Source organism: Streptomyces sp. NPDC021100 (assembly GCF_044333095.1).
Classification (GTDB): Bacteria; Actinomycetota; Actinomycetes; order Streptomycetales; family Streptomycetaceae; genus Streptomyces.
In genome coordinates, this window is the sequence record NZ_JBIRQH010000034.1 from 1 (window position 1) to 51,151 (window position 51,151).

Sequence of the window (51,151 nt, forward strand, 5' to 3'; positions counted from 1 at the left end):
CGGACGGACGGCTCGCACCTCGCCAAGGGAGCGATATGCCGACCGCTCAGAGCAGCCCAGACGTTCCACCAGCGTCTTACCGTCGATCGCCGCCCAGAAGCGCGGGCCCGGTTCACCATCGGCCTCCGCGGGTGCCGGGACTCACAGCAGTCCGGTGCCTGATGACCGCCTTGTCCCGGGCCTTGTTTCAGCACTGCGGGACGCGCCCCCGCCGGTGCGGCGACGACGGGGCAGCGCGTGCTCGCTCCGCACCCGGCCGGATCGGTGCACGTCGCGCCGTACGACCATCTGTCCCGCCTCGAAACTCTCACCAGGTCCTCCTTCGCGACGGCCCGCCCGGGACGTCCGGCGGGGGGGCACCACTTCAGCGCGACTCGGCGTAAGGCGTGTCCGACGAGTCGTGTGACGCTGCCACTCAGCGCAGTGCCTATGCGCTGACTCCGAGTAGCAAGCACCGCAGCGCCACGGCAGCTCCCCCACCACTCATTAGGAGGGTTTCAGGGCGAAACCCCTTTCGAGTGGGGAATGTCCGCGAGAGCCTGCGTCGATGGCCTCGTGGACAGTTGAACAGGGGAAACTCGTGAAGCCACGCAATCGACGCGCCATGCTCGCTACGGCATTGGCCGCCATCTTCATGACGGCAGCCCCAGGGGTGGGAGCGGCCGAACCGCAGACCCGCACGGAGACTGCTGTGGCGGCCTCCGCCCTCCGCGCGGTGGGACCGTTCCAGGTCAGAAACCAGGGCACCGGCCGCTGCATGGGCTTCCCGTCCGGTGAGGACCGCGTGCGAGTGTGGGACTGCACCACGGAGGCGTACCAGCTCTGGGACTTGGTCGCCGATGGCCGGGGCCGCTACCACATGGTGAGCCGCAGGGACGGCCGGTGCCTCGCGGGCTACGCGCAGGGCCCGAGCGGCTGGGCGACCTGGCTGTCGACCTGCGACAGCAGCTTCACCAACGTCGACCAGCTGTGGTACGTGGACCCGGCGAACCAGTCCGACCCGGCACGCATCGCGAACCTCTACGGCCGCGTCCTTGAACCCGACCGCGGCTGGAACGGCGTGAACCGGTCGCCGGTCGTGACCAACGACAACCAGGGACTGCCGAATCAGAAATGGACCCTCAAGTACATCCAGTAAGGACCGTCCGTCCATGACCATGCGCGGTCCTCGCCCCGCCCTCCAAGGGGCGGCGCGAGGACCGACCCATCGGACAGGCCGAGACGACCGCTGTGGATGTCCAGGCCGACTCCGCCTATTCCACTGCCCCTTGCAGGCGGTGCTGACCGAGGCCGGGCACCGGCGGCTCATCAAACCGGCCGTGTTGCAAAAGGCCATCACCGGCGGCTTCGCTCCCGACGACTTCCGCATCGACACAGCGGCCGGCACCGTGACCTGCCCGGACGGTCACACCACCGTTCTGCTGCCACCTGGTGGCAAGCACCGCCAGCGCAAGGCATGGTTCACCGCGAAGCAGTGCACCAACTGCCCGCTCAGGTCCCGGTGCACCATCGCCAAAGGCGACCGTGTCGTCACCTGGCGGGCCGCCGTCGAACGGACCATCGCCTGGCTCGTGAACCGGGGCAACCGGCACCTGCCCTGCCGAGGCACCATCAATGGCGAACGCTGGATCCACCACCGGGCCGCCGCCCTCAACCACCACCGACTGATCAACCTCGGACTCCACCATCACGACGGGACATGGACCCTGGCTCCAGCCAGCCCCTGACCAGGCAGAACGGACTGCCCGGCCTATCAACCGCACGCCCCGTCTCCAACATCTTCACTGAAATTTTCTACGACGCGGTATTGCGGAGAGTTCTCTGATCCGCTGCCGTCGGAGTGAGACGGCAGAGAGCGTGGAGCAGGTACCTGAGGATTCCCCGAGACCCAGCATCCTGCCTGGTCAGATCGCGCCCTACTATGCGGCGGCCGCGGATCGCTAGTGATCCGAGTCGGAGATTCGTCGGCAGAAGTGAGCGACATTGTCGAGGATCTCGTCGCCTGTTTTCGTCCAGGCGAATGGTCTGGGGTGCGCGTTCCAGTCGGCGAGCCAGGCGCGGATGTCACGCTCGAGTGCCTGGACGGAGCGGTGGACTCCTCGCTGAGCTTCTTCTGGATCAGCTCGGCGAACCACCGTTCCGCCAGGACGCGCTGGTCGGCGTGAAGTGCAGGCGGAGGCGGGGATGCGCCAGCAGCCACCGCCTGATGTCGGGCGTCTTGTGGGTCGCGTAGTTGTCCAGGATCAGATGCACGTCGAGGTCTGCGGACACTTCCTTGTCGAGCTTGGTCAGGAACTTACGGGAGCCCATGACCTTGCCGATGGCGACCTCGAGGGCCGCGAAGAGAGTGGTCGTGCCGGCCCGGACGTAGTCATGGCTGCGGCGTTCGGGAACACCGGGCACGCGCGGTGGTTTCGGCGAGGGAGCCGGCGGCGGGGACCAGCGTCTCGACGGCGTTGGGGAGAAGGTTCAGGGGCCGGTACCAGTCCCGCATCTCCGCCTCGCCGTACTCGTCGGCCTGCGGCTTGGTGGCGTGTCGGCGCAGGGTCTCCTCGAAGGGGACGTCGTAGTACAGGTAGGTGTGCAGAGCGCTTCGGTCATCGGCCCGTAGTGGGCGGTGTAGAGGATACCTTCGAGAACGACGTGGAAGCCGTGGTCCAGGGCGTAGCGGGCGGTGGTGTCAATCAGTCCGATGTCGGCGCCGTCGGGTGTCGCGCTCGCGGAGCACCACGCGGCGGAGGTTGTCCTGGCCGAAGAGGGCAATGCCCCGGCCGTACTGGTGGCGTAGTTCGGCAGCCACCGCGGTCTTGCCCGAGGCGGAGTTGCCGCGCAGGACGATCAGCCGGGTGTCGGCGCTGCCGACGGGGCTGTCGGCAGTCGCCAAGGGCAGGCTTGTCACCTTGTCGAACGTGTCCGTCGTGTGCCGGCCTGGTGGCGCTGTTGCGAAGGTGACCGTGGCCCCTGGGTCGGCTCCGGCGGCGGACGTGTATCAAGATGGCGGACACGGTGGCCCGTAGGCGATGCCCCCGTCCCTCGTGGCGTCGACCGGTTCGTCCAGGGGGCCACCACTCCACATCCCCGCTTCCGTCAGAGACAGTGCGGGGCGCCGCGGATGAGGCCGGTGGCCGTATTCCGACTGGGGGACCGTGGCCGCACCGTCCGGGAACAGCCCGGTCTGCCGGCTCGGGCCCGGCAGCCGCTCATCGCACGTCCGTCTCCTCGGCCTGTCCAGTGCCCTGCGATCCGGTAGCAGCGCATGGCCGGAATGAACACTGCCGCGTCCGAGCTGCGCAACTGCCCGGCCACGGTTCGCGTCGGTTCCTCGACGAGAAGCACACCCGTAAGGAGAGTGAAGCCGCGGTGGACCTTGACGAAAGGCAGCAGCGAGCGCTCGAGATTCACGATCTGTACGACGAGCTGAACCGCCGCGAGCGGCGCGTCTGGCGACGCGACGAGTTCATGCTGGGCTTTATGGGCGATGTCGGCGACCTGACCAAACTGATCACGGCCGAGGAAGCTGCGGGTGGCCGTTCCGCGTTGGGAAACGAACTGGCTGACTGCCTGTGGTCAGTGCTGGTCCTCGCCCACCTGTACAACGTCAACCTGGCCGGCGCCTTCCGGCTCACGATGACAGAGCTGGAGGAGTCGATCTCGGCGCAACTGGCCGACACCGGTGGGCAAGCGTGATTCCCGCCACGGCAGGAGAGCCTGCGGGTGGGCCACAGCGGCGGCCGATGGATCTCGACGCCTACTCCGCCCGGGCGCAGCGGGGGCCCTGCTTCGTGTGCGCCTTCCTTGCGGGGGATCCGGCCTTCGCTCACGAGACGGTGTTCGAAGACGAGGAGCACGTGGCGTTCCTGGATCGGTGGCCGACGGTGCCGGGGAAGGTTCTCGTGGCGCCGAAGGCGCATGTGGAACATGTGGTGCGTGACCTGGAGGAGGCCGCGTACCTGCGGCTGATGCGGGTGGTGCGCGCCGTGGCACTGGCGGTGGAGCGCGTCTTCACGCCGGAGCGGACGTATCTGCTGTCGCTGGGCAGCCAGTCCGGCAACGCACACGTGCACTGGCATATCGCCGGTCTGCCGGGAGGAATTCCGTATGAGCGGCAGCAGTTCCACGCGTTGATGACCGAGCACGGTGTCCTGGAATACACGACACGGCAGCGGGGAACGATGGCAGCGCGCCTGCGGCAGGAACTCGCCGAGACGCTGTGAACGGGCCCGGAGGATGCAGGTGACCGACGTGACGAAGGCGGGCCTGTTCGATCCCGACGACAGCCTCGTAGATCGCGCCGGCACGTACGCGTGGTGGGCGCCGGAGTTCTCCAGGGAACACGGGGTGCCGCTTGACCGGCTGCTGGCGACGGATCCGGCGTACTCCTGTCGCAGGCCGGCTTCCTTCCCGTTCGTGCGGGACACCTTCGATGTGCCCGGCACCGTCGACGAGCCGCACGTCCGGTACCGGCGCCGCATGCCGCGGCCCATCCATCCTGACCCCAAGATGCGTACGGCGCTCGGAGCGCTGCGCGGGCCCGGGTGGCGGCCTGACGCGTGAGGAGAGCCGACCATGAAAGCCCGTACCGGCACAACGGACACCCGGCTGGTAGTCCTGCGCGGCAACTCCGGCTCGGGCGGGACCACCACCGCCCGAGCCGTCCGCCAGCGGGCCCGGTCCGGGCGGGTGCGTGGACGCCCCGTTCCGGTCCGGGCCGGGTTCAGAGCCTGCATCAGCGGGATGAACAGGGAGCTGTCCCCGCGCCGGCCGGGTGTGGTCGGCAGCCAGGCCAGGGGCCGGCGTGAGCATCAGCCACCATCGCGTGGTCTGCCGCTTCCCGAAGGGCTGCCAGTCGCCGCTCATGTTCCGGCACCGGTCCCGGTCGCAGCTGCCCGGCCGCCGGCCATCGCCGTGGTGCGCCCCGCGCGTGCGTGGCCACGGTTCAGCCGACATCCTCCGTCAGGCCGTCATCGCGGGCAGGCCCGGCGGGGAGAGGTGTCCAGCGGGCAGTGGGGGTGGTCGGGAAGGGCCGGTCAGTGGCGGGCGTCCGTGCGGGGGCGTTGGAGGGTGAAGGTGTCCACCGGTGTCAGGTCGCCGTGGGGGCCGTCGAAGGTGTAGTAGGTGACCCGCATGCGCGTCAGGCCCTCGTGGCGGTCGCCGGGGTCGACGTCGAACGCGGCGAAGCCGCGGTTGTACTTGCGGTCCTGGACGGCCGCCCAGGGGGCCTCCTCGGCGATCCATACCGGTTCGCGGTGGCCGGAGGAGGTCTTGTCGTCCTTCAGGGCGACGAGGACCCGGGCTTGGGGCGTGTCGAAGAGGTCGTCCTGGCTCGTGGCGATGTTCCCGCCCGCGCCGATGACCATGTGGACGGTACCCTTGCCGGTGTCGACCAGGTCGGTGCGGGTGGCCGTCGGTATGGGGGTGCGGGTCTCGTTGGGGAGGGTGCCGCGGACCGGGTGCGAGCGCTCGTAGTGGTGTTCGTGGCCGCTGACGACCAGGTCGACGCCGTACGCGTCGAACAGCGGGCCCCAGGCACGGCGCACCCCCAGGTCGCTGCCGGCGCTGCGGTGGCTGGAGATCATCGGCTGGTGCATGCACACCACGATCCAGTCGATGTCCCGGTCCGCCCGCGCCGCCTTGAGCTCCCGTTCCAGCCAGCGGCGTTGGGCGCCGCCGGAGTAGCCGCTGATGTAGGTGTCGCCGCCGTCCTGGAGTGCCACGTCGTCGTTGGCGAGGCTGATGAAGCGGACCGCGCCGACGGTGAACGCGTACCACATGCCCCGCGTCTCCTCGTCGCCCGAGGTGGAGGAGGGCAGCGCGAAGTAGGTCTGGTAACCGGCGGCGCCGATGGGGCCGTTGCCCTTCTCGTTCTCGTGGTTGCCCGCGCAGGGCATCCACGGGCGCAGCCGGGTGGAGCGGCTGTTGTTGATGAACCAGTCCGCCCAGGTCGCCACCCGGCTCGTGCCCCACGCGCCGGCGATCGCGGCGTAGCAGAGGTCGCCGTTGACGAAGTTGAACAGCGGGGCGACCCGTTCCACGGCGGCGACGATGTCGGCCGAGGCGGGCGAACCGACCTGGCTGCTGGTGTGCAGCGGGAAGCGGTTGACCGGGGAGGGGACGCCGTCCGGGAGGTGGATGACGCGGCGCAGGTTGGGCGTGGCCTGGTCGCCGAAGCTGGTGAAGGTGAAGGCGGCGCGGCCGCGGGGTGCCGTGGTGAACGAGCCGGCCTCGGGGGTCGCGCCGTCGTGCCCGGCGGTGTAGAGGTACGTGGTCGAGGGGCGCAGGCCGGTGATCCGCGCGTGGTGGACGTACACCTCCTCCTTCGACAGCCCGTCGCGGTAGGTGCGGGTCTCGGCCTCGACGGCCCGGCCGCCGTGCCCGCCCGCGGGCGAGCCGAGCCGCACCTGGGGCCGGCGGACGGACTGCGGGGTGATCCAGGAAACGGCCATCTCCGACGACGGGTCCGAGCCGAACTGCAAGTGCACGCCCAGCACCCCGGGCGCGCCCAGCCGGTGCGGCCGGCTCTGCAGCAGTGGCCCGGCGGCCGGCGCCGTCGGCGAGGGGGCGGCCGCCGCTTCTCCTTCACCGGCGGCGGTGGCCACGAAGGAGGCGGCGGCCGCGACCGATGAGCCCTTGAGTACGGATCTCCGTGTGATCGCCATGAAACGCCCTGCTTCCGTGGGGGAGTTGATCAATCAGGGCACTGTAAGCGATGACGCGTTGAGATGCCCATGACGAATTTGTGGGCGCAGTGCGTCCGGTCGGGCGGACGTGAACGGGCACCATGACGTCGCACGCGTCAGCCGTTCGTTCGGGGTGCCGGGGAAGCCGGCCGCGGGCGGCGAGGAGCAGGTCCGTGGCCGGGCTGCCGGGGCGGACGGCGCTCGCGGCGAGCGAAGGTCGCCTTGCCTGATCCCGCCGGGTACCCGGCAGCGCCAGGCGGCGCCTGAGGGCGAGGAAACCGCGGACCAGTTCGTGCGGGGCCTCGGCCCGGCAGGCCATCGGAGCGCCCGCCAGTGGACAGCGGCAGTCCGGGCGGACGACCGGCTCCGTACCGCTGTCAGTACCTCGGCGGCTTCCGCGATCTGGCCGCCCGTCAGGATGCCGGGCGTGCCGGCGGCCGCCGTCGAGATCCGCTCGGAGCCCCCCGCGTCCGCGGCGTGGCCGGGGCGCAGGCGACGCCGGCGCGCAGCGCCCGGAGGGTACCGGCCGTCGCCTTCCCGCACGGGCAACGGAGGAGGTCGGCCGTGGTCGCTTCGAGGAGCGTTCGCCCGGCCGTCGGTGTCAGAGGCCGTTGTCAGTGGTGGGTGAGAAGGTGGGAACACCGAGTCGGAACGAGGGGGAGACGGCCATGTCCGGAACGCAGAACTACATCAATCACGTTGCCCTGGTGCTGGACGCCAGTTCGTCCATGTCGCACCTGAGCCAGAAGGTCGTCGACGTCGCCGACCAGCAGATCGCCTACCTGGCCCGCCGGTCGGAGGAGCTGGACCAGGAGACCCGTGTGACGGTGTACGTCTTCGCGAACGAGGTCGAGTGCGTCATCTACGACAAGGACGTGCTGCGGATGCCGTCGCTGAGGGAGCTGTACCGGGTCGGCGGGATGACGGCTCTGCTGGCTGCCACGCTGAAGTCGCAGCGCGAGCTGGCGCGGACGGCGCAACTGTACGGTGATCACAGCTTCCTGACGTTCGTCCTGACCGACGGGCAGGAGAACGCGAGCCATCACTGTGCGGACGCTCCTTCCGGTGACCGGCGTGAGCTGGTGCGGGCGGTGGCCGGGATGATCGAGACGCAGGAGGACAACTGGACGCTGGCCGTGCTCGTTCCGGACCAGATGGGCAAGCGCGAGGCCATGCAGTGCGGTTTCCCGAAGGACAACATCGCCGTCTGGGACGCCACGAGCACGCACGGCCTGGAAGAGGCCGGGCAGGTCATCCGGGAGGCCACCGAGAAGTTCATGGTGGGCCGCTCGCAAGGGATCCGGGGGTCGCGGGCCGTGTTCTCCACGGGGGCGGAAGCGGTCAATCAGGAGACCATCAAGGCGGCCGGTCTCACTCCGGCGGACCCTTCGGGGTATGAACTGATCCCGGTGGTGCGGGAGATGGCGATACGTGACCGGGTCGTCGAGCACGGCCACGCTTTCCGTACCGGTTGCGCGTTCTACCAGTTGAGCAAGTCGGAGAAGATCCAGGCGCGCAAGCAGATCGCGGTGCTGGAGAAGGAGACGGACCGGGTCTACACGGGGCCGGAGGCGCGCGCGCTGCTCGGACTGCCGGACGTGGAGGTCCGCGTCAGGCCCGACCACAACGACGACTTCACGATCTTCGTTCAGAGCACCAGTGTGAACCGGAAGCTCGTGCCGAACACTCGGGTGCTGGTGATGCTCTGACGGAGGCGGTTACGGGGGGCGTGCACGCGTTGGTACCCACCTGGACCTCTGGACGCAGCGGGCCTCGGCGCGGAGGTGAGCGGCCGGTGGCGGGATGCGCCGCGTCACGCGGGGTCGGGTGTGGGGGGTGTGGGGGCGAGGATGATGCCCCGGCCGGCGTAGAAGCTGCGGCGGTCTTCGCCGGGCGGCCGTTCCTGGATCCGCTCCGGCCTCCGCGGTCGATGTCAGACCCTGGCCTCATCATGGAAGCCGGCCCGAACGCGATGGGTGATGTGCTGCGAAGGAGGGGCGGGAAGCATGACCAACGGTACGGGCGGCTTCCACGCCGCCACGGGTGACGAGGGGCCGTCCGCGCCCGGTCGGAGTCCCGAGGAGCGTGCGGACGCCGTGCGGCAGGCGATGGACGGGCTGCACCGGATTCGCAAGGTGGTGAACCCGCCGGCCGGCAGGCCGTTGTCCGTGCCCGCCGACTGGGAGCGCCTCCAGCCGGTGCGCGCCGTCGCCCTGGCGCTGGAGGCCGCCGGTGTGCCGCCGTCCGCCGTCAGGGCCGACGGCCGGCGTCTGGCGACCGGTTACCGCGTGCGCGCGGAGGGGGGAACGGTCGGCGTCGAGTGGGTCGGTCCGCCCGGCAGCCGTGTGCGGTATCAGCAGCAGGAGGGCCTCCGGCAGTGCGCGGACGTGCTGCGGGGGCTGGGCTGGCAGGCGCTGGAGTACCGGGGGGCGCGGGGGCTGCGCTGGCTGGAGGTCGAGCCGCCGTGATCCTGGGACGAGGCCCTTTGCCCCGCGGGGCCGATCCGGGCCCGGCCCCGCCCCTCCCCCGCGACGGTCGGCGCCGCGACGTCGTCGGTCGTCCGGGCGAGGTCACGAGGGAGTGGTGCGGCGGGGCGGTGGGTCACCGAATAGTGCACGTCGGCGCGGGCGCGCGGTTCCAGTGCATGCGGGACCAGGGCAGGGCGAGTCCGCTCCGGTCGGTCACGTCGCGCGGGGCCAGGTCCGCGATCGGGACGGCCTCGTGGTGGCGGGCGTGGACGGTGTCGGTGTAGCGGTGGCCGGTGTCGGCGGCGATGAACAGGACCGTGCGGTCGGGTGAGCGCTCGCGTTCGTGGCGGGCGGCGAGGTAGCCGGCGCCGGTGGACAGGCCCGCGAAGACCGCGTGCCGTCGCAGCAGGTCGACGCTGCCGGCCAGCGCCGCGTCGAAGGAGATCCAGTGAAGGGTGTCGTACAGCTCGTGCGAGACGTTCCCGAAGGGGATGGAGCTGCCGATTCCGGCGATGATTATCTCGGGGTCCGCGACGTGTTCGGCGCCGAACGTGACGCTGCCGTACGGCTGGACGCCGACGAGCTCGACGTCGGCCGGCCCGTCGGGCCCGTCCCGCAGTCGGCGGGCGAGGGCGCCGGTGGAGGCGCCCGAGCCGACACCGCCGACGATGGTCAGCCCGTCCGCGCCGACCGCCTCCCGGATCCGGTCGGCGATCGGACGGTAGCCGAGGTAGTGGATGTCGTCGTGGTACTGGCGCATCCAGTGATACTCGGGGTGTTCGGCGAGGATCTCGTGGATCCGCTCCACGCGGCGCTTCTGGTCGAGTTTGAGGTCGCTGCACGGCTCCGTCTGTTCCAGCGTCGCGCCGAGGACGGCGAGTTGGACGCGCAGGGTGCGGTCCACGGTCGTCGAGCCGACGATGTGGCACCGCATGCCGTGGCGGTGGCAGGCCAGGGCGAGGGCGTAGGCGTAGATGCCGCTGGAGCTGTCCAGCAGGGTGTCGCCGCGCCGTACGGCTCCGGTGTCGAGCAGGTGACGGACGGCCGCGAGGGCGGAGACCACCTTCATCGTCTCAAAGCGCAGACAGACGAGCCGGTCGTCGAGGCGTACGAGATCGGGCTGGCCGATCGCCTCCGCGATGTGCTGGTCCATGCGGGGTCTCCTTGGCGGTGAGGGAGGTGGTAGAGGTAGTGAAGGTGCGTGTGGTGGGGATGTCGTGGGCGCGCAGGGCGCGCAGGCAGCCGCGTACGCGGTGTCGTACGCCCGGCGCCGCCGGGTCGAACAGCACACCCGCCACCGCGCCGCTGTGCGCGATCTGCACGCCCACCGCCCCGGACCGCCGGGCGACGGCCGTCAGCGCGTCGAACTCCGGGTGCCGGAGCACCCTTTGTCCGCGTGCCGCGCTGGCGGTGGCGACCTCGCCGAGCAGGCGCGCGTCGCCGGTGGCCACCGCGTGGCGCAGCAGCGCGCGGAGCCGTTCGCAGGCCCGGACGTCGTGCTCGTCGGTCTCGTGGGCGGGCAGGGAGAGCGTGTCGACGGGTGCTCCCCCGCCGAGGGCGCAGCCGACCACGAGCAGCGGAGGGAGGGCCGGGCCGAGGGTTTCCAGGATCCGGCCCTCGCGCTGGGCGAAGAGCACCGGGCGGCCGTCGAGCATCAGCGGGTCGCAGGCCCGTTCGGCGCGGACGGCCAGCCGGGCGACCGTCCCGGGTGGCAGCCGCAGGCCGTAGGAGGCCGCGACCGCGCGGACGGCGGCGATGACGTCGCTGGTGGAACTGCCCAGGCCCAGGCCGACCGGTACGTCGCCGGTGAGCCGCAACGTGCCGCCGGCGGGCGGCCGTCCGGACCGTTCCGCGCACGCGGCGACCGCGAGGGCGGCGGCCCGGGCGGCCTTCGTACGGCCGGCGGGGACGACGGTGAGCGCCTCGGGCGGCGTGCCGGGCCGACGGACGAACTCGGCGGTGCTGCCGGGGCCAGCCATGGGGAGGGTGACCAGTCCGGCGCACCGGCGTCCGTCGCCGTCGCGGAAGACGCCCTGGAGGAGTTCGCCGTGGTGGCAGGGGGCGTGCCCGGTGCCGGAGACGGACGGATGACGGGGGGCGGGGCTCATGGCGGGGCTCATGGCGGGGCTCATGCGTCACCCGCCGCCCGGTAGCGGTACAGAACCGTTTCCTCGACGCTGAACTGCGAGTACGGGAACGGTTCGGCGGACAGCGCGGTCACCCCCGAGCCGAGGAAGGCGCGGGCCACGGCGCTGCCGGTCTGCGCATAGACGATCAACGGGACGCCCCGGGAGCGGCAGCGCTCCAGGATGACGTCGAACGAGCCGTTGCTCAGCGTCATTCCGGTGGCGACGACGGCGTCGGCGCGGTCCAGCACCTCGTGCATGTCGTCGGTGACGGGGTCGCCCCACTGGGTGGCCCTGAGGTTGAAGTCGCAGGGCAGTAACCGGCCGCCGCGCTCGCGTATCGCCGCGACCAGCGGGTTGACGACGCCGATGAGGCCGACCGCGGCGCCTTCGCCGGTCTCCAGCAGTCCGGCGACGGCCGTGTCCCGGGCCTTCGCGCGGATCTCCGGGGTGCCCGTGGGGAGGACGACGGCCTCGGCGTCGCCCGCCTCCGCCGCCTCGCGATGCGGGCGGACCCGGGAGAGGTAGGCGTCGAGCGCGGCGATCCGGAGCGGGCGCGGGGCGTCGCGCAGCAGGACGTCGAGCGGTGCGCCGGAGGCGTCGCGGCAGATCGACGGCTCGATCTCGCCCGCCTCGAAGGCACACCCGCCGAAGGAGTCGCCGAGGCGGACGAGGACGTACTGGTTGAGGTAGGTGGTGTCGCCGCCCGCCAGCCGGGTGCCGTGATGGACCCAGAACACGCTGGTCGCGACGGTTTCGGAGGGCAGCGGTCCGTGCTCGCCGGTGAGGGCGGCCGCGATGAGCGCGTCGACGGTGGTGGAGGGGGTGGTGGTGGGACTCGTTTGGTTCATGGGATTCCTTTCGCAGGGTGGGGTGTTAAGCCATCTCGGTGCGCGGCTCGGTGCGGGTTCGTCTGTGCGGGGGCTTCGGGTGTGCGGAGGGCGCGGGGTTTACCGGACGGTCAGGGCATCGGCCGGGCGGTCGGTCCTGGTCACCGGCCCCGGCTCGCCGAGTCCGGTCACAGGGCTCGCCGGGTCGGTCCGGGCACCGGCCTCAACGGGCGGACGGCGGATCGGGATGCGGGCCCGCGGGAGTGGGCCTCCGCGCTCGGGAGATCCGGATGACCGAGTCCCGGCCGATGGGCACGTCACGCGTCGGCGTCCCTGACGTCGTCGTGCCGGTCACCCGCTCCCCGACGTCGATGTGGTCGATGTGTCAGCGTCGACGTCCCCGACGTCGGTGTGCCGGACGGCGACGGCTCCGGCAGCGACGCGTCAAACGTCGATGTCCCGGTGACGGTGTGCCCAACGCCCGCTTCCCCGGCGTCGGCGTCGGCGTGCCGGACGACGACGCTCCGCGATCGGGCGAGCCCAGCATCGGCGCGTCACCCGGCGCCCCCTGCCACCCCGCCCCCTCCCACCGCACGCCGTCCGCCTCCCCCCGGGCCGAGTGGCCCGTGATACGTGACCACCGGTCTGCCGACGGCGTCCATGCCGAGTTCGGCGTCCACCTCGAAGACCTCGGCGAGCCGGCCGGCCGTCAGGACGGCGGTCGGAGGGCCGGTGGCGACGAGGCGGCCGTGGCGCAGGAGGAGCAGCCGGTCGCAGTAGCGGGCGGCGAGGGACAGGTCGTGCAGTGCGACCACGACCGTCTGCCCGGTTCCCGACAGCAGCTCCATGAGCTCCAGTTGGTGCCGGACGTCGAGGTGGTTGGTGGGTTCGTCGAGGAGGAGGGCGTAGGGCTGCTGGGCCAGCGCGCGGGCGATGTGGGCGCGTTGCCGTTCGCCGCCGGACAGCGCCTTCCAGGAGCGGCCCGCGAGTGCGGTGAGTCCGACGCGTTCCAGGGCGGCGGCGACGACCGCGCGGTCGATGGCGTCCGGTCCGCGCCAGCGGCCGCGGAACGGCATCCGGCCCAGGCCCACCACGTCGGAGACCCGCAGCTCGCTGTCCGTGCCCGTCTCCTGTTCGGCGAAGGCGACGTGCCGGGCGATCCGGCGCGCGCTCCAGCCTCGTACGCACACGCCGTCGTACCGGATGGTGCCCGTGTCGGGCGGCCGGAGTCCGGCGAGGCAGCGCAGCAGCGAGGACTTGCCCGAGCCGTTGGGGCCGAGCAGTCCGACGGTCTCGCCGGGAGCGATGTCCACGCCGACGTCGCGTACGACCGGGGTGCCCGCCACCGACCAGGTCAGCCCTTCGGCGGTGATCCTCACAGCTCACCCCTTCTGCGCAGGACGAGGAGGAACAGGGGCACGCCCAGCAGGGCGGTGATCACGCCGACGGGCACCTCGCGGGGCGCGAAGGCGACGCGCGCCACCGTGTCCGTCCACACCAGGAACACCGCGCCGGCCAGCGCGGCGTACGGCAGCAGCACCCGGTGCGCCGGGCCGACGAGGAACCGTACGCCGTGCGGGACGATCAGTCCGACGAAGCCGATGGCGCCGACGGTCGCCACCGCCACCGCGGTCAGGGCGGCCGTGACCACGAGCAGCAGCATGCGCGTGCGCCGTACGCCGATCCCGAGGGACGCGGCGGTGTCGGCGCCGAACGCGAGCCCGTCCAGGGCGTTCGAGCCGAGCCACGCGACGAGCAGTCCGGGCGGGGTGACGAGCGCGCAGGCCAGGACGGTGTTCCAGCGGGCGGGCGCCATCGAGCCGAGCAGCCAGTGGGTGACGGCCCGTGTGGTGTCCGCGTCCGCCGAGGCCATCAGGACCAGGGAGGTCAGGGCGGTGAAGAGCTGGCCGACGACCACGCCGGTGAGGACGATGCGGGTGGAGTCCGGCCCGGTGCGCCGGAGCAGCAGCAAGAGCAGGGCGAAGGCGAGCAGCGCTCCGGCGAGTGCTCCGCCGGTGGTTCCGAGCGCGTTCGCGCCCACACCGAGGACGACGACGGTGACGGCTCCGGTCGACGCGCCCGAGGAGACGCCGAGGAGGTATGGGTCGGCGAGCGCGTTGCGGGTGACGGCCTGGAGCACCGTGCCGCACACGGCGAGCGAGGCGCCGACGAGGGCGGCCATCAGGGCGCGCGGCAGTCTCAGGTCCCAGACGAGGGAGTCCGGCAACGGGGGCGGCGGCTCGACGTCCAGGCCGAGGCGGGCGCCGAGGACGCGGGCGAGGTCGGTCCAGCCCACGTCGGCGGTGCCGATCCGCACGGCGGCCGTGAGCGAGCCGACGAGGGCGGCGACGGAGAGGAGGAGCAACGCGGCGCGGGCGGGCGCGGACCGCTCGCCGGTGCCGGCGGGGGTTTCGACGGTCACCAGGTCCCGGGCCGCCGGAAGCAGCCGGGCCGCCGGCGGCCGCGCGGGGTCGGCCGGCCGGCGCGGCGCGTCCGCCGGCTCCCGCCGGACGGCCGGGTCAGCGGGCGGGCCGGGCATGTCCGACGCCCTTCAGTGCCTCGGCCAGCATGCCCAGGGCGTGCACCGACCGTACGGAGGGGTCGAGTTCGACGCCCGGCACCTCCAGGATCCTGTGGTCGCGGACCGCCGCGAGCCGGGAGACCACGGGGTGTGTGGTCATCGCGGCCCGCTTCTCGGCGGCGCTGTCGCCGGGGCGACCGCGTTCGGAGAGGTCGCCGATGACGATGAAGTCCGGGTTCCGTTTGGCGACCTCCTCCCAGGAGACCTCCGGCCAGTCCTCCTTGACGTCGTCGAAGGCGTTCTTCGCGCCGACTATTCGGCTCATCTCGCTGGGCAGTCCGGTACCGCCCGCCACGTACGGCATGCCGTTGAAGACGGAGTAGAGGTAGACGACGGTGGGCCGGTCCTCGTCCCGGGCGGTCCTGGGGGCGGTCTCCCCCGCCTTGGCGACCGCCGCCCGCTGTTCGGCGGCGAGCCGGTCCGCGCGCCGCTCGGCGCCGAAGACCTTGCCCAGGTTCTCGTAGTCGGAGAAGAGCAGCTCGAAGGGGGACGTGCCGGCGCGTGCGCGCCGCGGGCAGTCGACGGCGCTGACGAAGGTGGGGACTTTGAGGGCGGCCAGTTCCTCGCGGGTGCCGGCCCGGTCCTTGGTGAGGAGGTCCGCGGATCCGGCGACGACGAAGTCGGGCGTCGCGGCGCGGAGTTGCTCACCGGTGGCGATCTTGGGGGCGATGACGGGGACCTTGGCGTACGCGGCCGCGTACCGGGCGGGGACCTTGGTCTTGATGTTGGCGGTGCCGGCCATGCGGTCCTGGAGGCCGAGTTCCAGCAGGGTCTCGGTGGAGGTCTGGTCCAGGGTGACGGTCCGCTCCGGCGGTCCGGCGAAGGAGAGTTGGCGGCCGCAGCTGGTGACGGTGGTCCGCGCGGCGGGATCCCCGGCGGCGGATTCGGCATGCCGCGCGCCGCAGCCGGCGGTGGCGAGGGCGACGGCCAGGGCGCCGGTCAGGGCTGTGCCGAGGCGGGCGGGATGGCGCATGGGGGCTCCGATACGGGAGGGAAGGGTGTGGGCGTTGTCGTGCACGGGACAGGGGTGCCGTGCCGAAAGAGTACCGTAATGGTATTCATTTTCATTAACGAATCCGGGTGCGGTTCGCGGAACCGCCACCCCCACCCCTGAGGAGCGATCACACCATGGCGACCACACCTGCACCGGCGGCGGCCAAGTCGGCCTCCCCTCCCCCGCGTTCGGTCCTCCGGGACCCGGCGTTCCTGCGCCTGTGGGCGGGGACCACCGCCTCCGGCCTCGCGACCTGGGCGCTGCCGTTCGTCCTCGGGCTCGCCGTCCTCCACCGGGACCTCGGCGCCGCCGGACTCGGTCTCGTGCTCGCCGCCCGTACCGCCGGCTTCCTCGTCGCCGTCGCCGTCGGCGGCGTCCTGGCCGACCGGCATGCGCGCCGCGCGGTCGTCCTCTGGTCGGCCCTCGCGGCGGCCGCCGCCGCGCCCCTCCTCGCCGCCGGACTCGGCCGCTCGCTCGTGCTGATGGCGGCCGCCGCCGTCCTCGCGGGTGCCGGACAGGGCGCCTGCCGCCCGGCGTTCCAGGCGCTCACCGCCGAGACCGTCGCCCCGGAGCACCGGCAGCGGGCCAACGCCGCCATGACCCTGACCGTACGGAGCTCCACGCTCGCCGGGCCGGCCCTGGCCTCGCTGCTCGCGGCATTGCTGGACACCCGGACGCTGCTGCTCGGCATCGGCCTGCTGTGGCTGGTGGCCGCGTTCGTCCCGGCCCGGGGCGCCGGTGCGGGCGCGCCCCCGGCCATCCCTGTCGCGCGTCCGGGCTTCCGTGCGGAGTTCCTCGACGGGATACGCGAGGCGCGCCGCCATCCGTGGTTCCTCGCCGGGCTGGCCGGACTCGTCGCGGTCATCGCGCTCGGCTACTCCGCCACCGGCGTCGCGCTTCCCCTGGTCAGCCGGGACCGCTACGGCACGGAGTGGGTGCTGGCCGCGTCCACGACCGCGTACACCGTCGGCGCGCTCGGCGGCGCCCTGGTCGTCGCCCGATGGCAGCCGCGCTCGCAGGGGTGGGCGGCGTTCGCCGGCCTGGCCGCGTACGGCGTCGCTCCGCTGAGTCTGATGCTGCCCGTGCACCCGGTGGCGGTCGTCGCCGCGTACGCGGTCGCCGGGGTCGGGATCGAACTGTTCAACGTGCCCTGGTTCACGGCGACCCAGCGCGAGGTCGCCCCCGACAAGCTGGCGCGCGTCTCCTCGCTGGACTTCCTGGTCTCCTACGGTCTGGCGCCGGCCGGTCTGGCCCTGATCGCCCCGGCCATCGGCGCGTTCGGGGTCACGCCCGTCCTGGCGGTGTGCGCCGCCGCCTGCTTCCTCGTCCCGGCCGCCGCGGCACTGGTTCCCACCGCCCGCCACTTCGCGCGCACGCCGCCGGCGGGGGCGGGGGCGGGCTGATCCTCGGGCTCGCCCAGCCGTGGTCCCCGGCCGTCGTCTTCCGTCGGCCGTCGTCTTCCGTCGGCCGGGGCACACGGGCGCCTTGGTGTCGGTGCGTCAGGCGGCGTGCCCGCTCTGCCAGTGGTGCAGCGGCTTGACCAGGCGGTTCCCGGCCTGGTGGTCGATGGCCTCGGCGAGGCCGTGCAGGAGGGAGGTGAGCATGGCCCGGGTCGTGGGGTCGGTCAGGCGGTGGGCGGGGGCGGGGGCGGCGGAGGGTCGAGGCTGACCCCCTCGCTCCTCGCCGAGTACCTGCGCGCCCAGGCCCCCTGCCTGCCGTTCGAGGTCCTCCAGAGCCAGGGGCCGGCCGCCGCTCTGCCGCGGCTGCTCGCCGGTGACCTCGACATCGCCTTCGGCCGCGTCCACGGCCTCGGGCGGCCGCTTCCCGCCGGGCTCGCCACCCTGCCCGTACGCCTGGAACCGCTCGGCGTCATCCTGCCGGCAAACCACCCCCTCGCGGCCCACGACCGCGTGCCCCTCTCCGCCCTCGCCGACCACCCGCTCCTCGTCCACACCGCCGATGAGGCCGCCGAGTGGCGGGACTGGATCGAAGAGGCCGTCACCGCCTTCAGGCTTCCCGTCGCACTGCGGGTCCGCGGGCACGGGCGCGCCGCCATCCACGCCATGGCCGCCGCCCGCGGCTACCCCTCCTTCGGCCTGACCACCGGGCGGCTCCCCGACGGGCTGACCGCCCGTCCCCTGACCGACCCCGTGCCGCTCTGCCCATGGCACGCCGTCTGACACCCGGCCACCGGCGCGTCACCCGTGCTGGACCGCGCCCTCGCACTCGTCCACACCTACGCCCGGGACCACGGCCGGCACCGCCTCCCCGACCGCGGGTGGTGGCTGCCCGAGCCGGACCACGAGGCCGTGGGCCGGGCGGCGGGGGCGCCGTCGCGCTGAGGGAGACGGGCGCGGGTCCGTCTCATGACCCGTCCCGTACGTCATTTGCCGAGGCTTCTCGCCGCGGCGGCGCGCCGGGCGAGGACCTCGTCCCGGGCGTCCTCCATCTCCCGGAGGGCGGACTTCCGCTCCCGCCGCGTCAACCGGTCCAGGTACAGGTGGCCGTTGAGGTGGTCGGTCTCGTGCTGGAGGCACCGGGCGAAGTAGCCCCTGCCCTCGATCACCAGCGGATCACCGTCCTTGTCACGGCCCCGCACGACGGCGCGGTCGGGGCGGGGTACGACGCGGTAGGGGCCGGGGACGGAGAGGCAGCCCTCGGATTCCTCCACCAGTCGGCGGTGTTCGGCGGGCACCTCGTCCAGGACGGGGTTGGCTATGTGCCCGACGTGGCGGACGCCCCACTCGTCCGTGATGTCCCAGACGAACAGCCGCAGGTCCACGCCGACCTGGTTGGCGGCGAGCCCGGCCCCGTCGGCCGCCTGGTTGGTGGCGAACATGTCGTCGACCAGCGCCGCCAGTTCGGGAGTGCCGAACCGGGTCACCTTCCGGCACGGGCGGTGCAGGACCTCCTCCCCCACCTCGGTGATCCGGCGCACCGCGCCGCGTTGCGCCTCCGGGGCGAGGCGCGGGTACGACGCGACGGGCTCGCCCTGCACGCGTACGCGGCGGTCCCGCGCGGTGTCACCGAAACCAAGGGCCATGAACGATCAACACCTTCCGTGCGTGCCGCCGGCGGGACGCGGGGTGCCGGTCCGGCCGTCTGACGGGTTGCCAGATGCTTTGCAAAGTAGCACCCTTTGCAAAGTGAGTGATCAAAACCCTCGAACCGCACCCGTCGGCCCCCCGCCGGACCGCGCCCCGCGCTCCCTTCCCGACCACCCCGTCCGGATCGCGCTGCTGGACCTCCTGGCCGAGGCCGGCACCCTCACCTCCACCGAGGCCGCCGCCCGCCTCGGCCACAGCTCCGGCCTCTGCTCCTTCCACCTGCGCCAGCTCGCCCGGCACGGCCTCATCGAAGAAGTCCCGCACCAGGGCGGCCGGGCCAGGCCGTGGCGGCTGCGCTGGGGCTCCCCCGAACCTTCCGTCCGGCCCCCGCGGACCGGACGCGACGAACCGGAACCTTTCCCCGCCCTCTCCCGCGGGCTGGAGGACGAGAGCTACCGGCAGTGGCTGACCCACCGGCACCAGGCACCGGCGGAGTGGCAACGGGACGACTCCTTCAGCGCCGTCCTCCACCTCACCCCGGCGGAGGCCGCCGAACTCACCACGTCCGTCCGCCGCTTGTTCGCCGCCTACCGCGACCGCGACCAGGACCCGGCGGCGCGCCCCCAGGGCGCCGTGGCCGTGGCCGCGATCAACCGGCTGTTCCCTCTCGTCGGCGGGGCGTTCCCGGCGGCTTCGGCGGAGGCGGGGGCGGAGTAGCACGGACTCGAACCGTGCGCGTCCGAGACCGGCCTGCCATCGGACGCGCCGCCGCCGGGCGAATCCCCGCCCCATGAGACCGGAGGGTGGGAGGCGGGGACGCCCGCCGGGCGGTTCCGGGTTATGCCAGGCTTCCGCCGTCGATGGTGAGGACGGTGCCGGTGACGAAGGAGGCGGCGGGGTCGGCGAGGAAGAGGACTCCGGCGGCGATCTCCTCGGGGCGGGCGTAGCGGCCCAGTGCGTTGGTGGACCGCTGGAGGTCGGAGGTCGGGCCGTCCTGCGGGTTCATGTCGGTGGCCGTGGAGCCGGCCGCGACGACGTTGACGGTAATGCCCCGGGGTGCCAGGTCCCGTGCGGCGCCCTTGCTGTATCCGACGATCGCCGCCTTGCCGGCCGCGTAGTCGGCGACGCCGGGGAAGGCGGTGCGGGCGGCGAGGTTGGAGCCGATGGTGATGACGCGGCCGTCGTCGGCGAGCAGGCCGGCGGCGGCGCGGATGGCGGCCACGACGCCGCCGACGTTGACCGCGTACTGGCGGTCGAGCGCGGCGGTGTCCGCGGCCGGGTCGCCGACCGTGCCCGAGGCGATCACTCCGGCGTTGTTGACGAGGACGTCCAGCCGCCCGAAGTCCTCGGCGACCGTGGTGACCAGCCGGGCGACCTGCTCGGGGTCCGCCTGGTCGGCGCGGTGGGCGGCGGCCCGGACGCCGAGGGCGGTCAGTTCGCCGACCATGTCCTCGGCCCGGGCGGCCGACGCGGCGTAGGAGATCGCGACGTCCGCCCCCGCCTCGGCGAGCATGCGTGCGGTGGCCGCTCCGATGCCCCTTGATCCTCCGGTGACCAGCGCGACCTTGCCGGTCAGTCGCCGCTCCCGCGGGGCCGGGGTGCTCGTGGCGGGTGTGGCGCTTTTGGTGGGTGTGGTGCTCGTGGGGACCATGGAAAACCCTCCCTAGTTCTGTACCGATCGGTACTGAACGGGGACGCTACCATACCGTTCAGTACAGAACTTGGACGGAGGCAGCCTCATGACGCCCGGACGCCCGCGCGAATTCGACCTCGACGAACGGCTCGACCGCGCCCTGCGCGTGTTCTGGCGGCAGGGGTACGAGGGCACCGCGCTGTCGGACCTCACCGAGGCGATGGGCATCAGCCGGCCCAGCCTCTACGCCGCCTACGGCAACAAGGAGGCGCTCTTCCGGAAGGTGCTCGACCGCTACATGGAGACCGCCCTCCATGTGCGGGAGGCGCTCCGGCAGCCCACCGCCCGTACCGCCGCCGAGACCCTGCTGCGCGGCACCATCGCGGCCACCACCGGGGAGGACGGCCCCGGCTGCCTCATGGTGCACGGGGCCCTGGCCACCGGGGGCGCGTCCGGCGCCGTCCGCGCCGAGGCGGCCGCGCGGCGGCACGCCTCGGAGGACGCCCTGCGCGAGCGCTTCGAGCAGGCCGTCCGCGACGGCGACCTGCCCGTCGGCACCGACGCCGACGACCTGGCCCGCTATGTCTGCCTCGTCTGGTACGGCATCGCCGTCCAGGCGTCCTCCGGTGCGACCTCCGACGACCTGGAGCGCGCCGTCGACATCGCGATGCGGGCCTTTCCGGGGAAGTGAGCGGGCCGCATGCCTCGCGGAAACCGGCGGAGCGCGGCGTGAGTGGGCGGTTTGAGGGGCCGGGCGGCCGCCGCGGCCCCCTGTCTCAGTGGGGCGCGTACGCGGCCCCGAACGCTCTGCGTGCGGCGCGGCGCCACTGGTTGGCGGGCAGGCCCGGGCGCAGGGCCGCGAGCCCGCCGCAGTACTTGGTGAAGGTCGCCGGGCGCTCCCCGTAAGAGTGCAACAGCCGGTCCGCGTCGGTGAGGTGACCGGCCGACTTGGTCTCGACGAGGACGAGGTCCGTGTCGCAGTGCACCGTCCGTCCCGTCCGCAGGTCGCCGCAGACCAGTCCGGCGTCGCAGGTGACGCGTTCGCCGTCGGCCACCAGGGTGGTGCGCAGGTAGTCCGTGGTGACGGACGGGGTGAGCGCGACGGGGGGTTCGATGCCGTAGGCGCGGCGCAGCGTGCCCGCGAGGAAGGATCGGTGGCGGGCGTCGAGCGGGCCGGCGCCGTCCGTCAGGGCGCTGCGGTGTTTGACGGTGTCGCCGCGCCGTCCCTTGAGCTTGATCTCGAACTGCCGCTCGCCCGAGTCCTCGTACACCCGCTCACGGATCTTGAACCGGAGTCTGCGGCCCTGGCGGTGGTCGTGGAAGGAGCGGAGCCCCAGGGTGTCGTAGTAGACGGAGTGGTAGCGGAAGGCGCGCCGCCCGTCGATCGTCAGGGCGCGGAAGGGGCCGCCGGGGCGCCGGGGGTCCGTCAGCCGTTCGGCCAGCCGCAGGAAGACTTCCGTGGGGAGCAGGTAGGACCGGTCGAAGCGGGTGAGGAGTCCGGCGCGTTCGTTGAGTTCGGTGAGGGAGATGGGGGCGGCGGTATCGGCGGCGGCATGGATGCCGCGGACGCCGGCCGTTCGTGTCGCCGACTGTCCGACGCCGCTCACGCCGCCTCCCCGACACGCTGGGCGCGGTGCGCGTTCACCCCGGGGAGCGCCGGCAGGGGCCGGCGGTACCGCACGTCGACGACGGTCAGGTCCCGGACGTAGTCGACGTTCAGCACCGTCCAGTGCACAGGCTCGCCGAGCCTTCGGGCGAGGTCGGCCCGCAGGGTGTCCGGGTCGCCGTGCGCGGTGTCCAGGGTGACGAGCGCCCGGCGCGATCCGGCCAGCAGACGAGGGTGGTCCGCGGCGTGGACGACGAGCAGCAGGACGGCGCTCAACGCCGCGGCCGTCAGGAGTGAGAGGTGCGGCAGCGCGCAGAGCAGGCCGAGGACCATCGCGGTGAAGTAGTAGCCGACCTCCTCCTGCTGCACGGCGTCGGACCGGAGCCTGACCAGGGACAGCACGCCGAACAGCCCGAGCCCCAGCGAGGTCCCGCCGTGGCCGCCGCCCGTCGCGGCGAGGACGTGGACGACGGTGAACAGGCCCGCGTTCAGCGCCAGTAGGGGCGGGACGAGGTCCCGGCGCCCGTGGCGCGGGTGGTAGATACGGAAGGTCAGCAGGCAGACGGCCGCGAGGTCGAGTCCCAGATGGGCGGCGAGGTGCCGCAAAGCGTCCATGGTGGTGCCCCCTTGTGCGCGTTCTCGGTGTGGTGGAACGGGCACCGACGATAGGCGTGACCGCGGTGAACATGCGTTCGGCTGTGGAGAAACGATGCGCCATGGACCGTCCCCCTTAGCGTTCTCCGTCCGGGGGGAAAGAAGACGGAAGGCGACCGCGACGCGCCTCCCGCGCAAGGAAGGTGACTCCCGCACTCGCGCTCCCCGAGCGACCGGGAGCAGGAAGGAAAAGTCATGGAGGAACCGCTGGGCACGGCAGCTCTGATCGTCAACTCACGCGGGGAGTACTTGCTGCACCTGCGGGACGACATCCCCGGCATCTGCGACCCGGGTACCTGGTCGCTGCTCGGAGGGGGCCGGGAGGGCGACGAGGAGACGCCCGAGGCGGCCGTCGCCCGGGAGCTGAAGGAAGAAGTGGGCCTGATTCTGCCCGGGCTCAGGCCGTACGCCGTCGTCCCGGCGCACGTGACGGACGCGACGGACGACCTGATCGCCGTCTTCCTGGGCCGCTGGGACGGTGAGGCCGAGGCCCTGCCCCTCACCGAGGGGATCATGGTGCGCTGGTTCCCGGCCTCGGTGATCCCGCGCCTGGTCATGTGCCCATGGGCCCAGGCCGTCATCGAGCGGTACGAGCGGGAGACGGCTCTCTGAGCGGGGCCGGGTTCCCCGGGTTGTGCGGCCCGGCCGCGCCGGGCGGCACGCCCCGGCTCGCACCGCGCCGAAAGGGGCCTTAGGACGGCGTCGGCCATGACCTGCGCGGTGCAGGGTGCCCCGCACCATCCGGCGTGCGTTGGCCCTTCCGCGCCGGAGTGTCGTGGCCCCGGCGGCGTCGTGCGGCGAGAGGAATCCGCCCGCCGGGAAATCGAGTGCCACGCGGCCCGGGCACGCGCTGTCCCGGCCATCCGGTGACCGTCCCCCCTCCACCCCCGTACCACCGGCCACCGGCCACCAGCCACCAGCCACCAGCCACCAGCCACCAGCCACCAGCCACCAGCCACCAGCCAGAACGAACAGCCGTGGCACCGTCCCCGACTCGGACCCGCCGTCCGCCGCCTGTGCCCTCCGTGCCTCCAGTGCACGACACACCGCCGCCTGCCGACAACCGCGCGCCCGGCGGCGCGTGAGAGCACGGCAGCGCGCCGGGCGGCCGGCCTGCCGTGCGCGCCCCCCATCTGGTGCGCGCTGCCGGTCCTCGGTGGAACGCGCCGCGGTTGGGCATGCATGTGCCTCAGTGAACGGGCCGCTTCCGCTCCCGGATGTGGCTGGTGCGAGCGGGGAGGGTGTGTCATGCGCCGGGTGAGGTCGTGGGTGATGAGGTGCGGGGGTGCGGTCTTGGCCGTGGGGATGGCGGCGGCCGGGCCGTCCACGGCGGAGGCGCACGGGGCGGCGGCGGCCGTCAGCTGCGTGGGGACCAACACCATCGGGTTCTCCCCGGGGCTCGGCCTCCAGGCGAGAAGGACCCGGATCTCCGGGACGGGCACCTACACCTGCACGTCCGCCGAACCGGGATTCGCCTCCGCCACGTCCGTCATCAGGGGCGGCGGTGTGAACGGGTGCTTCGCCTCGGAGGCCACCACGGTGGAGAAGATCACTTGGAGGAACGGGGAGAGGAGCGTGGTGCTCTATCCCATGGGGACTGTCCAGCAGGTGGCCGGGCAGGCGGTCGTGCTGGTGGTCGGCAAGGTGGTCTCGGGCGCGTTCCGGGGGCGGACCGTCGCCTCTCCCGGTGCCCAGCTCACGCTCGACGTGCCGGCGTGCGCCACGGACCGGGGAGTGCGGGAGATCACCGGTCCTTCGACGCTGACGATCCTCTGAGCGCGCCCGACGACTCTTCGAGGGCGCCAGTCGACTCTCCGAACGCGCCCGTCGACCGGCGGCCGTGGCGAACCACCTGACCGAGTACGTACGCGACGTCGTCCCGGGTGCTGCCGGGATTGACGGTGCACATGCGCAGCACCGTGGCACCGTGCACCCGGGTGGTGAGGAGCAGCGCCTCGCCTTCCGCGCACACCGCCCGGCTGATGTACTCCTGTGCGGCGTCGGCGTCCCAGCCGGGCGGGGCGTCGGCCGGGTGGTAGCGGAAGGTGAGGACGGCGAGGCTGGCCGGTGTGACCAGCGTCAGCTCGGGCCGGTTCCTGATCAGGGCCGCCGCGTGCTCGGCCAGGTCCATGCCGTGCTCGATCGCCTGCCGGAAGGCTCCCGCGCCGAAGGTCTTCAACGACAGCCACAGCTTCAGGGCCCGGAGCCCGCGGCTCTGCTGGGGGCCGTAGTCGGAGAGGTTCACCTCGTCGCCCCGGGGGCCGGTGGGGGCCAGGTAGCCGCTGTCCAGGGTGTGGCGTGCCAGGTCGAAGGTGGCGCGCAGCAGCTCCGGGCGGCGTAGGAGGACGCATCCGATCTCGTACGGCTGGAAGAGCCATTTGTGCGGGTCGACGGTGAGGGAGTCGGCGCGGCGCAGTCCCGCGCGCAGCCCGTGGCCGCGGGCGGTGGCGGCCGCCGCCGCGCCGTGGGCGCCGTCGACGTGGAGCCAGAGTCCTTCCCGTTCGCAGAGGTCGGCGAGGTCGTCGAGGGGGTCGACGGCGCCGGTGCCGGTGGTGCCGAGGGTGGCGACGACGGCGAAGGGGCGCAGGCCGGCGCCGCGGTCGTCGGTGACGCGCCGCGCGACCTCCACCGGGTCGAGCCGCAGGGCGCGGTCGGCCGGTACGACGGAGAGGTGCCCGCGGGTGAGGCCCAGGAGGTGCGCGGCGCGGGCGACGGAGGGGTGGGCCTGGGTGGAGCAGTAGAGGCGGGCGCGGGAGCGGTCGTCGCCGAGGTGGTGGTCGCGCGCGACGGCCAGGGCGGTGAGGTTGGCGACGGAGCCGCCGCTGACGAACAGGCCGCCGGCCTCCTCGGGCAGGCCCAGCAGTGCCTTGAGCCAGCCGAGCGTGGTGAGTTCGAGCTGGGTGGGTCCCGCGCCGACCAGCCACGCCCCGGGGACGGAGAGATAGGCGGAGGCGAGGGCGTCGGCGAGGACGGCCGGGAAGTTGCCGGTGGCCGGGGTGAAGGCGAAGCTCCGGGGGTGGTCCAGGCGGGTGGCCTGGCCGAGGGCGTCGCGGGTGACGCGTTCGAGGAGGGGGCGCAGGTCGTCCGTGCCGGTCTCGGGCAGGGGTTCGTCCAGGGCGGCCCGTAGGTCGTCGGGGGACGGGACGCACAGCGGCGGGCGTGCACGGGCGGTGGTGAACCGCTCGATGATGAGGTCGAGCGCGTGGAGGCCCGCCGTGCGCATCGGCCCCTCGGGCAGCCGGAGCAGGGGCGTCGCGGCCTCTCCCGCTCCTCCCGCTCCTCCCGCCTCTCCTGTCCCCGACCGGTCGTGGAAGAAGGTGATCCATTCCCGGGCCTCCGGGTGGAGGCGGGGCCGGGGTTCGAGCGGGGCGACGGGGTGCCGGAACTGGAGCAGGGCCAGCTCCTGGCCGGCCGTGACCGGGCCCGGGCGGGCGACGGCCCAGTACAGGGCCTCGTCGTCGTGGAGTTCGGCCAGGTCCGCAGGCGCGGCGAGCGGGCCTGTCACCGCCCGGCCGGCACGCCGGTAGCGCCCGGCGGGGGCGAGGCGGTGCAGCGTGGTGTCCTCGGGGGCGTGGACGACGAGCTGGCTCGGGCGGCACGGTTCCGACGGCAGCGTCCTCGGCACGGACGGCGGCAGCGCGGGCAGGAGGAAGGAGAGGATGTGCAGCCCCAGCGTGGGCAGGAGTCCCGCCGCGCGCTCGGCGGCCTGGACGAGGGAGACCACGGTCTGAAAACGGGGGTTGACCTCGACGGCCAGGAGCCTGCCGTCCTCTTCGACGAGGTCGAGGCCGTAGACGCCCCGGAAGCCTCGGCCGCGCAGCACCTCGCCCACGCGCCGCGCCGCCTCCCGGGCTCGTCCGTACAGCCCGTCCGGCAGATCGCCGGGGTGTACGAGCCGGTTGCCGCAGTGCGTCCCCCAGGAGGCGGCGAGTTCGGGCAGTCCCACCAACTGGTGGGAGACGGCCGAGACGACGGTCCTGTCCGGTCCGGCGCAGGCCGTGACGGTCAGGGAGATCCCGGGTGCCCGGCGGCTGAGCCGGACCGGCTCGTCCGGCCAGTCGGCGAGGCGGCGGTCGAGGTCGGCCGGGGCGGCGAGCGGAACGGTGCCCCGGCCGATCAGGTTGTTCTCCCTGCGCTGGGCCACGGCCCCGGGCCAGTCGTCGTGCCAGTACGCCTGCGCCGGTTCCCGCCCGGTCGCGGGGACGATCACGCACGGCGGGGTGGCCACTCCCGCTTCCCCGAACAGCTCCAGCACGCTGATCTTGTCCGCCGCCCAGGCGGTCACCCCGGCGTCCGGCGCGAGCAGCCGGTAGCCGTGGGTGCGGGCCCAGGTACGGGCGTTGGGGCCGTGCTCGGGCGCGAAGGAGACGCACACACGACGCCGCCCTGGCGTGCCCCGGAGGCTCGCGGGCGCGGGCGGCGCGGACAACGGCCGGAACGCGGAAACCGGTTCATGGCGCAGCCAGGCCGGTGCCGGGCCGAACGACGCGCTGACGAACGGGCAGTGGTCCAGCCACACGGCCTCGTCGAGCAGGCCGTCCAGCAGCTTCCGGCCGGTGTCCGCGTCGATCCCCTCGAGGTCTCCGGTGTGCTCCGCGGCCGGCTCGCCGCCGCCGACGCCTCCGTTCAGTCCGTGTCGCACGGTTCTTCCTCCCGGGACGGGTGCTGGGGCGAGTGGGCGCGCTGGGGTGAGGCACCGACGGGCGCGTACCGCCCGCATACGCTGCCGTGATGACGGCGATCGCGCCGCGCCATGGCGATGCCGGGCGTGCCGGTTCGCGGAGGATTCCGGCGTACCGGCCGTCGTCGTTCTCGCGGGCGGTCACTCCGCCGGCTTCGCGAGGTCCGCGACGCGGTGGTGCAGGCGGTCCAGATACGGCTCGCTCTCCGGTTTCATCAGGACGCTGCGCAGGACGTGCGTGTCCTCGGCATCGCGTACGACGTGCGGATGGCGCCGGGTGAAGGCGTCCGCGTCGACCCGTGCGACGCTGAGGAAGACGGGGTTCTCCTTGGCTTCCATGCCACGCCGCATCACCTCTCGCGACGCGGTGCCGATGCGGGACAGAGCGGCGGGCTCGGTGCGCGGGTGGTACGTCATGATGTCCAGCTCGGGTCGCTGGTAGAGCTCCAGATAGGGTGTGCCGGCGATCAGATCGGCCCATCGGAGGGCCGCCCGGCGCCCCGCGGCGAGCACTCCGCCCAGCCCCTGCCGGGTGAGCGGCAGCAGCCGGAGCGTCAGCCACAGGGCGGCCGCGGCGGCTCCCGACCGCGAGCACTCCAGGCTGATCTCGCCCAGGTGCGGCCGGGCGGAGGTGAAGTAGGTGTAGGGAGAGTCGTGCCGGTAGAAGCGGGCCACCGTGGGGTCGGCGAAGAGGACCGCGCCGCAGCCGTAGGGCTGGAGCCCGTGCTTGTGCGGGTCGATCACCACCGAGTCGCTCCGCCCGACGGCCCGGAGCGCGTCGGCGGTGTCCTCGTCGAGGAGCGGGTCGTCGGTGAGCAGCGTGAAGAACCCGCCGTAGGCGGCGTCCACATGGACGCGGGCACCGTACCGCCGCGCCAGCGGCACGATGCGGTGCACGGGATCGACCGCGCCCAGCGCCGTGGTGCCGGCGGTGACGACGACGGTGCCTACGTCCCCCGAGGCGAGCAGCCGCTCCAGAGCCGCCACGTCCATCCGTCCCGCGCCGTCGGCCGGCACGGTACGCACCCGCACGCCCAGCAGGTGGCACATCCGCGCGTGCGTGTAGTGGGCTTCGGTGCCGACCGCGACGGAACGCCCGGGCCGGCTCTCCCGGGCGACGAACAGCGCCTCCAGGTTCGCCACGGTGCCGTTGCTGGTGAGGTGCCCGAGAAAGGTCTCCTCCAGGCCCAGCATGGAGGCCAGTTGACCGACGGCCTCCTCCTCCAGGGCGGAGGTGGCGGGGCCGCCGTCCAGCGCGTGGTTGTTGGAGTTGACGAGCATCGCGGCGAGGTACCCGGCGACGGCGGCCGGATGCGGGGGCTTGAGCATCTGTCCCGCGTAGCAGGGGTGGAAGAACGGGTAGCTGCCGCGCAGCCTGCCGGCCAGTTCGGCGAACGCCTCGGCGCAGGCTTCCTCGCCGACCTCCAGGGCCGGGTGGGCCGCGTACTCCTCGTACGACCGGGTCCACGCCTCGAACGCCTCGACCCCGTACGCCAGCCACCGTTTCAGCTCCATGTCCGCCCCCCAGCGCCACAGCCCGATCGGGCAACGGTAGCCACGGCCTCTCCGGACGCGCGGCCCTCGTCCGCGATCTCACCCGAACGGGGAAGCGCACCCCGGGTGTATGTGCGCCGTGACGCGCTCCCCGGCACCCGTCCGATGGCGGTGCGCCGTGCCCTTGTTTCTCGCGCGGGAGGGGGCAACTCCCCGCATCCCCCGGGGTGTCGGAGACCGCTTGCCGACAGCGGACGGCCGTCGCCCGACTCGGATAAGGCGGAGGGCCGACGCGCCCTACGGTTCCGGAAGGAACCGGCGTTCTGGAGGCGTACATGGAGAACTGTCGCGATGCGCGGACGGCCGTGATCGTGGGTGCGGGCGTGGCCGGTCTGGCAGCGGCCATCGCCCTGGCACGCGAGGGATGGCAGGTGGAGATCGCCGAGGCCGGACCGCCGGAGGCGGCTTCCGGTTGGGGGCTGTGCCTCACTGGTCCTTCGCTGCGCGCGCTGGACGAGCTGGGTCTCGCGGACGCGTGTCTGGCCGAGGGCTACGGCATGAGCACGATCACGCGTGTGGACGTGCGCGGTGAGCCCGTGGACGAGGTCCGGTTGCCGCGCCTGATCGGTGCGCGACGGCCGGCGATGGCCGGTATCGCGCGTCCCGCACTGTACCGCGTCCTGCGCGCGGAAGCCGAGCGGCGCGGTGTGGTGATACGCCACCAAGTGACCGTCACCGCGGTGGATCCGGAGCGGGAACCGGTCCGCGTACGGTTGTCGGACGGGACGGTCCGGCACGCCGCGCTGCTCGTGGGCGCGGACGGGATCCGCTCGTCGACGCGGGGCCTGCTGGGGCTGGAGACCTCGCCCGGCTGTCACGGGCAGATGGTCTGGCGGGCTCTGGTACCACGCCCGCCGTGGGCCACCGGGATCCACGAGTTCGCGGGGAAGGCCGGCACCGCCGGTCTCGTGCCCCTCTCGGACGGGCAGGCGTACGTGTTCCTGACGGAGAACGGTGCCGAGCGGAGCGTCCTGCCCGACGCCGAACTCGCCCCGCGTCTGCGGCGGTTGCTGGCACCCTTCCCGGACCGGGTGGAGGAGCTCCGCGCCCTGGTGTCCACGTCGGAATCGGTGGTGCGCCGCCCGGTGCTGACGATGCTCGTGGCGGGCGCCTGGAACCGGGGCAACAGTGTGCTGATCGGCGACGCGGCGCACGCGCCCGCACCGCAGACGGCCGGCGGCGCCGCCCTGGCCGTCGAGGACGGGCTCGTGCTGGCCCGGGAGCTCGGGCGGCACGAGTCCGTCGGCGCGGCGCTCCGGGCGTTCGCCGGCCGGCGCGCGCGAAGGTGCCGGACGCTCGTCGAGACCTCGGTGGCGATCGTTCGCCTGGAACGGGCGCGGCGCCACCACGCGGCGTACCCGCTGGTCGATTCCTGCCACCGGCTGATGGCCGAGCCCGCATGACCGTCCGGCCCGTCGATGCGGAGTCCTGGGCCGGACACCGGCCGACGGGGGCAGCGGACTTCGCGGCCCGGGCGCGCGGGACCGAGCAGCGCGGCGACCGCGAGGGAGCGCCGGAACGAGGCCCCAAGGCGGCCCGGATGTTCCCCGGCGGCCACCTCGGCGAGGGGCCCCGAGGCAAGCGCGGGCCCGGTGGCCATGACCGGCGATGGATCCTGGAGAGATGACCGACACGATCGTGCCGACGCCGCTGCGCAACCACCTCATCACCAGGTCTCGCAACCCCGTGGACCTGCTCGACGCCGCCGCCCGGCTGTTCGGCGGGGCCGTCGCCACATCGCCCCTGGGCGAGCTGAGCGGCGGCGAGCACGAACTGCGCGGCACGGCCGCGCACGACTTCGCGGTGGGCTGCTTCGCCTCGCCGCTCGGTGTGCGCGTCGCCTCGGCCGGGGGCCGTGACGGCGGCTCCTACTTCGTCAACGTCGGGGTGTGCGGGGCCATCTCGGCATCGTGCGAGGGTCTGCGGGCGACCCTCGACGAGTCGACGGCGGGAGTCGCCAACCCCGGGGACACCCAGGAACTGCGTCCCCTGCCCAGCCGGAGGACGCGATTCCTGGGCCTGCGGATCGACGCCGCCCTGGTCCGGCGGGAATTCACCGCGCTGACCGGGCGTCCGCCGGCGTCCACCGTGCGCTTCGACTTCGCCCTCGACCTGGCGGGGTCCAAGGGGCGGACGGTGCGACTGCTGATCCACTCCCTCCTCGAACAGCTCGACTCGGGAGACCCCCTGTTCCAGCGCGCGGAGCTGCGGCGCGGCCAGCTGCGCTGTCTCGTCACCGCCCTGCTCCTGGCCCAGCCGCACTCGCACACCGACGAGCTGCGCGACGGTCCGCGGTCCGGCTTCCCGCGCTCCTTGCGGGCGGCCCTCGCGTACATCGAAGCGAACCTCGCCGAGCGCATCAGCCTCGGCGGCATCGCCGATGCCGCGGGCTGCAGTCCACGGACCCTCAGCGCCGCGTTCCGCGGCCGGCTCGGCCTGCCGCCCATGGCCTACGTCCGCGGCCTGCGGCTCGACCGGATCCGCGAGGACATCCTCGCCTCCACCGACCCGGTCGGCACGATCGCCTACCGGTGGGGCGTCTCGCACCTGGGCCGCTTCGCCGGCGAGTACCGCGCCCGCTTCGGCGAACTCCCCTCCGAGACCGCGGCGCGCGGCTGACCCGGTCTCCGCCCCGCGGACGCCCGCCGACTCCGGTCGCCCTTCTCCTCCGCACGACGGCCGTGGTCCCCGCCCGCGCCGTCGCCATCGCCGCGGAGATCCGCGGCCGGGGCCTGAGCCGCGCGGATGGCGCGGCGGCCGCGACGACGGCCGGCGCCGACCACCTACCTCCGACCACCAGCCTCCGGCGGAGGCCTGAGTGAGCACCGGCCTGGAACGCCCCCCCTCAGGGGCAGGTGACGACCTGCCCCGCCCAGGACATCCCGCCGCCGAAGGCCATCAGCAGGACCGGGCCGCCGCTGGGGAGTTCGCCGCGCTCGGTCAGTTTGGCGAGGGCGAGGGGGACGGACGCGGCGGAGGTGTTGCCGGAGTCGACGACGTCCTGGGCGACCACCACGTGGTCGGGCAGGTCGAGTTGGCGGGCGACGGACTCGATGATGCGCAGGTTGGCCTGGTGGGTGACCAGGCCCGCGAGGTCGGACGGGGCAAGGCCCGCGCGGCGGCACGCCTCGCGGGCGAGGGCCGGGAGTTCGGTGGTGACCCAGCGGAAGACGGTCTGGCCCTCCTGGGCGAAGCGCGGGCGCCAGTCGCCGACGAGCCGGACGGCGTCGGCGCGCGTCGGGTCCGAGCCCCAGACGACCGGGCCTATCCCCTCGTGGCCTGCGGCGCTGACGACGGCCGCGCCCGCGCCGTCGCCGAGCAGGACGCAGGTGCTGCGGTCGGTCCAGTCGGTGACGTCGGACATCTTCTCCGCGCCGATGACCAGGGCGTGGCGGGCGGCGCCGGCGCGGAGGGAGTGGTCGGCGGTGGCGAGGGCGGTGCAGAAGCCGGCGCAGCCGTTGTTGAGGTCGTACGCGACGGCCGAGGGGATGCCGAGGCGTCCGGCGACCTGGGCGGCGGTCGACGGGCAGCGGTCGACGGCGGTGCAGGTCGCCACCGTGACCAGGTCGATGTCGGAGGGCGCCAGGCCGGCCGCGGCGAGGGCCTTGGCCGCCGCGGCGGTCGCCATGTCGGCGACCGACTCCGTCTCGGCGGCGATCCGCCGGGTGGCGATGCCGGTCCGGCGGCGGATCCACTCGTCGCTGGTGTCGACCATGCCCGCCAGGTCGTCGTTGGTCAGGACGCGCGACGGCTGGTAGTGGCCCAGGGCGGTGATACGGGATCCCGGCACGGTCGTTCTCCTTGCTTCGGTCTGCTTCGCCGCGCGTCGGCAGGAAGGGCGGCGCGCCCGGGGTCCGGCCGGGCGAGGCGCCGCCACGCCGGAATATAGCAACCGACCGGTCGGAAGCTAAATGCCGGCCGGATGGCTAGGATGGCCGGATGAGCCCACGCAAGTCCGCCGCCGAAGCCCGCTCCACCCGCCGGCGCATCATCGACCGCGGCATCGCGATCGCCTCGGTGGAGGGCCTGGAGGGGCTGACCATCGGGTGGCTCGCCACCGACCTGGGCATGAGCAAGGCCGGCATCCTCGGCCACTTCGGCACCAAGGAGACCCTCCAGCTCTCCGTCCTGGAGGGCGCCTCCGCGGTCTTCGTCCACGCCGTCTGGCACCCCGCCGCGGACGCCGCGCCGGGCCTGCCGCGGCTGCGCGCCGTGTGCGAGGCGTGGATCGGCTACCTGGAGCACGAGCGCGCCGTCTTCCCCGGCGGATGCCTCTTCACCACCGCCTCCGTGGAGTTCGACGCCCGGGGCGGCCGGGTGCGCGACGCGGTGGTGCGCCTCAGCCGCGTCTGGCGCCGCCGCCTCGCGGCCGAGGTCCGCCACGCGGTCGGTGCCGGCGACCTGCCCGCCGGCACCGACCCCGAGCAGGTGACGTACGAACTCGTCGGCTGCTACCTGGCCCTCAACCAGGAGCTGCAGCTCCTCGCCGACCCGGAGGCCCCCGCCCGTACCCGCCGCGCCCTGGACCGGCTGCTCGCGCCGGGCACCGCGGGCCGTCCGCGGTGACGACGCGGCCGGGACGGATCCGCGCGGAGGCGACCTCGCCTGCCGGCGGAAGTCACCCGCGCACCGGTGAAGATTCCGTGTAACGCCGGACGCCCCCCACCGCGTACAGGGGGAGAGATCGGATCACGGAAGGAAACACGGTGGGGGAAGCACCCGGCGACTACCTGGAGTTCGCGACCGCGCGCAGCGGCTATCTGTTCCGCACGGCATGCCTGCTGACCGGCGGTGACTGGCACCTCGCGGAGGACCTGGTCCAGGAGACCCTCGCCAAGATGTTCCGGTCGTGGCGCCGGATCGACCGCCGGCGGTCGCCCGTCGCCTACGCGCACACCGTGCTGGTACGGACGTTCCTCTCGCACCGGCGGCTGCGCAGTTCGCGCGAGCGTCCCAGCGACTGGTTCCCGGACTCCGCCGGCCGCGCCGACGTCGTGGAGCTGCGGCTGACGCTGCTGGACGGTCTGGCGCGGCTGGCCGCCAAAGACCGCGCCGTCCTCGTACTCCGGTACTGGGAGGACCGGACGGTGGAAGAGACCGCCGCGGCGATGAAGATCTCGCAGGGCGCGGTACGGGTGCGGAGCCTGCGCGCCCTGCGGCGGCTGCGCGAGCTGCTCGGGGACGAGCTGTCCGAGCCGGCCGTCCGCTGACCCGCCCCACTCCCCCTTTCCCACCGCGGATCCACCGAGGTGCCCGGCACCGCCTGCTGCCCGGTCACCGCTGTTCGAGCCGTACGAACGGAGCTGTCCATGCCCCTCGACGACCACGACGACGCGTTGGAGCGGCGGCTGTCCGCCGCCTTGAAGAACGCGGCCGACGCCTGCCCGCCGCCCTCCCCCGGTCTGGTCGACCGCGCCACCGCCCGGGGGCGCCGGCTGCGCCGGGCCCGCTTCCTCCAGGCCGGTGCCGGAGCCGCCACGCTGACGCTCGTCGCGCTCGGCGGCACCCTGCTGCCGGACACCGGCGGGGCCGGCGGAGCCGCGCCGGCCGAGGACGTCCGTCCCGCGGACCCCCGCACCGCGCGGCCGTCCCCCACCCGCGTCAGCGGGCAGGAGATGGTGGCGACGCTCACGAGCCTGCTGCCGAAGGGCGGCACGGTCACGGGCGCGAGCGGGACCGGCTCGGCGGACGTCGGGAAGGCCCTGACCGCCAAGCTCACCTACACCGGCGCGCACGGGGCCACGGCTCTCGACATCGCGATCCGGCGGCCGGCCCCGGGCGACCGGCCGGACGGCTGCCTGCCCGTCCAGGTCCGCCCGTACGACCGGTGCGAGGCACGCGAACTCCCCGGCGGGGGAACGCTGTACACCACCCGGTCCTTCACCCGCCCCACCGGTGACACCGGCCAGCGGCGCTGGTACGCCGAGCTCGTCACCAAGGACGGCGTGTCCCTGCTGCTCCAGGAGTTCGGGGGCGGCGACGAGAAGGCCACGGAGAGCGGCGCCGACCCGGCCCTCACCCTCGACCAGTTGGGTTCGATCGTGCGGAGTCCGGCGTGGCACAAGGCCGTCGACGCCCTGCCGCCGGCCGGCGGCCCCTCCTCGTCCGGGGGGCGCACCGCCTCGGACGGGCGCCCGGCCCGGGTGCTGCTCTCCCTGCTGCCGCCCGGTGGCCGGATCACGGATCTGCACTCCGACGACGCACTCGTCCAACTCGTGTACGACGACGGCCACGGCAAGTCGATGATCGAAGCGGATGTGCAGGACGACATGACGGAGGCGCTGGGCGGCCATATGACCTGCCCGTCCGACGCCGGCGACGACTGCCGCGCCCGGACCCTGCCGGACGGGACCCGGGTCAAGGTCACCCGCACTCCGTCGGAGAAGGGAGGCGACGCCGTCGTCTGGACCGCCGACACCCTCCGCAAGGACGGCCGCCGCGTCCTGGTCCGGGAGATCAATTCCTTCGCGGAGAGCGGTCCGGTCACCCGTGCCGAGCCGCCGCTCAGCCTGGACAGGATCCGGAGCATGGCGCTCGACCGGAAATGGCTCGAGTAGTTCCGGTGACGTAGCAGGCCGTCGGGGCGCCAGTACCACCCTCAAGTCGGATGCCACGTGCAGGGAACGGGACCGCGCCCCGGCACGAGGATCGGTGCCGACACCGATGGGGGGTCAGATGGCGTAGGCGTGGGGCGGACGAAGGGGGCCGCGGGTGCGGTGGAGGGGCCTGGCTGCGCCGGCCGGAACGACGGCGGCGGTGCCGGCCGCTGCGGCGCTCCCGGCCGGCGTCGCGCGGGCCGGGGACGCGGTGGCCGGGGACGCGGTGGAGGCGCGGGTGCCCGCGCGGTACGCGCAGCAGCGGCTGGACTGGCGGCGCTGCGGCAGCGGTTCGGCTTCCTGCCGTGGCCGGCGAAGTACGACGCCGTCTACCACTACGGGCGGACGGCGGAGGAGGTCAAGGCCGGGTGGGAGGCGCGCCGGCGGGCGCCGGCCGAGCACCCGCTGACCGTCGGCACGACCGTCATCGGTCCGAACCAGCTGGACAACGGCACGATCCAGGCCATGTACAGGGCGCGGGAAGGCTTCCCCGCGCTGGCGACGGCGCTCCGCGCGCTCGACCACCGTGCCCTGCCCGGCTCCCGCCTGGTGACCGTCCTGGACGGCGACCACGGCCAATACGCCACGGCAACGCGTGTGTCGACACCATCGTCACCGAGTACCTGCTGACGGGCCGGGCGCCCCGACGCGACACAACGTGCGCGGTCGGCCTCATAGCTTCCTTGGTGCTCTTGGTACCCCTGGAGCCCCCGGTGTCCCTGGTCTGTCCCTCACCCGCCGAGGTGCCCGCGCAGCACCTCCGTATGGCTGTGGGCCGGGTCCTTGGCCGCGGTCAGGAGGGTGACGGGGCCTTCGGCGACGAGGCCGCGCAGGCGCTCGAGGGCCTCGGCCGCCTCGGGCTCGGCGAGTTCGGCCTCGTAGCGGCGGCGGAACTCGTCGAACGTGCCGTCGGGGCCGTGGTACCACCGGCGCAGCTCTGTGGAGGGCGTGAGCTCCTTGGGCCATTGGTCGACGTGCGCGTCCTCCTTGGCGAGGCCGCGCGGCCAGAGGCGGTCGACCAGGACCCGGGTGCCGTCGGCGGGCCGGGGAGGATCGTAGACGCGTCGCACGTGGACGCGGGGGGTGGGTCGCGGGTTCATGGCGGCTCCGTCCTTCCGTCACGGTGGTGCCGTATGCCACGGCTGCCACAGGCCACCCTCCCGGAATCCGGCCGGCCCGCCGCGCTGCCACGACGCGGACCGCGGGAAGGCAGCGGAATCCCGACGGCCCGCGGTGACCGGACACCGCCCATGGCCCAGTGCTGCCATGAGCAACCTCGCTCTTCATCCGGCCCCCACTCCGTGCGGCGGCCGGGAGGACGTCACCGCGCGTCCCGTGCACGAGCTGCTGCGGGCGAAGAGCGTCCCGCTGGGTGAGAGCACCATGGTCCGGCGGCTGCTGCCCGGCATGGGACGGCGCGTGATCGGCGCCTGGTGCTTCGTCGACCACTACGGGCCCGACGACATCGCCGGCCGGCCGGGGATGCAGGTGGCGCCGCATCCCCATGGGTCTGCAGACCGTCAGCTGGCTGCACGAGGGCGAGGTCCCGCACCGTGAAGCCTCGGCAGCCCGCAGACGGTGCGGCCGCGGGAACTGGGGCTGATGACGTCCGGGCGGGCCATCGCCCACTCCGAGGAGTCGCCGCGCGAGCACGCCCGCCTGCTGCACGGCGCGCAGTTGTGGGTGGCCCTGCCCGACGCCGACCGGCACCGGGCGCCCCTGTGGGAGCACCACACGGACCTGCCGCGGGTCCACGGCGGCGGCCTCGACGCCACCGTCATCCTCGGCGAACTCGACTGCGCCCGCTCCCCCGGCACCGCCTTCACCCCGATCGTCGGCGCCGACGTCTCCCTCACCGCAGGCGCCTCCGCACGCCTCCCCCTCACCGCCCGGGCCGGCGCCCTCGTCGGCTACGCACGCGCTTCCGGCGCCAACGGGCCCCGCGAGACCGTGCGCGTCTGACCTGTGCGGATCGCGGACGCGTTGTCAGCTGTGATGGGCACGGCTGTCACACCCCGGACAGGCCAGGCACCGGTTCCTTGTCGAGGCCGAGGTCCGCCTCACCGATGTCGCCGCCAATCACCTCCAGGTGCTCGGCGGCCAGGGCGTGGTAGCGCCGGAGGAGTTCCGGGTCACCACTGGTGAAGGCCGCGTCGAGCCGTACCCAGGGCGGCTCGGCCGCGCTGCCGCGGACCGGACACACCAGCTTGCCGCCGCGCTCCGCGACCCGCTCCAGCCACTCGAGGCACAGAAAGCGCCCAGGTAGCCGTTGGCGCCGGTCAGCAGGGCGGTCCTGGCCGGCGGCAGGGGACGGCCGGCTTGTCGGCCCTCGCCATGGTCGTCTCCGCGTCGAGGAACGCGTCCGGTGTCAGATCGTCCGCCGAGAGCCGTGTCGCACCGGGTCCGTGGACGCTGTCGGCGGTCGGCCGCCGGCGCTCCGACGCCAGGGCCCGCTCGATGTGGCCGGCCACCTGCCGGAGGCGTGTTGACCGGGTTGATGACGACGTCGACGGGGACGTCGATGTGGAAGATCTCCTAGAGCAGCCGGGCGAACGTCAGCGTGGAGAGACTGTCGCCGCCGAGTTCGAGGAAGCGGGTGCCGGGGTGCAGATCTTCCCGCCCGTGTCCGAGCAGCGCTCGGGCGGCCCGGAGCACGGTCTCGGGTACCGGCCGGGCCGGGCCCTCCCGGCACAGCGCCTGGAGTTCGCCGCTCTCGCGCTCGGCCGACTCGGTGTACAGCGCTTCGAGGCGCTCGCCGTTGCGCCTCGTCAGCGCGGGGCGCAGCAGCTTGCGCATGCCGGAGAGCAACCCGTTTCGCGGGCTGAACGGCTCGGTCTCGATGAGGAAGTCCCGGGGAACCTCGTACGGGTTGAGGCCCGCCTCGGTGGTGATGCGTCGTCGAGCCGGGCCGGGCTGCGTCGTGGCGCGCGCCCCGCTCAGCTGATGGCGTTGACGTCGTCCCAGCCCTCGGCGACGACCACCGGCTCGCCGTAGAGGCCGCTCGGATCGGCGGGATCGAAGGTACCGCTGTGGGCATGGGCGACCAGGGTGCCGTCGGCTCGGAGGCCGAGCAGGTCGGGGCGGCCGTTCCCGTTGATGTCGGTGACGTCCACGATCCGCAGGTCGTCCCAGCCGTGGCCGAGGGTGAACCATTCGCCCTCGCCGAGCGGTTCACCGTCCGCGTCGAAACCACGGTCCGCCGGGCGGTGGACGGCGAGGTCGCCGTTGTCGCGGAGGACGAGGAGCTCGACGCGGCCGCCGCCGGTGACATCGGCGGCGCCGAGCGGGATGTCGGTGGGACCGAGCGTGGCCAGCCGGATCGGCGGGGCGAAGCTCTGCAGGCCGTCCACTTCACCGCCGAACGGAATGATGTCGATTCTGGCGGTACCGGCCTGCCGGCCGATGATGTCGGTTTTCCCGTCGTCGTTCATGTCGGCGAGGGCGATGGTGTCGTAGGCGATGTCGGGGAGTTTCCCGCCGATGTGGACGGGGTCGGCCAGGGTGTTCGGCCCGTCGAGTCCGCCACGGTTCAGGAAGATATATCCCTGTTCCTCGATCGTGAGCGCGAAGACGTCGGACCGCCCGTCGCCGGTGAAATCACCGGCACCGACCCACAGATAATGGTCGGGCTGGAGGTCCGCGTGGATCAGAATGCGTTCGCCATAGGTCTTCAGGCCGTCGAGCGCACCGGTTCCCGGATACACGAACAATTCGCTGCCATGCCGGACGAGAAGGTCCTGCCGTCCGTTTCCGGCGAACGAACCGGAATGTCCCGTGTAAGTCAGCATTCTCGCTCCCGCCTCGAAGAGTGATTCTTGCAAGAAGGGTGATTCCCGCAAGTTCCGTTCAACATCTCCCGGAATCCACCCCAGCCGAGCCCGTACTCATTCGGCAGGCATTCCAGGATTGTCACACGGCATCAGACCCCACCCTATGCGGAACGTCGGGAGAGCAAACCCCTAACCCACCCCCTATCCCCCTACCCCCCACACGGTGCCACCGCCTGCGGGCGAATCTCGCACCTCAGAGAGGGTGGTGCGACGTACGCCACGTTTACTTGGCAAAATGCCACCTCTGACCGGTCCAAACAACGGGATCATCCGAAACATCCCCCCTTGTCCGGCGCGGCGATCAGGTTACCAATTCCATACTTGACGGGGTGTAAGTCAGGCCACACCATCGAGAGCACAGCACACAGGGACGCAGACACCGGAGAATTGTGAACGCCGCACCGAATGGAAACACGGAGGACTTGTGAAGCTAGTTGAACGGGGCAGCCAGCTAAAACAATTGCGCTCTCTGTTGACTGCTTGCCTGCACGGCGACGGAGGAGTCGCACTGGTCACCGGGCCGGTGGCCTGCGGAAAGACGAGCCTTGTGAGCGCCTTCGGCGACGACGTCCCGGACCTGGGCGCGCTGCTGCTCCACGCCAGCGCCTCCCAGGCCGAGCAGTACCTCCCCTTCGGCGTGGCCGGCCAGCTCTTCCACACGGCGCCGCTGACGGCGAGCCAGTCGCAGCGGAGTTCCGAGCTGGTGGACGAGTGCGTGGCCGATTCCGGCCGCACGGAGTTCGGGACCATCGAGCGGAAGCACGTCCGGGTCATCCACGAGTTGTGCTCGCTGCTGCTCGAACTGGCCGCTCACGGCCCGGTCGTCATCGTGGTCGACGACATCCAGTACGCGGACCGGCTGTCCCTGCAGTTCCTCTCCTACCTGGCGCGGCGACTGGCCTCCGAGCCCGTGCTGATCGTGCTCAACGAGCGGGCGGTGCTGGAGCCGACGCTCGACTCGTTCCGCGCCGAACTGCTCAGCCATCCGCACTGCCGGCGCATCCGGCTGGGCCCGCTCTCGCCGGCCGGGATCGCGGAACTGCTCGCCGACCGGGTGGGCCCCGGACCGGCCGAGTCCTTGTCCATGGCCTGCGCCACGCTCAGTGGCGGCAACCCGCTGCTGGTGCGCGCCCTGATCGACGACCACGCCGCCGCGGCCCGCCGGCCGGCCGGGCCGCCGGACCGGGACCCGGCCGTGGGCGACGCCTACCGGGACGCGGTCCTGCTGTGCCTCCACCGCTGTGGCCCGGACGTCGTGGCGGGAGCCCGTGGGCTGGCGGTCCTCGGCGACGCCTGCACATCCGTGCTGCTGGCCCGGCTGCTCGGCGTGGAGCCGCACCGGGCCGACCACATCGTGGACGTACTGGGCACGGTGGGACTGCTGGAGGACGGCCGCTTCCGGCACCCGGCGGCCCGGGCCGCCGTCCTCGACAACATCGCCGCGCACGACCGGACCCGGCTGCACCTCCGGGCCGCCGAGCTGCTCTACCGCGACGGGGCACCGGCCCCGGCCGTCGCCGCCCACCTGGTCACCTCCGGTCCGGCCAAAGCCCCGTGGGCGGTGCCCGTGCTCCGCGAGGCGGCCGGCCAGGCCCTGTCGGAGGACGACACCGAGCGGGCGGTCGAGTTGCTCAAGCTCGCCCACCGCGCCTGCTCGGACGACCGGCTGCGCGCCACGCTCGCCACCGAGCTCGCCAGCGTGGAGTGGCGCCTCAACCCCTCGGCGACGGCCCGGTTACTTCCCGAACTCACGACGGCTCTCCACGACGGGCTGCTGCGGGACGCCGACCCGACGGCTCCCATCGTCTCCCTCGTCTGGCACGGCCACTTCGACGAGGCCGCCGACGCCCTGAAGCAACTGCACGAGACGGTCGACGCGGACAGCCCCCGCGCGGTGCACGAGCTCCACGCCCTCCGCCTGTGGGCGAGCGCGTCCTGCCCGGGGCTGCTCCAGCACACGCCGGCGCCGGCCTGGCCGCCGCCCGACCGCGAACCGCCTTTCGAGGCGCCCTCCATGGACATGCGGCTGCGCGCGGCCACCGCCTTCACCTCCGTCCTCCGGAACGATCGCAACGCGGAGGCCCTCGCCGCGGCCGAGCACGTCCTGCAGGGCTGCCACCTGGGGCACGCCGCCCTCGAACCGGTCCGGCTGGCCCTGCTGGCGCTGATCTACGCGGACCGGCTGGACAAGGCCACGCCCTGGTGTGACGCCCTGCTGCTGGAGGCGTCCGCCCGGCGCTCCCCGGCCTGGCAGGCCACGCTGCACGCGATACGAGGCGACATCGCGCTGCGCCTGGGCGACGCGACCGCCGCCGAGGGGCACGCGCGTACCGCGCTCTCGGCCATGTCGGAGCGGAGTTGGGGAGTGGCCGCCGGCGCTCCCCTGGGCACCCTGCTCCAGGCCCTCACCGCGCTGGGCCGGTACGCCGAGGCGGAGGTACTGACCCGGGTGCCGCCGCCGGCGGTGCTGGAGACCCGCTGGGGGCTCGCCTATCTTTACGCACGCGGCCGCTACTACCTGGCGACCGACCGGCTGCGGGCCGCCCTGAGCGACTTCGCCACCTGCGGTGAGCTCATGACCGCCTGGGACATGGACCTGCCGGGCTTCATCCCCTGGCGGGCCGACGCCGCCCGGGCCCTGCTGCGGCACGGGGACGAGGAGGAGGCCCGGCGGCTGGCCGAGGAGCAGTTCGCCCGGCCGGGGGCCCGGCGCGGCCGGACGCACGGCATCGGCCTGCGCACGCTGGCCGCCTGCGGCGAGCTCAGACGGCGTCCCCATCTCCTGCGCCGGGCCGCGGAGGAGTTCCAGGAGCACGGCGACCGGCTGGAGCTGGCGGAGGCGCTCACCGAGCTCAGCGAGGCGCACCATGTGCTCGGCGAGTCGGACCGGGCCCGGATGATGGCGCGCCGGGCCTGGTACACGGCCACGGAGTGCCGGGCGGAGCCGCTGCTGCGACGGCTGTCGGCGAGTCTGACCGAGGAGGTGCCGGAGGTGTCGCCCGACACGGCGGGGGCGACCGCGCTGAGCGACGCGGAACGGCGGGTGGCCACGCTCGCCGCCAAGGGCCACACCAACCGGGAGATCGCCCGCAAGCTCTACATCACCGTCAGCACCGTCGAGCAGCACCTGACCCGGGCCTACCGCAAGCTGGACGTGCGCAGCCGGGCGGATCTGCCGGTGTGGCTCCAGCCGAGCGGTGCGGCGCCCGCCTGACACCCCGGACGGGGTGTGCGGCTCCGAGGCCCGGGTCGGGTGCGGTAACGGCATCGTCGGTCCCCTCAGCCGGCCGGTGCGGTGACGCGGTAGGCGCGGAGGAAGGCACGTACGCCGCTGTCCACGATCCGTTCCACCTCCGCGTCGTCGACGGTCAGGACCCCGAACAGGGAACGGTGGTTGACGCTGCTGGTCACCAGCGCGCCCAGGTGGGCGGCCGCCTCCAGCGGGTCGGGGACGGCGAGCAGGCCGCGTGCGGTGAAGTCGGCCAGCCGCTCGGCGAGGAGTTGTTGCTCGACGCCCGGGGCGCTCCAGCGGTCGAGGAGCACCGGGAAGTGCGGCGCCTCGGTGATGACCAGGCGTATCGCGTCGGCCCGGCCGGCGGAGCGGATGACGGTGGAGCCGAGTTCGCGGCCGAAGGCGACGAGGGCGGGCTCCAGTTGGGCGGGGTCGGTGACGCCGCCGAGGGTGCGGCCCACCATGTCGGTGAACCGCTCGGCGTACGCGGACTCGGTCTCCTCCAGGACGGACAGGAACAGCCGTTCCTTGCTGCCGTAGTAGTCGTAGACCGTGCGCTTGGAGACCCCCGCGCGGGCGGCGACGGCGTCCACGCTGGTGCGGGCGACCCCGTCCCGTACGAAGAGTTCGAGCGCCGCACGGGCGATGGCCGTGCGCTTCTTCGCGGACCCCTGACGCAGCGGCCTGTCACCCGCCGGGCCGCCGCCCACCGGGTGAACTCCCGCGTCCCGTCCATCCGTTGTTCCTGGCTTCACAGAAAGGAGGATACAACAACTACACCACACGGTGTAGAGTCACTCGCATGACAAGCCCGTCCACCGGAGCTCCCTCCTCCACGCACGAGCACCCCCCACCCGACCGGCTGGACCCCACACTCATCAGACTTGGCGTCATCCTCGTCATCGGCGCGATCGCCTCGATGCTCGACGCCACCATCGTCAGCGTCGCGATAGACGGCCTCTCCCGCGAGTTCGACACCGACATCTCCACCATCCAGTGGACAAGTACCGGTTACCTCCTCGCCTTGTCCGTGGTCATCCCGCTCACCGGCTGGGCCGTTGAGCGGTTCGGCGCCCGGCGGGTGTGGCTCTTCTCGCTGGCCGCGTTCCTCGTCGGCTCGGCGCTGTGCGGCGCCGCCTGGTCCGTCGGCAGCCTGATCGCCTTCCGGGTGGTGCAGGGCATCGGCGGCGGCCTGATCTCCCCGGTGATGCAGACCATCCTGGTCCGCGCCGCCGGCCCCAAGCGGATCGGCCGCATCATGAGCATCGTGGCCGTCCCCGGCCATCTCGCCCCGATCGTGGGCCCGTTGGTCGGCGGCGCCATCATGGACACCATAAGCTGGCGCTGGATCTTCTACGTCAACGTGCCCATCTGCCTCATCGCCCTGCTACTGGCGTGGCGCGGCGTCCCGCGCGACCAGGACGACCCGGCGCGGGACGCCCCCCGGCTCGACACCCTGGGGCTCTGCCTGCTCTCACCCGGCCTCGCGGCACTCATCTACGGCCTGTCGCAGACCAGTCGGCCCGAGGGCTTCGGCTCCACCCCGGTGGTGCTGTCCCTGGCGATCGGTGTGGTGCTGCTCGTGGCCTTCGCGGCCCACGCGCTGCGGACCCGCGTCACCCCCGTAATCGACCTGCGGCTGTTCCGTCATCGGCCGTTCACCGTGGCCACCCTGCTGATGTTCCTGGGCGGCATGTCGGTCTTCGGCGCCATGCTGCTGATGCCGCTCTACTACCAACAGGTGCGCGGCAAGAGCGCGTTGGACGCGGGTCTGCTGCTCGCTCCGCAGTCGATCGGCACCATCGTCGCGCTCACCTACGTCGGCAGGCTGACCGACCGCATCGGCGCCCGGCCCATCGTGCTCGCCGGTGTCACCATCGGCGTGGGCGGCACGCTCGCCTACACCCAGGTCCAGCCCGACACCAGCATCTGGCTGCTGAGCGCCTCCCTGCTGATCTGGGGCATCGGCATCGCCGCGTCGATGGTGCCCATCATGAGTGCCGCCTACCAAGGTCTGGAACCCGCCGCCATCCCCCGGGCCACCAGCGCCATCTCGGTCGTCCAGCGGCTGGGCGGCTCCTTCGGCACCGCGGTCCTCGCGGTCATCCTCCAGCGCCAGATCGCCCACCACACCGACGGCGGGCGGCCCGGGCCCGCCGCGCTCACCAAGGCGTTCGACACCACCTTCTGGTGGGTCCTGGGCTTCACCGCCCTCACGATCGTGCCGGCCCTGCTCCTCCCCCGCGCCAGAAAGCAGGAACCAGCCGGCCGTGCGCCGGAGCCCACTGCCGTCCCGGAGTGAGGCACCCGCGCGCCACTGCCCGGCGGTCCGTGAAGGACCGCCGGGCAGTGTGTCGTCACCGGCCGGGTGTTCCGGTCAGCCGTCCGCGCCCGGACCGCCGAACCAGCGCTCCAGCGCGGACCGCAGCCCGGCGTCGTCCGCGGCCGGGCCCGCGCCGCCGGCCGCCCAGCACACATGGCCGTCCGGCCGGACCAGCACAGCCCGGACGTCATGCGCGTCCCCGCCGTCCCGGCCCTCGACCGGCACCGCCGCCACGTGCGAGACCCGGTCCTTACGGCCGCCCAGAGCACCCGCCAGCTCCCGCCGCCCGTCCAGCTCCAGCAGCAGCCCCCGGCCGGAGTGCATCAGGCCGGCGAAGCGCACCGGCTCGCCGTCGACCAGCAGGTCGAGGTCGGGCATCAGGGCACCCACCAGCGGATGTCCGTCGTCGGTCCCGCCGTAGCGGATGGCCAGCCCCGAAGTGAGGCCCGCCAGGTACCGGTTGGTCTCCGGCTGTTCCACGAGCGCGGTCAGCAGGTCGCGCAGCGCCGACATGTCCTGTTCCCGGGAGAGCAGCGTGGACTGCGCCCGGGCCGATCCGAGGACCGCCGCGGCCACCGGGTGGCGCTCGGCTCCGTAGGTGTCCAGCAGGGCGTCCGGCGCCCGGCCCCGCACGACGGCGGCCAGCTTCCAGCCCAGGTTGAAGGCGTCCTGCAGGCCGAGGTTCATGCCCTGACCGCCGATGGGGAACACGATGTGGGCCGCGTCCCCGGCGAGCAGCACCCGTCCTTCCCGGTAGCGGTCCACCTGCCGGCAGGCGTCACCGAACCGGGACGCCCAGAGCAGTTCCTTCAGTTCGGCGGCCGGTCCCCCGACCGCGTGCAGGACGTCCCGCACCTCCTGGTCGGTGATCGGCGCGTCCCGGGGGATCGCCGGGCCGCCCGCCTGCTCGGGATCGGAGAACATCAGCCGGTACACGCCGTTCTCCAGGGGCACCAACGAGAAGTGCGTCTGCCGGCCGCCCCGGCTCAGTGTGATCATTCCGGTCAGCCCGACGTCCGGCACCAGCCGCACGTCCCGCCCGTCCACCGCCGGCAGATCCTGCGGGGGCGCCTCGGGGAACCACTCCTCGGGCGGGCGCACCAGCGTCACATCGGCCGCCACCCGGGTCTGCGGGCCGCCGTCCGTCCCCTCGAAGGCGAGACCGAGCTGCTTCCGCACCCGGCTGCGTGAACCGTCGCACCCCACCAGGTAGCGGCCGCGCAGCCGGCTCTCGCCCTCCGGTCCGCGTACCGTGGCGAGGACGCCGTCCTCGTCCTGGACGAAACCGGTGAGCTCGGTGCCGCGCTCCACGGTGACGCCGTGGTCCCCGCGCAGCCGTTCCTCCAGCAGCGCCTCCACCCGCGACTGCAGCACACCGATCTGCCGCGGGTAGCGGGACCCGAACGGCTCGTTGTCGAGGGCCACGGGGATGCCCGCGAAGAAACTCCGCTTCAGGAAGCCGAGTTCGATGGGATGCTCCTGAAGTCTCGCCAGGAGGCCCCGCATGTCCAGGATCTCCGACGTGCGGGGGTGCAGGTTCAACGCCCTTGACTGTCCGGTGGGTTCGGGCAGCACCTCCACGACGGCCGGCCGGACTCCCGCCAGCGCCAGCTCGTTGGCGAGCAGCAAACCGGTGGGGCCGGCACCGGCAACGATGACGTCCACTTCGAGGACGCCGCCTGATTGGTCGCTCAATTCCCCGCCTCCGCGCCTGGGTCTGCGGTGACCGCGATCGCCACCTCTGCCGTGCCGGACGCTACGCCGCGGGGAAAGCGGCGCTCTACCCCTGCCCGCCCCTAGTCCGCCGCCCCGGATTAGGGGTTGGGCGGGGTGGGAACCGACAGTAGCGTCGCCTCGAATATGTCTTCCATGGGACGAGGTGGCCATGACCGTGCATGCTCCCGAAGCTCCACTGCGCGAACTCACGGACGAGGAGGTGGCCGCCTACCGCGAGGACGGCGCCATCCGGGCGTCCGGGCTGTTCTCCGATGAGTGGGTGACCCGGATCTCCGAGGCGGTCGACCACGTCCTCGCCCACCCCTCTCTGCTGGCCCAGGCGACCGCCGACTTCGCGGAGGGCAAGGCCAACGGCGACGCCTTCATGTGGAAGGCGCACGAGACGTTCCGCGACTTCGTCTTCCGGTCCCCGGCGTCGCGGATTGCCCGCCGGCTCTTCGGCTCCGAGACCGTGACCGCCTTCTACGACCAGGTCTTCGCCAAGCCCCGGGGCACGGCGAAGCCGACGCCCTTCCACGAGGACGCCTCGTCCTTCCCCATCAGCGGGGACCAGGTCTGCGCCCTGTGGATCGCCCTCGACGCGTGCGGGCCGGAGACCGCCGCCCTCACCGTGGTGCGTGGTTCCCACCGCTGGGACCGCCGCCGGGCGCCCGTCACCTCCAGCCTGATGCACCGGGCCATGGGCGCCGGGGACACGACCGCCGCCGACGCCGCGGTCACGGCCGAGGAGCCGGCCCGGGACGTGCTGACCTGGGACGAGAGCGACCTGCTCGGCTGGGACCTGGCCCCCGGCGACGCCGTGATCTTCCACCCGGCCGCGCTGCACGGGGCGACCGGCACCGCACCGGAACACGGCCGCCGGGCCTTCGTCTCCCGCTGGCTCGGCGACGGCGTCACCTTCGCCCCGCAGAAGGGCGTCATGCCCATCCTCTGGGAGACGGGCCTGGCCCCCGGCGACCCGATGGGCGGCCCGCTCTTCCCCCGGGTGCTCCCGGTCCAGGACGACGCCGCCGCCCGGTGGGAGGCCCAGCAACCCGACCGGGAACGGCTGGACGACTTCCTGAAGCTGATCGGCAGAGGCTGACGTAGGCCAGGGGTCGCGCCGCACAGAGAGGAACAGAGAAGAAACAGAGAAGAAGGGGCCGTGGACGGCGAACCGCCCTCGGCCCCTTCTTCTTCTCGCGCTTCTCGCGCGGTGTGGTCTCGCTCAGTCCCCGGCCGGCGCCTCGGCGGCCCGTGAGTCCAGTTCCCCCGCGAGTCCGGCCGCCAGGGCCTCGGGGGTCGGGTGGTCGTAGACGGCCGTCGCGGGGAGGGGCAGGCCCGTGGCGGCGGTCAGGCGGTCGCGGAGTTCGATGGCCATGAGCGAGGCGAACCCCATCTCCAGGAAGCCCTGGCCGACGTCGACGGCCTCCGGTGCCGGATGCCCGAGCACCACGGCCGTGTGGGCGCGCACCAGCTCCAGGAGCGCCTGGTGCCGCTCCGGGCCGGACAGTTCCATGAGCGCCGACGCCGCCGCGGGGGCCGGGGCGTCCGCCGACGGGCCCGGCTCGGCCAGGAACGCGTCGACGAGCCCGCTGGGCCGGGCGCCGGTGAACACCGCGCCGAACCGCGCCCAGTCGACGTCGGCGACGAGGATCGCCCTCCCGTCCTGGCCGGCGGTCCGCAGCAGCGGCCCGAGCGCGTCCTCCGGTTCCAGGGGACGCAGCCCCGCCTCCCGCAGCGCGTCGGCCGACGGGTCGCCGCTCCACGGCCCCCAGGCCACCGAGGTGACCGGCAGTCCGCGCGCCGCCCGGCCCGCGGCCAGGGCCTCGGCGTAGGCGTCCGTCGCCGCCCGCGCCGCCTGGCCGACCCCGCCGAGGATCCCGGCGAGGGACGAGAAGACGACGAACGCGGAGAGGTCGAGCCCCTCGGCGAGCTCGAACAGCAGGTGCGTCCCGGCCCGCCGCCCGGCGACGAGGTCCGCGTACCCTCCGCCGGCCAGGTCCGCGACGAATCCGTCCCGGCTCGTCCCCTCCGCGTGCACCATGGCCTCCGGCGGGTGCTCCGCCAGCAGCCGGGTCAGCGCCTCGCGGTCGTCGGTCCGGCAGGCGGCGACGGTGACGCGGACACCGGACGCGCCGAGTTCCCCGGCCAGCCCGTGCGGGTCCGACCCGTCACCGGTCAGGACGAGGTGCCGGGCGCCGGCGGCCGCCAGCCGGCGGGCGACGTGGGCCCCGGCCCCCTCGGTCCCCCCGGTCACCAGCACGGTGCCACCGGGCGTCCACTCCGGCCCTTCGCCGTCCGGGGCCCCGGCGCGTACCAGCCGGCGGCCGAGGAGCCCGGCCGGCCGCAGGGCCACCTGGTCCTCGCCGGCCGCCTGGCCCGCCAGCACCCGGCAGAGCCGGGACCGGGCTCGCCGGTCCAGGGCGCCGTCGGTGGCCGGCAGGTCGACCAATCCGCCCCAGCGTCCGGGGTGCTCGAGGGCCGCCGCCCGGCCGAGCCCCCACAGCAGCGCGGCCCCGGGCACGGGGGCCGGTTCCGAGGGCGCCACGGCGACGGCCCCCGCGGTGAGCCACCACAGCGGTGCGTCGATGCCCAACTCGTCCGTCGTGGCGAGCAGTTCGGCGGCCCACGCGCCGTCCTCGGGGAACGCGACCAGGGCGGTGGTTCCGTCGCTCCCGTCCGGCAGGGCGGCCTTGAGGGATTCGGCGAGCCGGCTCGCGTCCGCCGTCACCGACCGCACCTCCGCCCCGTGCGCCAGCAGGGCCTCCTTCACCTCGCCCACGCGGCGGGCGCCGGTCCGTTCCGTCCCGGGCCGTCCGGTCTCGGCGACGACGAGGAGGAAGCGGGTGCCGGTGAGCCGGGGCGCGAGCCCGTCGGCCAGCGGTTGCCAGCCGACCCGGTATCGCAGGGTGCCGTCGGGGTCCGCGGCGAGGGTCCGGTTCCGCCAGCCGGACAGGGCGCGCAACGCGTCGCCGAGCCCCCGCTCTCCGTCCACCGGCTCTCCGAGCAGCTCGGCCAGAGCCCCGGCGTCACCGCTCTCGACGGCCGCCCAGAACCGCCCCTCTCGTTCCTGCCGGGACGTGCGGGGCTTCTCGCCTTCCCGCATCCAGTAGTGGTCGCGCGCGAAGGCATACGTCGGCAGGGCCACCGTACGGGCCCCTGCGAACAGGGCGGTCCAGTCCACTCCCGCACCCGCCATATGGGCCTGGGTCACCGCCGTGACCAGCGCCTCGGCCTCCGGCCGCCCCCGGCGTAGCACGGGCGACGACACCACGGCGCGCTCCGGGGACGCGGCGGCCCCGCCCGCCGGTTCCGACAGGCAGTCCCGGGCCATGGCCGCGAGGACGCCGTCCGGGCCCAGTTCGAGGAAGGTGCGGACCCCCAGGCCGGACAGTGTGCGCACACCGTCGTGGAAGCGCACGGTTCCGCGCAGGTGGCGCACCCAGTGGTCGGCGTCGACGGCGCCGGCCACGGCACCCGTCAGGTTGGACACCAGCGGAATCTCCGCCGGCCGGTGTCGGAGCCGGGACGCGACGTCGCGGAACTCTTCGAGGATCCCGTCCATGTGCGGCGAGTGGAAGGCGTGGCTGACCCGTAGTTTCCGGGTCCGGCGGCCCTCGGCCGCCCACTGGTCGGCGATCTCCAGGACGGCGTCGCGGTCCCCGGAGACGACCGTGGCGGCGGGACCGTTGACGGCGGCGACGGACACAAAGCGCTCCAGTCCGAGGAGCGACTGCCGCACCTCCTCCTCGCTCGCGGCGATGGCCACCATGGATCCGCCGTCCGGCGCGGCCTGCATCAGCCGGGCACGCGCCGCGACCAGCGCACAGGCATCGTCCAGATCGAGGATCCCGGCCGCGTGGGCGGCGGCCGGCTCGCCCAGGGAGTGGCCCAGGACGAAGTCCGGGCGCACACCCCACGACTCCAGCAGCCGGAACAGCGCGATCTCCAGGGCGAACAGGGCGGGTTGCGCGAACTCCGTGCGGTCGAGCCGCTCCTGGTCGTCGCCGAAGACGACATCCTTCAGCGACGGTTCCATCCGGCCGCACACCGCGTCGAACGCCTCGGCGAACACCCGGTGGGTGGCGTACAGTTCCCGGCCCATGCCGATCCGCTGGGACCCCTGGCCGGTGAAGAGGAACGCGAGCCGGCCGCCGCCGGCGACCGCCGGGGGAAGGGTGCGCGCGGCGGGTACCCCGTCGGCGAGCCGGGACAGCCCCTCGACGGCGTCCTCGTGCCCGGCTGCGATCACGGCCGCACGGTGCAGGAACGCGCTGCGTGTCGTCACGAGCGAGAGGCCGACGTCGGCCGGACGCAGTCCGGGGTGGGCGAGGAGGTGCTCGCGCAGCCGGGCCGCCTGCCGCCGGACGCCTTCGGCGGAACGCGCGGAGACGATGAGGGGAACGGCCGGGACTGGGTCGGATTCCTCGGCGGGCTGCTCCGCTTGGGGGGTGTCGGGGGCTTGTTCGAGGATGACGTGGGCGTTGGTGCCACTGATACCGAACGACGACACCCCCGCACGACGCGGACGCCCCTGCGGCTCGGGCCACTCCCGGGACTCGGTCAGCAACTCCACCGCACCCGACGACCAATCCACATG

The 51,151-nt window shown here is 73.3% G+C and carries 44 protein-coding genes and 4 pseudogenes; 24 read left to right on the top strand and 24 right to left on the bottom strand.

Features of this window, described 5'->3' with window-relative positions; translation table 11 throughout:
- Window positions 1-691: 691 nt before the first annotated feature.
- Together ACH4PU_RS34880 and ACH4PU_RS34885 are read left to right on the top strand one after the other, a co-directional pair.
- Window positions 692-1,138 carry an RICIN domain-containing protein gene (locus tag ACH4PU_RS34880; RefSeq protein ID WP_398281621.1) on the top strand — a complete coding sequence of 149 codons (447 nt, stop codon included), beginning with the start codon at window positions 692-694 and terminating at the stop codon, window positions 1,136-1,138.
- A gap of 139 nt (window positions 1,139-1,277) precedes the next feature.
- Window positions 1,278-1,727 (top strand): transposase, encoded by a 450-nt coding sequence (locus ACH4PU_RS34885; RefSeq protein WP_398281749.1) that lies wholly within the window; start codon window positions 1,278-1,280, stop codon window positions 1,725-1,727.
- Window positions 1,728-1,940: 213 nt separating this feature from the next.
- Here ACH4PU_RS34885 and ACH4PU_RS34890 read toward each other — a convergent pair.
- Both ACH4PU_RS34890 and ACH4PU_RS34895 read right to left on the bottom strand, forming a co-directional pair.
- Window positions 1,941-2,418, bottom strand: a pseudogene (locus ACH4PU_RS34890) (transposase); the annotation flags it as partial.
- Window positions 2,372-2,884: pseudogene (locus ACH4PU_RS34895) on the bottom strand (kinase). The pseudogenes ACH4PU_RS34895 and ACH4PU_RS34890, both read right to left, overlap by 47 nt.
- 476 nt (window positions 2,885-3,360) lie before the next feature.
- Here ACH4PU_RS34895 and ACH4PU_RS34900 point away from each other — a divergent pair.
- From ACH4PU_RS34900 to ACH4PU_RS34910, 3 genes are read left to right on the top strand one after another with little or no spacing between them, the layout of a single operon-like run.
- Window positions 3,361-3,687, top strand: a complete 327-nt coding sequence (locus ACH4PU_RS34900) for a nucleotide pyrophosphohydrolase (protein WP_398281624.1) — start codon at window positions 3,361-3,363, stop codon at window positions 3,685-3,687.
- Window positions 3,688-3,734: 47 nt separating this feature from the next.
- A complete protein-coding gene (locus tag ACH4PU_RS34905; protein ID WP_398281627.1) occupies window positions 3,735-4,214 on the top strand; it encodes an HIT family protein in 480 nt (159 codons plus the stop codon).
- Between the two features lie 19 nt (window positions 4,215-4,233).
- Window positions 4,234-4,554, top strand: coding sequence for a hypothetical protein (locus ACH4PU_RS34910; protein ID WP_398281630.1), 321 nt, complete (start codon window positions 4,234-4,236; stop codon window positions 4,552-4,554).
- Window positions 4,555-5,027: 473 nt separating this feature from the next.
- On the opposite strand, the gene ACH4PU_RS34915 is transcribed toward ACH4PU_RS34910, so the two are convergent.
- The gene (locus tag ACH4PU_RS34915) at window positions 5,028-6,656 is read right to left on the bottom strand and encodes a purple acid phosphatase family protein (protein WP_398281633.1); all 1,629 of its coding nucleotides are present in this window, start codon (window positions 6,654-6,656) and stop codon (window positions 5,028-5,030) included.
- Window positions 6,657-7,345: 689 nt separating this feature from the next.
- Between ACH4PU_RS34915 and ACH4PU_RS34920 the strand changes: the two genes are divergently transcribed.
- Entirely contained in the window at window positions 7,346-8,386 is a 1,041-nt protein-coding gene (locus ACH4PU_RS34920) for a vWA domain-containing protein (RefSeq protein ID WP_398281636.1), read from the top strand.
- A gap of 297 nt (window positions 8,387-8,683) precedes the next feature.
- Window positions 8,684-9,145, top strand: coding sequence for a hypothetical protein (locus ACH4PU_RS34925; RefSeq protein WP_398281639.1), 462 nt, complete (start codon window positions 8,684-8,686; stop codon window positions 9,143-9,145).
- Window positions 9,146-9,278: 133 nt separating this feature from the next.
- On the opposite strand, the gene ACH4PU_RS34930 is transcribed toward ACH4PU_RS34925, so the two are convergent.
- From ACH4PU_RS34930 to ACH4PU_RS34955, 6 genes are all read right to left on the bottom strand, one after another.
- Window positions 9,279-10,298 (bottom strand): pyridoxal-phosphate dependent enzyme, encoded by a 1,020-nt coding sequence (locus tag ACH4PU_RS34930; RefSeq protein ID WP_398281642.1) that lies wholly within the window; start codon window positions 10,296-10,298, stop codon window positions 9,279-9,281.
- On the bottom strand, window positions 10,219-11,253 hold the full coding sequence (locus ACH4PU_RS34935) for a GHMP kinase (protein ID WP_398281645.1): 1,035 nt from the start codon (window positions 11,251-11,253) through the stop codon (window positions 10,219-10,221). Before ACH4PU_RS34935 ends, ACH4PU_RS34930 begins: the two co-directional genes overlap by 80 nt.
- Before the next feature lie 20 nt (window positions 11,254-11,273).
- A complete protein-coding gene (locus tag ACH4PU_RS34940) occupies window positions 11,274-12,122 on the bottom strand; it encodes a Rossmann-like domain-containing protein (RefSeq protein WP_398281648.1) in 849 nt (282 codons plus the stop codon).
- Window positions 12,123-12,655: 533 nt separating this feature from the next.
- Window positions 12,656-13,480: an ABC transporter ATP-binding protein gene (locus tag ACH4PU_RS34945; RefSeq protein WP_398281651.1), complete on the bottom strand. Its 825-nt coding sequence runs from the start codon at window positions 13,478-13,480 to the stop codon at window positions 12,656-12,658.
- Window positions 13,477-14,640 carry a FecCD family ABC transporter permease gene (locus ACH4PU_RS34950; RefSeq protein WP_398281654.1) on the bottom strand — a complete coding sequence of 388 codons (1,164 nt, stop codon included), beginning with the start codon at window positions 14,638-14,640 and terminating at the stop codon, window positions 13,477-13,479. Before ACH4PU_RS34950 ends, ACH4PU_RS34945 begins: the two co-directional genes overlap by 4 nt.
- On the bottom strand, window positions 14,621-15,655 hold the full coding sequence (locus ACH4PU_RS34955) for an ABC transporter substrate-binding protein (RefSeq protein ID WP_398281657.1): 1,035 nt from the start codon (window positions 15,653-15,655) through the stop codon (window positions 14,621-14,623). Before ACH4PU_RS34955 ends, ACH4PU_RS34950 begins: the two co-directional genes overlap by 20 nt.
- 155 nt (window positions 15,656-15,810) lie before the next feature.
- Between ACH4PU_RS34955 and ACH4PU_RS34960 the strand changes: the two genes are divergently transcribed.
- The 3 genes from ACH4PU_RS34960 to ACH4PU_RS34970 all read left to right on the top strand — a co-directional run bounded on the left by ACH4PU_RS34960 (window position 15,811) and on the right by ACH4PU_RS34970 (window position 18,018).
- Window positions 15,811-17,079: an MFS transporter gene (locus ACH4PU_RS34960; protein ID WP_398281660.1), complete on the top strand. Its 1,269-nt coding sequence runs from the start codon at window positions 15,811-15,813 to the stop codon at window positions 17,077-17,079.
- Window positions 17,080-17,307: 228 nt separating this feature from the next.
- On the top strand, window positions 17,308-17,856 hold the full coding sequence (locus tag ACH4PU_RS34965) for a LysR substrate-binding domain-containing protein (RefSeq protein ID WP_398281663.1): 549 nt from the start codon (window positions 17,308-17,310) through the stop codon (window positions 17,854-17,856).
- 24 nt (window positions 17,857-17,880) lie between these two features.
- Window positions 17,881-18,018: a hypothetical protein gene (locus tag ACH4PU_RS34970; RefSeq protein WP_398281666.1), complete on the top strand. Its 138-nt coding sequence runs from the start codon at window positions 17,881-17,883 to the stop codon at window positions 18,016-18,018.
- Window positions 18,019-18,059: 41 nt separating this feature from the next.
- Here the strand turns inward: ACH4PU_RS34970 and def are convergent, their stop codons facing one another.
- Window positions 18,060-18,719, bottom strand: a complete 660-nt coding sequence (gene def, locus ACH4PU_RS34975; protein WP_398281669.1) for a peptide deformylase — start codon at window positions 18,717-18,719, stop codon at window positions 18,060-18,062.
- Window positions 18,720-18,822: 103 nt separating this feature from the next.
- Here def and ACH4PU_RS34980 point away from each other — a divergent pair, with 103 nt between their 5' ends.
- Complete coding sequence (locus ACH4PU_RS34980) at window positions 18,823-19,440, top strand: helix-turn-helix domain-containing protein (protein ID WP_398281672.1); 618 nt, start codon at window positions 18,823-18,825, stop codon at window positions 19,438-19,440.
- A 121-nt stretch (window positions 19,441-19,561) separates the two neighbouring features.
- Here ACH4PU_RS34980 and ACH4PU_RS34985 read toward each other — a convergent pair whose 3' ends face one another.
- Window positions 19,562-20,374: an SDR family NAD(P)-dependent oxidoreductase gene (locus ACH4PU_RS34985; protein ID WP_398281675.1), complete on the bottom strand. Its 813-nt coding sequence runs from the start codon at window positions 20,372-20,374 to the stop codon at window positions 19,562-19,564.
- A gap of 88 nt (window positions 20,375-20,462) precedes the next feature.
- Between ACH4PU_RS34985 and ACH4PU_RS34990 the strand changes: the two genes are divergently transcribed.
- Entirely contained in the window at window positions 20,463-21,047 is a 585-nt protein-coding gene (locus ACH4PU_RS34990) for a TetR/AcrR family transcriptional regulator (protein ID WP_398281678.1), read from the top strand.
- Between the two features lie 85 nt (window positions 21,048-21,132).
- Here ACH4PU_RS34990 and ACH4PU_RS34995 read toward each other — a convergent pair whose 3' ends face one another.
- Window positions 21,133-21,963: a polyphosphate polymerase domain-containing protein gene (locus ACH4PU_RS34995; RefSeq protein ID WP_398281681.1), complete on the bottom strand. Its 831-nt coding sequence runs from the start codon at window positions 21,961-21,963 to the stop codon at window positions 21,133-21,135.
- Complete coding sequence (locus ACH4PU_RS35000) at window positions 21,960-22,577, bottom strand: DUF4956 domain-containing protein (RefSeq protein WP_398281684.1); 618 nt, start codon at window positions 22,575-22,577, stop codon at window positions 21,960-21,962. The genes ACH4PU_RS34995 and ACH4PU_RS35000 overlap by 4 nt, the downstream gene beginning before the upstream one ends.
- A gap of 234 nt (window positions 22,578-22,811) precedes the next feature.
- Here ACH4PU_RS35000 and ACH4PU_RS35005 point away from each other — a divergent pair, with 234 nt between their 5' ends.
- Together ACH4PU_RS35005 and ACH4PU_RS35010 are read left to right on the top strand one after the other, a co-directional pair.
- The gene (locus ACH4PU_RS35005) at window positions 22,812-23,228 is read left to right on the top strand and encodes an NUDIX domain-containing protein (protein ID WP_398281687.1); all 417 of its coding nucleotides are present in this window, start codon (window positions 22,812-22,814) and stop codon (window positions 23,226-23,228) included.
- A 681-nt stretch (window positions 23,229-23,909) separates the two neighbouring features.
- Window positions 23,910-24,392, top strand: coding sequence for a hypothetical protein (locus ACH4PU_RS35010; RefSeq protein WP_398281690.1), 483 nt, complete (start codon window positions 23,910-23,912; stop codon window positions 24,390-24,392).
- Here the strand turns inward: ACH4PU_RS35010 and ACH4PU_RS35015 are convergent.
- Both ACH4PU_RS35015 and ACH4PU_RS35020 read right to left on the bottom strand, forming a co-directional pair.
- Window positions 24,361-27,258 carry a pyridoxal-dependent decarboxylase gene (locus ACH4PU_RS35015; RefSeq protein ID WP_398281693.1) on the bottom strand — a complete coding sequence of 966 codons (2,898 nt, stop codon included), beginning with the start codon at window positions 27,256-27,258 and terminating at the stop codon, window positions 24,361-24,363. The two genes, ACH4PU_RS35010 and ACH4PU_RS35015, sit on opposite strands and share 32 nt — an antisense overlap.
- A gap of 180 nt (window positions 27,259-27,438) precedes the next feature.
- The gene (locus ACH4PU_RS35020; RefSeq protein ID WP_398281696.1) at window positions 27,439-28,812 is read right to left on the bottom strand and encodes a pyridoxal phosphate-dependent decarboxylase family protein; all 1,374 of its coding nucleotides are present in this window, start codon (window positions 28,810-28,812) and stop codon (window positions 27,439-27,441) included.
- A gap of 314 nt (window positions 28,813-29,126) precedes the next feature.
- Here ACH4PU_RS35020 and ACH4PU_RS35025 point away from each other — a divergent pair, with 314 nt between their 5' ends.
- Complete coding sequence (locus ACH4PU_RS35025; protein ID WP_398281699.1) at window positions 29,127-30,254, top strand: FAD-dependent monooxygenase; 1,128 nt, start codon at window positions 29,127-29,129, stop codon at window positions 30,252-30,254.
- A 220-nt stretch (window positions 30,255-30,474) separates the two neighbouring features.
- Complete coding sequence (locus ACH4PU_RS35030; RefSeq protein ID WP_398281702.1) at window positions 30,475-31,470, top strand: AraC family transcriptional regulator; 996 nt, start codon at window positions 30,475-30,477, stop codon at window positions 31,468-31,470.
- A 226-nt stretch (window positions 31,471-31,696) separates the two neighbouring features.
- On the opposite strand, the gene ACH4PU_RS35035 is transcribed toward ACH4PU_RS35030, so the two are convergent.
- Window positions 31,697-32,641 (bottom strand): beta-ketoacyl-ACP synthase III, encoded by a 945-nt coding sequence (locus ACH4PU_RS35035; RefSeq protein ID WP_398281705.1) that lies wholly within the window; start codon window positions 32,639-32,641, stop codon window positions 31,697-31,699.
- A gap of 149 nt (window positions 32,642-32,790) precedes the next feature.
- Here ACH4PU_RS35035 and ACH4PU_RS35040 point away from each other — a divergent pair, with 149 nt between their 5' ends.
- The 4 genes and pseudogenes from ACH4PU_RS35040 to ACH4PU_RS35055 all read left to right on the top strand — a co-directional run.
- Window positions 32,791-33,417, top strand: a complete 627-nt coding sequence (locus tag ACH4PU_RS35040) for a TetR/AcrR family transcriptional regulator (protein WP_398281708.1) — start codon at window positions 32,791-32,793, stop codon at window positions 33,415-33,417.
- A gap of 140 nt (window positions 33,418-33,557) precedes the next feature.
- Window positions 33,558-34,061 carry a SigE family RNA polymerase sigma factor gene (locus ACH4PU_RS35045; protein ID WP_398281711.1) on the top strand — a complete coding sequence of 168 codons (504 nt, stop codon included), beginning with the start codon at window positions 33,558-33,560 and terminating at the stop codon, window positions 34,059-34,061.
- A gap of 99 nt (window positions 34,062-34,160) precedes the next feature.
- A complete protein-coding gene (locus ACH4PU_RS35050) occupies window positions 34,161-35,408 on the top strand; it encodes a hypothetical protein (protein WP_398281714.1) in 1,248 nt (415 codons plus the stop codon).
- A gap of 50 nt (window positions 35,409-35,458) precedes the next feature.
- Window positions 35,459-36,073, top strand: a pseudogene (locus ACH4PU_RS35055) (hypothetical protein); the annotation flags it as partial.
- A gap of 105 nt (window positions 36,074-36,178) precedes the next feature.
- Here the strand turns inward: ACH4PU_RS35055 and ACH4PU_RS35060 are convergent.
- Window positions 36,179-36,547 (bottom strand): DUF488 domain-containing protein, encoded by a 369-nt coding sequence (locus ACH4PU_RS35060; protein WP_398281717.1) that lies wholly within the window; start codon window positions 36,545-36,547, stop codon window positions 36,179-36,181.
- A 166-nt stretch (window positions 36,548-36,713) separates the two neighbouring features.
- On the opposite strand from ACH4PU_RS35060, the pseudogene ACH4PU_RS35065 reads away from it, so the two are divergent.
- Window positions 36,714-37,331: pseudogene (locus ACH4PU_RS35065) on the top strand (pirin family protein); the annotation flags it as partial.
- A 124-nt stretch (window positions 37,332-37,455) separates the two neighbouring features.
- Here ACH4PU_RS35065 and ACH4PU_RS35070 read toward each other — a convergent pair.
- The 4 genes from ACH4PU_RS35070 to ACH4PU_RS35085 form a co-directional block, all read right to left on the bottom strand.
- Window positions 37,456-37,650 (bottom strand): hypothetical protein, encoded by a 195-nt coding sequence (locus tag ACH4PU_RS35070; protein ID WP_398281720.1) that lies wholly within the window; start codon window positions 37,648-37,650, stop codon window positions 37,456-37,458.
- Between the two features lie 76 nt (window positions 37,651-37,726).
- The gene (locus ACH4PU_RS35075) at window positions 37,727-37,918 is read right to left on the bottom strand and encodes a hypothetical protein (RefSeq protein WP_398281723.1); all 192 of its coding nucleotides are present in this window, start codon (window positions 37,916-37,918) and stop codon (window positions 37,727-37,729) included.
- Window positions 37,919-37,982: 64 nt separating this feature from the next.
- Complete coding sequence (locus tag ACH4PU_RS35080; RefSeq protein ID WP_398281726.1) at window positions 37,983-38,243, bottom strand: acyl carrier protein; 261 nt, start codon at window positions 38,241-38,243, stop codon at window positions 37,983-37,985.
- 140 nt (window positions 38,244-38,383) lie between these two features.
- Window positions 38,384-39,235, bottom strand: coding sequence for an FG-GAP repeat domain-containing protein (locus tag ACH4PU_RS35085; protein ID WP_398281729.1), 852 nt, complete (start codon window positions 39,233-39,235; stop codon window positions 38,384-38,386).
- 466 nt (window positions 39,236-39,701) lie between these two features.
- Between ACH4PU_RS35085 and ACH4PU_RS35090 the strand changes: the two genes are divergently transcribed.
- Window positions 39,702-42,491: an ATP-binding protein gene (locus ACH4PU_RS35090; protein ID WP_398281732.1), complete on the top strand. Its 2,790-nt coding sequence runs from the start codon at window positions 39,702-39,704 to the stop codon at window positions 42,489-42,491.
- A gap of 65 nt (window positions 42,492-42,556) precedes the next feature.
- Here the strand turns inward: ACH4PU_RS35090 and ACH4PU_RS35095 are convergent, their stop codons facing one another.
- Complete coding sequence (locus ACH4PU_RS35095) at window positions 42,557-43,264, bottom strand: TetR/AcrR family transcriptional regulator (RefSeq protein ID WP_398281735.1); 708 nt, start codon at window positions 43,262-43,264, stop codon at window positions 42,557-42,559.
- A 47-nt stretch (window positions 43,265-43,311) separates the two neighbouring features.
- Between ACH4PU_RS35095 and ACH4PU_RS35100 the strand changes: the two genes are divergently transcribed.
- Window positions 43,312-44,811, top strand: coding sequence for an MDR family MFS transporter (locus ACH4PU_RS35100; RefSeq protein WP_398281738.1), 1,500 nt, complete (start codon window positions 43,312-43,314; stop codon window positions 44,809-44,811).
- Window positions 44,812-44,886: 75 nt separating this feature from the next.
- Here the strand turns inward: ACH4PU_RS35100 and ACH4PU_RS35105 are convergent, their stop codons facing one another.
- Complete coding sequence (locus tag ACH4PU_RS35105) at window positions 44,887-46,527, bottom strand: FAD-dependent monooxygenase (protein WP_398281741.1); 1,641 nt, start codon at window positions 46,525-46,527, stop codon at window positions 44,887-44,889.
- Between the two features lie 190 nt (window positions 46,528-46,717).
- On the opposite strand from ACH4PU_RS35105, the gene ACH4PU_RS35110 reads away from it, so the two are divergent.
- Window positions 46,718-47,653, top strand: a complete 936-nt coding sequence (locus tag ACH4PU_RS35110) for a phytanoyl-CoA dioxygenase family protein (protein WP_398281743.1) — start codon at window positions 46,718-46,720, stop codon at window positions 47,651-47,653.
- Window positions 47,654-47,776: 123 nt separating this feature from the next.
- On the opposite strand, the gene ACH4PU_RS35115 is transcribed toward ACH4PU_RS35110, so the two are convergent.
- Window positions 47,777-51,151: SDR family NAD(P)-dependent oxidoreductase (locus tag ACH4PU_RS35115; protein WP_398281746.1), on the bottom strand; the 3,375-nt coding region annotated here is incomplete at its 5' end.

Coding starts and splice junctions, on each gene's coding strand:
- ACH4PU_RS35040 (WP_398281708.1), top strand. CDS start 32,791: ATGAGCCCACGCAAGTCCGCCGCCGAAGCCCGCTCCACCCGCCGGCGC.
- ACH4PU_RS34925 (WP_398281639.1), top strand. CDS start 8,684: ATGACCAACGGTACGGGCGGCTTCCACGCCGCCACGGGTGACGAGGGG.
- ACH4PU_RS35110 (WP_398281743.1), top strand. CDS start 46,718: ATGACCGTGCATGCTCCCGAAGCTCCACTGCGCGAACTCACGGACGAG.
- ACH4PU_RS35020 (WP_398281696.1), bottom strand. CDS start 28,812: ATGGAGCTGAAACGGTGGCTGGCGTACGGGGTCGAGGCGTTCGAGGCG.
- ACH4PU_RS34940 (WP_398281648.1), bottom strand. CDS start 12,122: ATGAACCAAACGAGTCCCACCACCACCCCCTCCACCACCGTCGACGCG.
- ACH4PU_RS34950 (WP_398281654.1), bottom strand. CDS start 14,640: ATGCCCGGCCCGCCCGCTGACCCGGCCGTCCGGCGGGAGCCGGCGGAC.
- ACH4PU_RS34935 (WP_398281645.1), bottom strand. CDS start 11,253: ATGAGCCCCGCCCCCCGTCATCCGTCCGTCTCCGGCACCGGGCACGCC.
- ACH4PU_RS35060 (WP_398281717.1), bottom strand. CDS start 36,547: ATGAACCCGCGACCCACCCCCCGCGTCCACGTGCGACGCGTCTACGAT.
- ACH4PU_RS34915 (WP_398281633.1), bottom strand. CDS start 6,656: ATGGCGATCACACGGAGATCCGTACTCAAGGGCTCATCGGTCGCGGCC.
- ACH4PU_RS35100 (WP_398281738.1), top strand. CDS start 43,312: ATGACAAGCCCGTCCACCGGAGCTCCCTCCTCCACGCACGAGCACCCC.
- ACH4PU_RS34985 (WP_398281675.1), bottom strand. CDS start 20,374: ATGGTCCCCACGAGCACCACACCCACCAAAAGCGCCACACCCGCCACG.
- ACH4PU_RS34955 (WP_398281657.1), bottom strand. CDS start 15,655: ATGCGCCATCCCGCCCGCCTCGGCACAGCCCTGACCGGCGCCCTGGCC.
- ACH4PU_RS35005 (WP_398281687.1), top strand. CDS start 22,812: ATGGAGGAACCGCTGGGCACGGCAGCTCTGATCGTCAACTCACGCGGG.
- ACH4PU_RS35000 (WP_398281684.1), bottom strand. CDS start 22,577: ATGGACGCTTTGCGGCACCTCGCCGCCCATCTGGGACTCGACCTCGCG.
- ACH4PU_RS34990 (WP_398281678.1), top strand. CDS start 20,463: ATGACGCCCGGACGCCCGCGCGAATTCGACCTCGACGAACGGCTCGAC.
- ACH4PU_RS34960 (WP_398281660.1), top strand. CDS start 15,811: ATGGCGACCACACCTGCACCGGCGGCGGCCAAGTCGGCCTCCCCTCCC.
- ACH4PU_RS35080 (WP_398281726.1), bottom strand. CDS start 38,243: ATGCGCAAGCTGCTGCGCCCCGCGCTGACGAGGCGCAACGGCGAGCGC.
- ACH4PU_RS35030 (WP_398281702.1), top strand. CDS start 30,475: ATGACCGACACGATCGTGCCGACGCCGCTGCGCAACCACCTCATCACC.
- ACH4PU_RS34920 (WP_398281636.1), top strand. CDS start 7,346: ATGTCCGGAACGCAGAACTACATCAATCACGTTGCCCTGGTGCTGGAC.
- def (WP_398281669.1), bottom strand. CDS start 18,719: ATGGCCCTTGGTTTCGGTGACACCGCGCGGGACCGCCGCGTACGCGTG.
- ACH4PU_RS35050 (WP_398281714.1), top strand. CDS start 34,161: ATGCCCCTCGACGACCACGACGACGCGTTGGAGCGGCGGCTGTCCGCC.
- ACH4PU_RS34905 (WP_398281627.1), top strand. CDS start 3,735: ATGGATCTCGACGCCTACTCCGCCCGGGCGCAGCGGGGGCCCTGCTTC.
- ACH4PU_RS34930 (WP_398281642.1), bottom strand. CDS start 10,298: ATGGACCAGCACATCGCGGAGGCGATCGGCCAGCCCGATCTCGTACGC.
- ACH4PU_RS35025 (WP_398281699.1), top strand. CDS start 29,127: ATGGAGAACTGTCGCGATGCGCGGACGGCCGTGATCGTGGGTGCGGGC.
- ACH4PU_RS35085 (WP_398281729.1), bottom strand. CDS start 39,235: ATGCTGACTTACACGGGACATTCCGGTTCGTTCGCCGGAAACGGACGG.